Source organism: Streptomyces sp. NPDC058295 (assembly GCF_042880655.1).
GTDB classification, from domain to species: domain Bacteria; phylum Actinomycetota; class Actinomycetes; order Streptomycetales; family Streptomycetaceae; genus Streptomyces; species Streptomyces coriariae.
The window spans coordinates 1-49,472 of sequence record NZ_JBHVYO010000056.1 but is presented as its reverse complement, the minus strand read 5'-3'; the positions used below and the strand labels follow the sequence as shown (position 1 = coordinate 49,472).

Below are 49,472 nucleotides of genomic sequence, written 5' to 3'. Positions count from 1 at the left end.
AAACGCCCGGTTACATTCCGAACCCGGAAGCTAAGCCTTACAGCGCCGATGGTACTGCAGGGGGGACCCTGTGGGAGAGTAGGACACCGCCGAACTCCTTTTAGAGCTCTGGCTCTTGGGCATACAGCCCGAGGGCCAGAGCTTTTTTGCGTTGAGGTAAGGTCAGGGGGCATCGTTGGCTCATTTCCTACTGGAGGCCCCCGGGTGGAGGTCCAGGAGACCCGTGTCCAGACAGACCGGGTCCTCACCATCCCGAACATCCTCAGCATGGCGCGTCTGGTCGGCGTACCCCTGTTCCTGTGGCTGATCCTCCGGCCCGAGTTCGGAGGCCCGCAGAGCGACGGCTGGGCTCTCCTCGTGCTGGCTTTCAGCGGGATCACCGACTATCTGGACGGCAAGCTCGCTCGGCGCTGGAACCAGATCAGCAGCCTCGGCCGGCTCCTCGACCCTGCTGCGGACCGGCTCTACATTCTCTCGACTCTGGTCGGTCTCACCTGGCGGGAGATTCTGCCTGTCTGGTTGACCGCTGTACTTCTGGCCCGTGAGCTGCTTCTGCTGGTGATGGTCGGCATCCTCAGGCGGCACGGCTATCCGCCGCCGCAGGTGAACTTCCTGGGGAAGGCGGCCACCTTCAACCTGATGTACTCCTTCCCGCTGCTGCTGCTCAGTGACGGAAGTGGCTGGCTGGCGTCACTCGCTGCCATTTTCGGATGGGCGTTCGCCGGATGGGGTACAACGCTCTATTGGTGGGCAGGAGTCCTCTACGTGGTACAGGTCCGCCGCCTGGTTCGTGCGGACGCCGTGGCCGACTGACCTCGCCGATTGGCAGCTGCGCAGTGGCTCGATGGCCCGCGGACGAAAAGTGCGGGACAATCTGGACGGGTGAAGTCGGCTAGACAGTCGTCTCTATAGGAGGACGCTTCCGACATGAAGGCCGTCGTGATGGCCGGAGGCGAAGGCACGCGCCTTCGCCCTATGACCTCGAGCATGCCCAAGCCGCTCCTGCCGGTGGCCAACCGGCCGATCATGGAGCACGTTCTGAGGCTGCTCAAAAGGCATGGGCTCAACGAGACCGTCGTAACTGTTCAGTTCTTGGCGTCGCTGGTCAAGAACTACTTCGGTGACGGCGAAGAGCTCGGAATGGAGCTCAGCTATGCCAACGAGGAGAAGCCACTCGGTACCGCCGGAAGCGTCAAGAACGCAGAGGAGGCGCTGAAGGACGACGCCTTCGTCGTCATCTCCGGTGATGCCCTCACTGACTTCGACCTCACCGAGTTGATCGCCTTCCACAAGGAAAAGGGTGCACTGGTCACGGTCTGTCTGACGCGTGTGCCCAATCCGCTGGAATTCGGCATCACCATCGTCGACGAAGAGGGCAAGGTCGAGCGTTTCCTCGAGAAGCCGACCTGGGGCCAGGTTTTCTCGGACACCGTTAACACGGGCATCTACGTCATGGAGCCGGAGGTCTTCGACTACGTCGAGGCCGATGTGCCCGTGGACTGGTCCGGAGATGTCTTCCCGCAGCTGATGAAGGAGGGCAAGCCGGTCTACGGCTTCATCGCCGAGGGCTACTGGGAAGATGTGGGCACGCACGAGAGCTACGTGAAGGCCCAGGCCGACGTGCTCGAAGGCAAGGTCGACGTCGAGATCGACGGATTCGAGATCTCGCCCGGCGTGTGGGTGGCCGAGGGTGCCGAGGTGCATCCCGATGCCGTCCTTCGCGGGCCGCTCTACATCGGGGACTACGCGAAGGTCGAGGCCGGCGCCGAGATCCGCGAACACTCCGTCATCGGATCCAACGTCGTCGTGAAGAGCGGGGCCTTCCTGCACAAGGCCGTGGTGCACGACAACGTGTACGTCGGTGAGCACAGCAATCTCCGTGGCTGTGTCGTCGGGAAGAACACCGACATCATGCGGGCGGCCCGGATCGAGGACGGCGCCGTCATTGGTGACGAATGCCTGATCGGTGAAGAATCGATCGTGCAGGGCAATGTACGGGTCTATCCCTTCAAGACCATCGAAGCCGGCGCGTTCGTCAACACATCGGTGATCTGGGAGTCCCGTGGGCAGGCGCACCTGTTCGGTGCCCGTGGGGTGTCCGGAATCCTGAACGTGGAGATCACGCCCGAACTGGCCGTGCGCCTCGCCGGTGCCTACGCCACAACCCTTAAGAAGGGGTCCACGGTCACCACGGCCCGGGACCACTCGCGTGGTGCCCGAGCGCTGAAGCGGGCGGTCATCTCCGCGCTGCAGGCCAGCGCCATCGACGTACGGGACCTGGAGAACGTCCCGCTGCCCGTGGCGCGGCAGCAGACGGCGCGGGGGAGTGCCGGCGGGATCATGATCCGGACCTCGCCCGGGGTGCCGGACTCCGTCGACATCATGTTCTTCGACGGACAGGGCGCGGATCTGTCGCAGGGCAGTCAGCGCAAGCTGGACCGGGTGTTCGCGCGGCAGGAGTACCGGCGGGCGTTCCCGGGAGAGATCGGGGACCTGCATTTCCCGGCCAGCGTCTTCGACTCGTACACCGGGTCGTTGCTGCGGAACGTGGACACGACAGGGATCGCCGAGTCCGGGCTCAAGGTCGTGGTGGACGCTTCGAACGGCAGCGCCGGGTTGGTGTTGCCGAGTCTCCTGGGGAAGCTCGGTGTGGACTCGCTGACCGTCAATCCCGGTCTGAACGAGGCCAGGCCTACGGAGACGGGTGACCAGCGGCGTTCCGGGCTCGTCCGGCTCGGAGAGATCGTGGCTTCGTCGCGGGCCGCGTTCGGCGTGCGCTTCGACCCTGTGGGTGAGCGGCTCTCGCTCGTCGACGAGAAGGGCCGGATCATCGAGGACGACCGGGCGCTGCTCGTGCTGCTCGACCTGGTGGCCGCCGAGCGGCGCAGTGGGCGGGTGGCCCTGCCGGTGACCACGACGAGGATCGCCGAGCAGGTGGCGGCGTATCACGGGACGCAGGTCGAGTGGACGACGACCTCGCCTGACGACCTCACCCGGGTGGGACGCGACGAGACGGCCATCTTCGGCGGGGACGGCAAGGGCGGCTTCATCGTCCCGGAGTTCAGCAGCGTCTTCGACGGTACGGCGGCCTTCGTGCGGTTGATCGGGCTGGTGGCGCGGACGCAGCTCACCCTCAGCCAGATCGACGCGCGGATTCCGCGGGCGCACGTCCTGAAGCGGGATCTGGCGACCCCGTGGGCGGTCAAGGGCCTCGTGATGCGGCGCGTCGTGGAGGTGGCCGGAGACCGCTTCGTGGACACCACCGACGGTGTCCGGGTGGTGGAGACGGACGGGCGCTGGGTGATGGTGCTGCCGGACCCGGCCGAGGCCGTCACCCACCTGTGGGCGGAGGGGCCGGACGACGCGTCGGCGCAGGCTCTGCTCGACGAGTGGGCAGCGGTCGTGGACAGCGCCGGACGCTGATCCACGCGCACGCGTGCGTGCCGGACAAGTGTCCCCAAGGGGGCCTGTCCGGCACGCCGGTGGGGCCATTCGGAGGTACTGGGCGCGACGTGCGACGATGTGCGGCATGCCGCAGCAGCCCCCCGTTCGGAGCACACTCGCGCGTGTGTCGCGCCCGGACGCGTCCATGTCGCTGCTCACCAACGTCATGGACCACAGCCTCGACGACGGCTATGCCGAGGCCGCCGCCCGTAAGCAGGCCGAGGGCGCCGCTGGTCTGCCCAGGACGGTTCGGGCGAAGCTGGGTCTGGCCGTGGGCCTGGTGCTCGCGGCTCTCGTGGTCACCGTCGGTGCGGCGCAGGCTCGGGTCGCGGCGCCGGTCGTCGCGAAGGAGCGCGAGGAACTCATCGACCGTATCGATCGTGAGACCGATGCGGCCGACGCGCTCGAAAGCACCGTCGACAAGCTGCGCGACGATGTGAGCAGCCGGCAGCAGGAGGCGCTCAAGCAGAGCGGCGGCAGTGGCCAGGCGGATCTGGTGGGCATCCTGTCGGGCGCCGTCGAGGTGCACGGGCCAGGCGTCAAGCTGGTCGTGGACGACGCCAAGGAAGCCACCACGGGCGGTGACGGCAACCCGCGTGAGACCTCCGGCTTCTCCGACACCGGACGGGTCAGGGACCGGGACATGCAGCGCGTGGTCAACGGACTGTGGGCGTCGGGTGCCGAGGCCGTCTCCATCAACGGACAACGGCTGACGGCGCTCTCGGCGATCAGGGCCGCGGGTGAGGCGATACTGGTCGACAACAAACCGCTGGTCCCGCCGTACACGGTGCTCGCGGTGGGGGACGGGAAGAACCTCAGCACCAGGTTCCAGAACAGTGCCGACGGGCTGTATCTGAACGCCTTGCAGGAGAACTACGGCATCCGGACGGCCATCTCCGTGGCGGACGACGTCCGGCTGCCCGCCGCACCGAGTGTGATCGTACGTACAGCGCAGCCGAGAACTGAGAAGGGCACATCGTGATCGCCGTACTGGGCCTCGTCGTGGGAGTCGTGGCCGGCCTGTTGGTCCAGCCCGAGGTTCCGGCAGCCGTCGTGCCTTATCTGCCGATCGCCGTGGTGGCGGCGCTGGACGCCGTGTTCGGTGGGCTTCGGGCCATGCTCGACGGCATCTTCGACGACAAGGTGTTCGTGGTGTCCTTCCTGTCGAACGTGGTGGTGGCCGCGTTGATCGTGTTCCTGGGTGACGAGTTGGGCGTCGGATCGCAGCTGTCCACCGGGGTCGTGGTCGTCCTCGGTATCCGGATCTTCTCCAACGCCGCGGCGATCCGTCGGCACGTCTTCCGGGCGTGAGGTCGATGAGCAACCAGGACGAGACGCCCGAGTACAGGCTCCGCAAGGAGTTGCCCGACGAGGTCCCGGTGACGCCGTCCGCGGACGGCGTCACCGAGAAGCCGGCCGAGCCCGCGCTGACCGGTCGGCAGCGGCTGGTGCAGGGCATCTGGCCGCCGCGGGTGTCCAGGGCCCAACTCATCGTCGCCCTGCTGCTGTTCGGTCTGGGCTTCGGCCTGGCCGTGCAGGTCGCCTCCAACAGCGACAGCGGAAACGCGCTGCGCGGTGCGCGTCAGGAAGATCTCGTACGCATCCTCGATGAACTCGATGACCGCAGTCAGCGTCTTGAGGACGAGAAGCAAGGTCTCGAGAAGCAGCAGCAGGAGCTGGAGAACAGCTCCGACCAGGCCGAGGAGGCCCGGAAGCAGACGGTCGAGAAGGAGAAGCAACTCGGCATTCTGGCGGGCACGGTCGCTGCGCAGGGGCCGGGCATCACGATGACCATCGAGGACACGAAGGGGACGGTCGAGGCGGACATGTTGCTCGACGCGATCCAGGAGCTGCGCGCGGCCGGGGCCGAGGCCATCCAGGTGAACGGGGTGCGGGTCGTCGCCGGCACCTTTCTGACGGATTCGGGCAAGAGCGTGAGCGTCGACGGGAACAAGATCAACACGCCCTTTCGTTTCAAGGTCATCGGCAACCCGCAGGACCTCGAGCCGGCGCTGAACATCCCTGGAGGCGTGGTGCAGACTCTTGAGAAGGAGCAGGCCACCGTGACCGTCGAACGGTCGGACAAGATCGTTGTGGACGCCTTGCGAGCGGCGAAGCAGCCTGACTACGCTCGGTCGTCGGGCCAGTGAACCGGGGGTGCATGGGGGTCGTCCGGCAGGGGCATGAGGTTGCGGGGGGTCGACGCACCGATCGGGTGGTGCGTGGTGGAAACTGTCTGGTGGGCACGGACGTTGTGAAGGTGTCCGGGTCGACCGGTGTATTCAGTCAGGGTTCGTCCTGCCCCACGGGCGGGTCTGTTTCGGTCAAGGGGAATCGCCCGTGAAGTTGTTTGCGAAGTTGTTCGGCAAGAGCGCGCGAGAGGGTAGCGACAACGCGACCGCTCGCCATCGCGCACAGCCTGACGCCGAGGGTCAGCGGCCGCTGTTCAGGGACCAGGTGGCTGGTCAGGGCGGCGATGTTTCCGGCGGCCAGGGCGCGGCGTCTGTTGACCCTGCGCAGCCCGGCGGCATAGGTTTCGGCCAACCGTCAACCTCAAGTACGGGTGGAGGGTTTTCCCCTATGTCGGCCCTGGTGTGTACGAGGTGCGGTAACCGCAACGCGGAGAACAGCCGCTTCTGCTCCAACTGCGGCGCGCCGCTGCGCCCCGGTCTGACGCCCGAGCGGGCGTCGGAGACGACCTCCACCATCTCCATCTCCGGTCTCGAGGCCTACGACGCCGAGGTCACCGGTCAGACGCAGCTGCCCGCGCTCTCGCCCGAGGCGCAGGCCGCGGTCGACGCGCTGCCGCTGGGTTCCGCCCTGCTGGTCGTGCGGCGCGGCCCGAACTCGGGCAGCCGCTTCCTTCTGGACGGCGACCTGACGACGGCCGGTCGTCACCCGCAGAGCGACATCTTCCTGGACGACGTGACGGTCTCGCGTCGGCACGTGGAGTTCCGGCGCAATGCGGACGGCACGTTCAAGGTGGCGGACGTCGGCAGTCTGAACGGCACGTACGTCAACCGGGAGCGCATCGACGAGGTTCCCCTGTCGAACGGTGACGAGGTGCAGATCGGCAAGTACCGGCTGGTCTTCTACGCGAGCCAGCGGGGCTACTGACCGGCCCCCGGGCACCGTCCGGGGGGACTCCCCAGGGAAGGTCCATGCTTCAAACACCGAGGGGCGGTGCCGGACACGGCACCGCCGCCGAGGACGGTGGTCCGATGAGCATCGGCACCGTGCTGAACGCGCTGCGCGACGAGTTTCCCGAAGTCACCATCTCCAAGATCCGTTTCCTGGAGTCGGAAGGGCTGATCGAGCCGCAACGGACCCCTTCGGGGTACCGGAAGTTCAGTGTGCAGGACGTCGAGCGCCTCGGCCACGTCCTGAGGATGCAGCGGGACCACTACCTGCCGCTCAAGGTCATTCGGGAGCACCTGGACGCCGTGGAGCGCGGTGAGGCCGCGCCGCTGCCCACCGTGGGCCGCCAGCGGGACGGCGAGGCCGGTGTGGAGGCGTCGGAGGGGCCCACCGTCGCCAGGATCGGCCGGTCCGAGCTGCTGGCGGCCGCGGGAATCGGTGAGCCGGAGCTCGCCGAGTGGGAGTCGTACGGTCTCGTCGCGCCGTTGGAGGACGGGGTCTACGACGCCGAGGCGGCCACGGTGGCAGCGCTCGTCGCCGAGCTGGGCAGATTCGGGATCGAGCCCCGGCACCTGCGGGTGATGAAGGCCGCGGCCGACCGTGAGGCCGGGCTCGTGGACCAGGTGGTGGCCCCGCTCAAGCGCCACCGCAATCCGCAGACCAGAGCCCACGCAAAGGCCCGTACGAAGGAAATCGCGGGGCTCACGGTGCGGCTGCACGCGGCGTTGGTGCAGACGGCACTCGGGGTGCGACTGCCCTGAACGGCGGTTTCGCCCTGGGCGGATCGGTCACCCGTTCCCGGCCCGACTACCCAAACGTCCCGGGCACGGCCTAGGGTTGCTGTGTGAACGAGCTCGATGTCGTAGGTGTCCGGGTCGAGATGCCCTCCAACCAACCGATCGTGCTGCTGCGTGAAGTGGGAGGCGACCGTTACCTTCCCATCTGGATCGGACCGGGCGAGGCGACGGCGATCGCCTTCGCCCAGCAGGGCATGGCTCCCGCGCGACCGCTGACCCACGACCTGTTCAAGGACGTGCTGGAGGCCGTCGGCCAGGAGCTCACCGAGGTGCGCATCACGGACCTGCGGGAGGGCGTCTTCTACGCGGAGCTGGTCTTCGCCAGCGGGGTCGAGGTGAGCGCGCGTCCGTCGGACGCCATAGCGCTGGCGTTGCGCACGGGAACACCGATCTACGGCAGTGACACGGTCCTCGATGACGCGGGGATCGCCATCCCGGACGAGCAGGAGGACGAGGTGGAGAAGTTCCGCGAGTTCCTCGACCAGATCTCGCCCGAGGACTTCGGCACCAGCAACCAGTAGTCGGCACATGCGCGGAACGGGGGCGTCCTGCACGAGGGCGCCCGTCCTGCTTCTCGGCAAATGCCAACGGCGAGTGAGAGCGTCCTACGGCTACTTCTCAGCGCATTCGGCTAGCCTTTCCCCGCGACGGGGTGCGGGAAACCACTCTCAGGGTGATTATCACTCGGCGTGCCGAGTGTGGCGATCGTTGACGCACCCCTGGTGACTGCCTACCGTCGACAAGGCAGGTCAAGGACGGAGGTCGGCGTGAGAAGCAGCGGCGACGGTACGGCTGGGGGTGCCCCCGGACTCGGTGTCGGGGGGAGCGGTCCGTACCCTTCCCCGGGCTCTCCAGCACGCTCGAGCAGGGGATACCCCCAGCAGAGCAGCGCGGCCGACCACGCTCCGCAGCGACCGGCGGCCGTGCCGAGCAGCGGAGGGGCGACGTCCATGGCGTCCGAGCAGATCGGCTATCGCGGTCCGACGGCCTGCGCGGCCGCCGGCATCACCTATCGGCAGTTGGACTACTGGGCCCGCACCGGGCTGGTGGAGCCGAGCGTGCGGCCCGCCCACGGGTCCGGCACGCAGCGGCTGTACAGCTTCCGGGACGTCGTCGTCCTGAAGATCGTCAAGCGTTTCCTCGACACCGGGGTGTCGCTCCAGAACATCCGCACCGCCGTGCAGCATCTGCGGGAGCGCGGATTCAGCGACCTGGAGCGCATGACGCTGATGAGCGACGGCGCCACCGTCTACGAGTGCACCTCGCCGGACGAGGTCCACGCGCTGCTCCAAGGCGGCCAGGGCATCTTCGGGATCGCTGTGGGCGTGGTGTGGCGGGACGTCGAGAGCGCGCTGTCGCAGTTGCACGGGGAGCGTGTCGACACGGGGGAGACGCTCGTCGGGCACAATCCGGCGGACGAACTGGCCCGTCGGCGCAACCGGGCGGTCTGACACCCTCCTGGGGCGCGAGGGGCGGCTGTACGACGTCATTGTCAGTGGCGTGGTGCAGCATCGGACATGTGAGAAACGCGCCCACGATCCTGCATCTCGACATGGATGCCTTCTTCGCCCAGGCGGAGCAGGCGTCCAAGCCGAGCCTGCGTGGGAAAGCCGTGGTCGTGGGCGGTCTCGGGCCCCGTGGAGTGGTCGCGACCGCCTCCTACGAGGCGCGGGTCTTCGGAGTGCACTCGGCGATGCCCATGGCCCAGGCGCGCCGGCGGGCTCCGAACGCCGCGTATCTGGTTCCGCGCTTCGCGTTCTACCGGTCGATCAGCGAGCAGGTCATGGGGCTGCTGCGGGGGCTGTCGCCGCTGGTGGAGCCGCTGAGCCTGGACGAGGCCTTCGTGGACCTGGATGCCGGGGGAGCGGCCTGGGACGGTGAGTCGGCGCGGCTGGCGGGGATCAGGCTGCGCGCGGACATACGGGCCGTCACCGGGCTCACGGGGTCGGTGGGCCTGGCCTCCTGCAAGATGCTGGCGAAGATCGCCTCGGAGCAGGCGAAGCCCGACGGGCTGGTGCTCATCGAACCGGGGACCGAGCGGGCCCTGCTCGGCCCGCTGTCGGTGCGGACCCTGCCGGGGGTCGGCCCGGCGACGGGGGACCATCTGCGCCGGGCCGGGATCACCACGATCGACGAGATCGCCGAGGCCGGTGAGGACGAGCTGGTGCGGCTGCTGGGCAAGGCACACGGGCACGCGCTGTACGCCATGGCGCTGGCCCGCGACGACCGGCCCGTGGTGGCGGAGCGGGAGGCCAAGTCGGTGTCGGTCGAGGACACGTACGACGTGGACATCCACGACCGGGTCCGGGTGGAGTTGGAGGTGCAGCGGCTCGCGGACCGCTGTGTGCGCAGGCTGCGGGGGGCCGGTCTGTCGGGGCGGACCATCGTGCTGAAGGTGCGGCGGTACGACTTCTCCACGCTCACCCGCTCCGAGACCCTGCGCGGGCCCACCGATGATCCGGCGGTGGTCCGGGAGGCGGCGGCCCGGTTGCTGGACTCGGTGGACACGACGGGCGGGGTGCGACTGCTCGGGGTGGGCGTCAGCGGGCTGGCGGACTTCACACAGGAGGATCTGTTCGCGCAGGCCGCCGAGGACCGGGCGGACGGGCCCGAGGAGGAACTCGCGGACGAGCCCGTCGGCGAGGCGCCGGTGCCGGTCGAGCGCCAGTGGCGCCCAGGACACGATGTGCGGCATGCCGAGCTCGGACACGGATGGGTGCAGGGCAGTGGGCTGGGCCGGGTCACCGTGCGGTTCGAGACGCCCGAGTCGGAGCCGGGGCGGGTGCGCACCTTCAGGACCGACGATCCGGGGCTGGAGCCGGCGGATCCGTTGCCGCTGGTGCGACGACGACCTGAGGACGACGGCGGGACGGCGGCGGGAGCGCCGCGTCCGGAGGCGAAGCCGTCGGGGCTGGAGTCCGGGAACTCCGCATGAGGCGGATCAGTTACACAGAGTGAAGCGGTTCGAAGTGTGGGGTGTGTCGGAGCGGTGGCGGCGTCCCGAGGGGGGACGCCGGTGACGGATGGGGAGCTGCATGAAGCTGCACGGAGGCCAGTTCGCGGACCCGGCCGGGGCGTCGCCGGAGCGCGAGGCGGAGATGCGCCGGGTGGTGGACCGGGTCACCCGGTGGGCCGGGAACCGGAGCGACGTGGTGGGGCTGCTGCTCGTCGGGTCCTTCGCGCGTGGGGCCGCGCGTCCCGACTCGGATGTGGACCTCGTGGTGTTGTCGACGGCGCCTGCCCGGTACGCGGAGGACGACGGGTGGGCGCGTGAGCTGGCCCTGGGGGAGGTGTCCCGGGTCCGGGAACGGGGGCCCGTCACCGAATGGCGGTATGTGACCGCCTCCGGTCTGGAGGTCGAGGTGGGCGTCGGTTACACCCACTGGGCGCGGACCGATCCGGTCGACGCCGGCACCCGAAGAGTCGTCACGGACGGCGCCCGGCCGTTGTACGACCCTGCCGGGATCCTCGGGGCGCTGATACAGGCCTGCGGCTGAGGGGCCGAGGGGGGTCAGCTGTCGTCCGTACCCGCCAGGCGGCCGAAGTCGCGGTCGGGGAGCGGGGGAGCGGCGCCCACGTCGAGGCCGTAGTGGTGGTAGAGCTGGAGCTCCTGTTCCGGGGAGAGGTGGCGACCCACACCGAAGTCGGGAGCGTCCTTGATCAGGGCCCGTTCGAAGGGGATGCGCAGGGTGCCCTCGACCAGTCGGCTGGGCTCCAGGGGGACGAAGGCGTCGCGGGAGAACAGACCGGTGCGTATGGCCGCCCACTCCGGAACTCCGGTGGCGTCGTCGAGGTAGACCTCGTCGACTGTGCCGATCTTGGTGCCGTTGCGGTCGAACGCCTTGCGGCCGATCAGGTTGCGCGGATCGATGTCGGTCTGCACGGGCCCTCCACTTGGTCGCAACTCATCCGTAAGCACTACAAAAGAGCACATTGGGACGAGCGGCCACTCGAGCGAGTCTCGTTGACCCCGCTGGTAGTCTGACAACGGCTGCTGACACCGCGCGGGAGAGTCCTCCGGACATCACCGGAGGCGCCGAAGGAGCAAATCCTCCCCGGAATCTCTCAGGCTCACGTACCGCACGGACGAGGTCACTCTGGAAAGCAGGGCGGGTGCCGACGGCGTCGACGGCTCCCGCTCTCACCGACGGTGAAAGCCGGGTGCCCTCGGGCGACCCGGTGAAGCTCTCAGGTTGAGATGACAGAGGGGGAGGCCGTCCGGGTACCCACCGTGGTGACCCTCGAAGGTCGTGTCAGACCAGGAGGCCTCCGTAATGACCGCCCACCGCATTCCGCTCTCAGAGCTCGAGCAAGGAATTCCCTTCGAACAGCGCCACATCGGGCCCGACCTCGAAGCGCGGGCCAAGATGCTCGCACAGGTCGGCTACGGCTCGCTCGACGAGCTCACCGCCGCGGCGGTCCCGGATGTGATCAAGAACGCCGACGCGCTGGATCTGCCGGGCGCGCGCACCGAGGCAGAGGTGCTGGCCGAGCTGCGCTCGCTGGCCGACCGCAACCAGGTCCTCGACTCGATGATCGGCCTCGGCTACTACGGGACGTTCACGCCGCCCGTCATCCTGCGCAACGTCATGGAGAACCCGGCCTGGTACACGGCCTACACGCCGTACCAGCCGGAGATCTCCCAGGGCCGGCTCGAGGCGCTGCTGAACTTCCAGACCGTGGTCGCCGACCTCACCGGGCTGCCGACCTCCGGCGCGTCGCTGCTCGACGAGGGCACGGCAGCCGCCGAGGCGATGGCGCTGTCCCGGCGCATGGGGAAGAACAAGAAGGGCCTCTTCCTCATCGACGCGGACGCGCTGCCGCAGACCATCGCCGTGATCGAGACCCGCGCCGAGCCGACGGGCGTGGAGGTCGTCGTCGCCGACCTGAGCGACGGGATCCCGGCGGAGATCGCGGCGCGGGAGATCAATGGCGTGCTCGTCCAGTACCCCGGCGCCTCCGGTGCCGTACGTGACCTCAAGGCGCTCGTCGAGCAGGCGCACGGTCTCGGCGCGCTCGTCACCGTCGCCGCGGATCTGCTCGCGCTGACGCTGCTGAAGTCGCCGGGCGAGCTGGGGGCGGACATCGCCGTCGGTACGACGCAGCGGTTCGGCGTGCCGATGGGCTTCGGCGGGCCGCACGCCGGTTACATGGCCGTCCGCGAGCAGTTCGCGCGCAGCCTGCCCGGGCGGCTGGTGGGTGTGTCGGTGGACGCCGACGGGCACAAGGCCTACCGGCTCGCGCTCCAGACGCGTGAGCAGCACATCCGGCGCGAGAAGGCCACCAGCAACATCTGCACGGCACAGGTGCTGCTGGCGGTGATGGCGGGGATGTACGCCGTCTACCACGGTCCCGACGGGCTGCGGGCGATCGCCCGGCGCACGCACCGGTACGCCTCCGTCCTCGCCGCCGGGCTCGAGGCCGGCGGGGTCGAGGTCGTGCACGGGGCGTACTTCGACACGCTGACCGTGCGGGTGCCGGCGAAGGCCGCCGAGGTCGTCGCCGCCGCGCGGGAGCTCGGGGTCAACCTGCACCTCGTCGACGCCGACCAGGTGTCGATCGCCTGCGACGAGACGACCGCCCGCGCGCAGGTGTCCGCCGTCTGGGCCGCCTTCGGGGTGGACGGCGACATCGAGTCGCTCGACGCGGCCACCGCCGACTCCCTGCCCGCCGGGCTGCTGCGGTCCGACGCGGTCCTGACGCATTCCGTCTTCCACCAGCACCGTTCCGAGACCGCGATGCTGCGCTACCTGCGCCGGCTCGCGGACCGGGACTACGCGCTGGACCGGGGCATGATCCCGCTGGGCTCCTGCACCATGAAGCTCAACGCGACCACCGAGATGGAGCCGGTCACCTGGCCGGAGTTCGGGCAGCTGCACCCCTTCGCGCCGGCCGAGCAGGCGGAGGGCTACCTGACGCTCATCCGCGAGCTGGAGGAGCGGCTCGCCGAGGTCACCGGGTACGACAAGGTGTCGCTCCAGCCGAACGCCGGGTCGCAGGGCGAGCTGGCCGGTCTGCTCGCCGTCCGCGGGTACCACCGGGGCAACGGGGACGAGCAGCGGACCGTGTGCCTCATCCCGTCCTCCGCGCACGGCACGAACGCGGCCAGTGCCGTGATGGCGGGCATGAAGGTCGTGGTCGTGAAGACCGCCGAGGACGGCGAGATCGACGTCGAGGACCTGCGGGCGAAGATCGAGCGGTACCGGGACGAGCTGTCGGTGCTGATGATCACCTACCCGTCGACGCACGGGGTGTTCGAGGAGCATGTCGCCGACATCTGCGCCCAGGTGCACGAGGCGGGCGGGCAGGTGTACGTCGACGGCGCCAACCTCAACGCGCTCGTCGGTGTCGCCAAGCCGGGGCACTTCGGCGGCGACGTCTCGCACCTGAACCTGCACAAGACGTTCTGCATCCCCCACGGCGGCGGTGGCCCGGGCGTCGGACCCGTGGCCGTACGGTCGCACCTGGCGCCGTATCTGCCGAACCACCCGCTCCAGCCCGCGGCAGGGCCGGACACCGGGGTGGGGCCGATCTCCGCGGCTCCCTGGGGTTCCGCCGGGATACTGCCGATCTCGTGGGCGTATGTGCGGCTCATGGGCGGCGAGGGGCTCAAGCGGGCCACGCAGGTGGCCGTGCTGAGCGCCAACTACATCGCCAAGCGGCTGGAGCCGCACTACCCGGTGCTCTACAACGGGCCGGGCGGGCTGGTCGCGCACGAGTGCATCATCGACCTGCGGCCGCTGACCAAGGCGACCGGCGTGAGCGTCGACGATGTCGCCAAGCGGCTCATCGACTACGGGTTCCACGCGCCGACGATGTCGTTCCCGGTGGCCGGGACGCTGATGATCGAGCCGACCGAGTCCGAGGACCTGATCGAGATCGACCGTTTCTGTGAGGCGATGATCGCCATCCGTGCGGAGATCGAGAAGGTCGGGGCCGGCGAGTGGCCGGCCGAGGACAACCCGCTGCACGGTGCCCCGCACACCGCGGCCGCGCTGGGCGGGAAGTGGGAGCACGCGTACACGCGTGAGGAGGCCGTCTTCCCAGCCGGTGTGTCGGCCGCCGACAAGTACTGGCCGCCGGTGCGCCGGATCGACCAGGCCTTCGGCGACCGGAACCTGGTCTGCTCGTGCCCGCCGCTGGACGCGTACGAGGACTGAGCCGGTGCGTGAGGGCCCCTGTCCGTTCCGGGCGGGGGCCCTCACGCGTGTCAAGCCGTCGCCAGGGACACCTCGGTCGCCTTGATCAGCGCGATGACGTCGGAGCCGACGAAGAGGCCCAGGTCGGTGGCCGCTTCCTTGGTGATCACCGCGGTGAGTTCGCCCCCGTCCATGGAGACCTTCACCGAGGCCATGACCCCGCCCGTCACGAGGCCGGTGATCGTGCCGGTGAGCTGGTTGCGGATCGAGAGACCGTCGACCCGGCCGGTGGCCAGGGAGACCTCCGTGGACTTCACCAGGGCGCGGACGGCGGTGCCGGCGGCGAGGGCGAGTTGGTCCACGGCCTCCAGCGTGATGGCCGCCGTGAGGTCCTGGCCGCCGTCCAGATGGATCTTGACGGTGGCCATCACCTCGCCGGGACGGACGGCGGTGACGGTGCCGGGGAGTTGGTTGCGGATGCTCAGGCTCATGAGCGTCAACGGTAGGCCGCGGGTCGCCTTATGCGGGTTATGTGCGGGTCTGCGTCGCCCTGGCGGCGTCGGGCCGGATCGCTTCGGATCGCTTTGGATCGCTAGGGTGGCGTCGGGACGCCGGCCGGGGGCGGTCAGCCGGTGTGGACGCGGGGGCGGCGGTCGCGGTCCGGTTCGGCCTCGCGCAGGACCTCCCGGGTGACCGGAGCGACCTCGCCCTGGCCGAACAGGAAGAAGCGCAGGAAGTTGGCGAAGGGGTTGCCCTCGGTCCACTCGAAGTAGATGTGCGGGATGCAGCCGGTGGAGTCCCGGGTGTGCAGCAGCAGCGCGGCCAGGGCGTTGGAGATGGAGGAGGACTCCAGGGTCAGGACGCGGTAGCGGCCGTGCAGCACCTCGCCGCGTACGGTCAGGCCCGACTCGAACTCGGAGGGGTCGACGACGGTGACCTCGACGAAGACGAAATCCCCGCCGGGGATGTCGTTGTCCTGCCGGATCTGTTCGATCTTGTCGCGGTACTCGGCCTTGTCGCGCTGGTCGGGCTCGTTGGCGATGAACCGTATCTTGCGGCTGGCCATGTCCCGGACGAAACGTTCCGCCATCGAGTCCAGCGTCACGCTGGTCACCCGTAGCTCGAAGGCTCGGGCCAGCCGGGACAGCAGCGAGACCAGGATGATGCCCGCGATGAAGCAGGCGCCGATCTTCACGCCGTCGGGGCGCTCGATGACGTTCACGACGGTCACATAGAGCAGGACCGCCGAGATCATGGCGAAGCCGACCGTCCAGCCCCGCTGCCGGGCGCGGCGGGCGGCGATGGTCACCGCGATCGCCGCCGAGGACATCAGGACCAGGACGCCGGTGGCGTAGGCGCCGCCCTGGGCGTCGACGTCGGCGTCGAAGATCCAGGTGACCAGGAAGGCGACGAGGGTGAAGACGATGACCATGGGGCGGACGGCGCGGGCCCAGTGCGGGGCCATGCCGTAGCGGGGGAGGTAGCGGGGCATCAGGTTGAGCAGCCCGGCCATGGCGGAGGCGCCGGCGAACCACAGGATGGCGATCGTCGACCCGTCGTACACCGTGCCGAAGGCGTTGCCCAGGTACTCGTGGGCGAGGTACGCGAGAGCGCGCCCGTTGGCCTGGCCGCCGGACTCGAACTCCTGCTCCGGGATCAGCACCGTGGTGATGAAGCTGGTGGCGATCAGGAAGACGCTCATGATCAGGGCGGCCGTCGTCAGCAGCTTCTTCGTGTCCCGGATGCGGCCCCTGGGGTGCTCCGCGGTGTCGTCCGGGTCTCCCTGGACGTGCGGCATGACCGCGACGCCGGTCTCGAAGCCGGACAGGCCCAGCGCGAGCTTGGGGAAGACCAGCAGGGAGACGCCGATCATCACGAACACATTGCCGTGTTCGGCGGTCAGCGCGTCGGCCCAGTCGGTGACCACATGGCCCTCGGTGACCACATGCCACAGACCGACGGCCACGACGACGACGTTCAGGCCGAGATAGACGACGACCAGCGCGACCGCGACGCCGATGGCCTCCAGGAAGCCCTTGAGGAACACGGCGCCGAGCAGGGCGACGAGGACGAGCGTGATCACCAGCTGCCGGTCGTGCAGGGCGCTGGTGAGGTGCGGGTTCTCGACCAGATGGGTCGAGGCGTCCGCCGCGGACAGCGTGATCGTGATCAGGAAGTCGGTGGCGGCGAATCCGAGCAGGGTCAGGACGAACAGCTTGCCCTTCCAGAAGGACAGCAGCCGTTCCAGCATCGCGATCGAGCCCTCGCCGTGCGGACTCTCCTCGGCGACGCGCCGGTAGACCGGCAGGGCGCCCGCCAGGGTGACGATCACCAGCACGATCGTCGCCACCGGCGAGAGCAGGCCGGCCGCGAGGGCGGCGATACCCGGCTGGTAGCCGAGGGTCGAGAAGTAGTCGACGCCGGTCAGGCACATGACCCGGTACCAGCGTTGCCCCTTGTGCTCGGGCGCGGTCTCGGTGTCCGGGGCCGCCTGGTGAGCGTGGCCCTTGCCCATGTCGGACAGACCCTCCAGCATCCAGGCGCGCAGGCGACCGGGAGGAGGGTGCTCGGTGGTGGCCATCGGGCGCTCCTGAGGTGCGGATCGGCGTGTGGTTTCGGCCATCACGCGGACGGCGGAATCAGCGTAAGCGGAGAGTGACGCCTGGGCCCTTGGATCATGGGCGGCACGGCGTCAAGCTTCCGTTAAGACTGGTCGCGGGGCGGACACGCAGCGTGACGCACCGCCTGGTTTGTTTCCGGCCGTAGGGGCATTACCCCCGCCCGCTTCGTAATGTTCGCCGACTGATCCGAATGTTTCGATGCTTTCCGGCGCCTCGCTGAGCCTTCTCTCGTGAAAAGACCCCCGGATTCCCTGTGTTCAAGGGGTTGCCACCCGTCCGAGGGTGTCTCTAGGGTGCGGCAGCAGCGAAGCTTTCTGGATCTGGTTCGAAACTTTCGATCTATCAAGGAGCGCATGATGGGCGACCCGGCACTCTCCCGCCGCGGCTTTCTGGCGGCCTCCGCCGCGGCCGGTCTGAGCATGACGGCACTGAGCGCCTGCGGCGGCGACTCGGACGGAGGGTCGTCGGGGACGACCACCATCGAGTGGTGGAACATCTCCACCACCCAGCCGGCCAAGGACGTCTGGGCCGCTCTCGCCAAGCAGTTCGAGGCCCAGAACCCCAAGGTGAAGATCAAGATCGTGCAGTTGGAGAACGACGCCTACAAGTCGAAGATGACGGCGCTGACCGCGTCGGGGAAGCTGCCCGACATCTTCCACACCTGGGGCGGCGGTGTCCTGAAACAGCAGGTCGACGCCGGGCTCGTCGAGGACCTCACGGAGCGGACGAAGGGGTGGGGCGACGGACTGCTGTCGGTCGCCCGTGCGCCCTACCTGCTCGACGAGAAGGCGTACGGCATCCCGTTCGACATCGGCATGATCGGTTTCTGGTACAACAAGGCGCTCTTCGAGCAGGCCGGAATCAGCGCTCCACCGACCACCTGGAGCGCCTTCCTCGACGCGGTGCGCAAGCTGAAGGCCGCCGGTATCACGCCCCTCGCGCTCGCGGGCAAGGAGAAGTGGCCGGGTATGTACTTCTGGGCCTATCTCGCGATGCGCACCGCCGGGGTCGACGCCCTGACGAAGGCCGGGGACGACAAGGACTTCACCGGGGACGGGTTCGTCCAGGCCGGACAGCACCTCCAGGACCTCGTCGACCTCAAGCCGTTCCAGAAGGGCTTCCTCGGCGCCGCCTACTCCAGCCCCACCGGCCAGGCCGCCGCCGTCGGCAACGGCAAGGCGGCGATGGAACTCATGGGTCAGTGGGCGCCGTCGGTGGAGGCCGACGCGGGCAAGGGCCTCGGGGTGAAGCTCGGCTTCTTCCCGTTCCCGGCGGTCGACGGGGGCAAGGGTGTGATCACCGAGGTGTTCGGCGGAGGCGGCGGGCACGCTCTGCGCAAGGACGCCCCGCAGGCGGCCGTCGACTTCCTGAAGTTCTTCGCCTCCGCCGCCACGGACACCGAACTGGTCAAGAAGACCGGGGTGCTGCCCGTCCTGCCGGCCGCGGAGAGCGCCATCACCGACCCCAACATCAAGGCCGTACAGGCCCAGTTGAAGGCCGCCACCGGCTTCCAGCTCTACCTCGACCAGGCCTACGCGCCGGCCCTCGGCCAGGAGGTCAACGACAGCGTCGCCGCCCTCATAGCCGGGTCCAAGTCGCCTCAGCAGGTCACCGAGTCGATCACCAAGGTCGCGAAGGAAGAGCAGTAGCAGGCGATGACCTCCACCTTCCTTCCGGACAAGCGCAGCGGCCCGGACGTCGGCCCGCCGCCCCCTTCTCCCGGCTCGGGCCGGAGCCGGACGCGGCGGCGGGCGCGGCACTGGCTCACCGCCGTCGGCTTCCAGGTGCCGGCGCTGGTGCTCTTCGGCACGCTCGTGCTGCTGCCGATGCTGTTCGCGCTGTACGCCTCGTTCTTCCGCTGGGGCGGCTTCGGCATGCCCGACGACTACATCGGCGGCGACAACTTCACCCGGCTCTTCCAGGACCCGGTGTTCCTGGGCGACCTGTGGCGCTGTCTGCTCCTGGTCGGGCTCTCGCTCGTCCTGCAGCTGCCGTTCGCGCTCGCCCTCGCCGTCGCGCTCAACCAGAAGATCCGCGGCCGGGCCGTGTACCGGATGCTGTTCTTCGCGCCGTACATCCTCTCCGAGGCGATCACCGGCGTGCTGTTCAGCATGATCTTCGCCCCGGACGACGGTCTCGCCGACCACGTCCTGGGGGCGGTCGGCCTGGACGGGGCGGGCGGCCAGTGGTTCGCCGACCCCTCCACCGTCATGGCCACCCTCTTCCTGGTCATGACGTGGAAGTACTTCGGCTTCCACATGATGCTCTACCTCGCCGGACTCCAGTCCATCCCGGCCGAGTTGACGGAGGCCGCCCTGATCGACGGAGCGGGTCCCTGGCAGCGCTTCCGCAACGTCACCCTGCCGCTGCTCGCGCCGACCCTGCGGATCAGCGTCTTCCTGTCGGTCATCGGCTCGATCCAGCTCTTCGACCTGGTGTGGGTGGTCACCGCGGGTGGCCCCGACCACCACTCCGAGACGATGGCCGTGACCATGTTCCAGTACGGCTTCAAGCGCTACCAGGTCGGCTACGCCAGCGCGATCAGCGTGGCCATGTTCGGCATCAGTCTCGTCTTCGCCCTCGCCTACCAGCGGTTCGTGCTCCGCCGGGACCTTCAGGGCGCCACCACGACCATGCGAGGAGGCGGCGCGTGAAAACCCGTGAGACCGGCCGGAGCACCCGCCGGACCGGCCGGACACTTCCCCTGCACCTCGTCCTCGGGCTCGTCGGCGCGGTGATGGCCGTACCGCTCGGCTACGCCGTGCTGTCCGGCTTCAAGTCCACCGACCAGCTCTCCCGCAACCCCATCGGCCTGCCCGATCCCTGGGTCACGTCCAACTACACGGACATCCTCGGCTCCGGCTCCTTCTGGCAGCTCGTCGGCAGCAGCACGCTCATCGCGGCCGGTACGACCGTGGTGGTCGTCGCGGTCTCCGCGCTGGCCGCCTTCTCCTTCGCCCGGTTCGCGTTCCGCGGCCGGGAGATGCTGTTCACCCTGTTCACGATGGGGCTGATGTTCCCCTTCGCGGTGGCGGCACTGCCCCTGTTCCTGCTGCTGCGCTCGATCGGACTGCTGGACAACCCGCTCGGCGTGATCCTGCCGCAGGCCGCCTTCGGGCTGCCGATGACCATCGTCGTCCTGCGCGGGTTCTTCCGGCAGATCCCCGCCGAGCTGGAGGAGGCGGCCACCCTCGACGGCTGCGGACCCCTCGGCTTCTTCTGGCGGGTCCTGCTGCCCATGGCAAGGCCCGCCCTCGGCACGGTCTCGGTGCTCGCCGTCGTCGGCAGCTGGAACAACTTCCTGCTGCCGCTGCTGGTATTCAACGAACCCACCTGGTGGACCATCCCGATCGGCGTCCAGCAGTTCCAGGGCCAGTACTCCGCGGAGTACGCGCGCGTCTTCGCCTATCTCGTCCTCGCCATGGTGCCCGCCCTGGCGTTCTACTCCGTCGCCGAGCGCCAGCTCGTCGGCGGCCTCACCGCCGGCGCCACCAAGGGATGACGCGCGCCCGCGGACCCGTACGGCTCACCCCTACCGTGAGGAGTCGCACCATGCCCAGCACCGCCGCCCGCACCCGGCTCAGACTCGCCGGCGCCCTCGCAGCCGTCCTGGTCGCCTCCGGTGTCGCCACCGGACCGGCCGCCCAGGCGCACGAGGGCCCGGCGCACGGAAAGCCGCGTACGACCCTCGCCGACCTCGCGCAGCGCCACGGCCGCTACTTCGGCAGCGCCACCGACAACCCCGAACTCACCGACACCGCCTATACGAAGATCCTGGGCGAGGAGTTCGACATGATCACCCCGGGCAACGGCATGAAGTGGTACGCCACCGAGCCGCAGCAGGGCGTCTTCGACTGGACGGCCGGCGACGAGATCGTCGACCTCGCGCGCGACCACCACCAGAAGGTCCGCGCCCACACCCTCGTCTGGCACAGCCAGCTGCCCGGCTGGCTGACCGGCAGGGAGTGGACGGCGGACGAGCTGCGGGCCGTCCTGAAGAACCACATCCAGACCGAGGTGCGCCACTACCGGGGCAAGGTCTACGCCTGGGACGTCGTCAACGAGGCGTTCAACGAGGACGGCACCTACCGCGAGACGGTCTTCTACAAGACGCTCGGCCCGGGTTACATCGCCGACGCCCTGCGGTGGGCCCACCAGGCCGACCCGAAGGCGAAGCTCTACCTCAACGACTACAACATCGAGGCCGTCGGCCCGAAGAGCGACGCCTACTACGCCCTCGCCAAGGAGCTGAAGGCCCAGCGCGTGCCGCTCGACGGCATCGGCCTCCAGGCGCACCTCGCCCTCCAGTACGGCTATCCGACGAGCCTGGAGGACAACCTCCGCCGCTTCTCCCGGCTCGGCCTGGACACCGCGCTCACCGAGGTCGACGTCCGGATGCTGCTGCCCGCGACCGACGAGAAGCTGGCCCAACAGGCCGACTGGTACCGGGACATGACCGAGGCGTGCCTCGCGGTGCGGAGGTGCGTGGGCATCACCGTCTGGGACTACACCGACAAGTACTCGTGGATTCCGGCGTTCTTCCCCGGCGAGGGCGCGGCGCTGCCCTGGGACGAGCAGCTCGCGCCGAAGCCGGCCTACCGGGCGATCCGGGAGGCGCTCAGCTAGGGCCTGTCCGGCCGGACAGACCCTGGGCGGAGCGGGGCGGCGCGGTGCTCGAACGGACCACCAGCTCGGTGCCCAGTTCCACCCGCGGCGAGTCGGGGCGCTCGCCGCGGGCCAGGCTCAGGACGGTGCGGGCGGCCAGTTTGCCCATGTCGGCGAGCGGCTGGCGGACGGTGGTCAACGGCGGTGCGGACCAGCGGACTTCCGGAAGGTCGTCGAAACCGACCACGCTCATGTCCTCCGGGGCCCGCAGTCCGCGCCGGCGCAGCGCCTCGATCGCGCCGAGCGCCATCTGGTCGCTGGCCGCGAACACGGCGGTCGGCGGTTCGGGCAGACCGAGCAGGGCGGTGCAACCGGTGAAGCCCGACTCGGGGCGGAAGTCGCCGGGGACGACGAGGGTCTCGTCCACGGCGAGACCGGCCGCCTCCAGAGCGGCCCGGTAGCCGTCGTAGCGGGCGCGGGAGCACAGCAGCCGGGGCGGGCCGGCGATCAGGCCGATCCTCCGGTGGCCCAGCGACAGCAGATGCTCGGTGGCCACCAGGCCGCCCGCCCAGTTGGCGGCGCCGATGGTCGGGGTGTCGACGGCGGGGGAGCCCATCGGATCGACGACGACCAGCGGGACGCCCAGGATGCGCAACTGCTCGTGCAGCGTGGGCTCGAGGGCCGAGGTGACGAGGATGACGCCGTCGGAGGCGCGGGCGCGCAGGTTGCGCATCCACTCGCGGGCGTCGCCCGAGCGGCCGTGGATCGCCGACACCACGGTGCCCACCCCGGCCGCGTGGGCGACCTCCTCGACCCCCCGGATGATCTCCACCGCCCAGGGGCTGTCGAGGTCGTTGAAGACCAGGTCGAGCAGTGCGGCCCGGGTGCGGGCGGCGGCGGGGCGCTTGCGGTAGCCGTGCACCCGCAGCAGGTCCTCGACCCGGGCCCTGGTACCCGGCGAGACGTCCGAGCGGCCGTTGACGACCCGGGACACGGTCGGCACCGAGACGCCGGCCCGGCGGGCGATCTCCGTGATCGTGATTCTGCCCCGGGACACGGGCATGGTGTCGTCCGCTGTCACTTCCCCACCTCCGTCGCGTGGTTCCGGACGTGGCGCCGAAACTTCCAGAATTCTTCCGGAACATGCGCTCTCGTGGGAAGGGATACCCGGGTACGCGCCACGCCGAGACGGGGCGACTACGGGGAGTGAGCTGCTGTGAACGTGCGTCGGGGCCGGTTCGCGGTGGTCTCCGCGGGCCGGCCCCTCATGTCTGCGGACGGCGGTCCCGCGCCGTCCGGCTGATGCTCAGGCGGCGGTCACGACCCGGTGAGGGGCGATGACCCGGCCGTCCGGCAGGAGCTCACCGGTGTCCTCGAAGAGCAGGACGCCGTTGCACAGCAGGCTCCAGCCCTGCTCCGGGTGGTGCGCCGTGAGGCGCGCGGATTCCCGGTCGGCTGAGGTCGCTGTCGGGCACGGTGGCTGGTGCTGGCACATGGATGGGAACTTCCGCTCTGGCGTGAGGTCTGAGATGGCTGTGGTGTCTGTTCCGCGGCGTGAAACGTCGTTCATGGCCGCCCCCCGTTGTGATAAGTCCGTCGGAACCCAGTGTTGCCCCACGGAGGTCGTTCCGCAGGGATTTCGCGGCACCGCTTCTCACAGGTTCATGACGCATCACCCGCGCGGGGCGGTTCATCCCAACCGCACTGTCACTTCGGGTGGTTCCCGGTGGCCGAATGGGGCTAGTCCGGACGGCGCCCGGGAGGTTCTCGGGTCCACGGACGCGCCGTACCCCGCCACCGGGGCCGCGGTGACGGGGTACGGGGTGCGGGGTCGGCCGGTCGAGGGGCCGAACGGTCAGGCCGGCGAACCGAGCAGGGGCGGGGTCGCGGGGGTGACACGGAGAGTGAGCAGCGGAAGCAGATCGGCTACCCGGTGCGCGCGGTGTGCGGCGATCCCGGGCGGTGCCGGGGCCAACGGCACCAGGAGGTCGGTCGGGGCGGGATGCCCCGTGGTGCCGTCCGACGAACTGTCCCCGTGCAGCCAGAGGGTGAGCATGTAGAGCCCGGGCACCGACAGCAGCCGCGCCTGGAACGGCTGGGCGGTCGACTCGGCCTGGCGCAGGGCGCGTTCGGTGGAGGCGATGTAGGGGCCTTCGAAGAAGTGCGAGAACGCCCAGCCGTCCGGGGTGAGCCGGGTCTCGGCCGCGGCCACGGCGCGGTCGCCGCAGCGGATCAGGAAGCGCCAGCCGGCCAGCCGGGTCGCGGCCACGCCTTCGGGGGCGATCCGGTCCAGGACGTGCAGGGGCAGCGGGAGTTCGGGAGTGACATCGCCCTGAGCGGTGCGCAGGGCGGGCGTACGAGCCTCGCGGACCGCGGTGGGGGAACCGAGTGCCATGAGGACGGAGCGAAGGGCGGGCGCGGGGGCCGGGGGGACATGCAAAGGCATGGTGGGTCGCCTCTCATTCGACAGGCACGGTGGCGCGAGGGCGTGGGCGGACGGCGCTGTCAGCTGGCTCTCGAACAGGTCGGAGAGGCGGGGGCCGGAGTCTGGGGGTGCGGGGGTGCGCGAGCGGCCTGCCGTCACCTCGACGACAGGCTCCTTCGACTGTGGGCGCCAACCTTCTCTGCCTTGTCCGCGAAGTTTATACGACATGTGTTCAGACTGTGTTTCGTCTAGTCGATCCCGGGACACTCGGCAAGGGTTCATTCGGTCGGCGATAGGGGTGAATCATCCCGATTCAGAGCGGGGCGCGCGGCGATGACCTCGGCTTATGTGCGTGACGCGGTCGGCGTATTTCCGTCGGCGTTTTTCACGAGTTCCATATTTCGTGAAAGGGCCTTCGGCCGCATGCCCCGTGAATGTGCCAGCGGTCACCGCCGCTGGCTTTCGGTCAGCGTAGCGGGTGCCGGGCCGCGTGGGGGACGTTATCGATCGGCCCGGCTGGGCATCATCCCACCTGACCGGGATCATCCGGCGGCCGGGATCGCCGGTCCGCCCACGCGAGGAGGGACGCTTCGATGGGGGAAAAGGTCGTGGCAGGCGCGTTCGACCTGTCCGATCGTCAGCACTACCGGGACAAGCTCCGGCGGTGTCTGACGGGGCTCGAGCGGCTCCTGGCCCAGAAGCGCTTCGACCGCCCCAAGAACCTCATGGGGCTCGAGATCGAACTGAATCTCGCGGGTGCCGACGGCCAGCCGAGAATGCTGAATGGGCAAGTACTGGAGAGGATCGCGAGCCGAGATTTCCAAACAGAACTCGCCATGTTCAATCTGGAAGTGAACATAGCCCCACATCGATTGGGGGGCCGGGTATTCGACCGGCTCGCGGAAGAACTCCGTACGTCACTGGCATATGCCCACCGAAAGGCGGGCGAGGTCGACGCCGGTATCGTGATGATCGGTATTCTGCCCACGCTCGACCGGGACGACCTGGTCTCGTCGAACCTTTCCGAGGTAGACCGCTACACCCTCCTCAACGACCAGATCGTGGCCGCCAGGGGAGAGGAGTTCGCCCTGGAGATCGACGGGGTCGAGCGGCTGTCGTGCACCTCGAAGTCGATCGTGCCCGAGGCGGCCTGCACCTCCGTGCAACTGCACCTCCAGGTCACGCCGGGCCGCTTCGCCGCGGTGTGGAACGCCGCGCAGGCGGTCACCGCCGCGCAGATCGCCGTCGGCGCCAACTCGCCCTTCCTGTTCGGTCACGAGCTGTGGCGGGAGTCGCGGCCCCCGCTGTTCCAGCAGGCCACCGACACCCGGCCACCGGAACTGCAGGCGCAGGGCGTACGGCCGCGGACGTGGTTCGGGGAGCGGTGGGTCGGTTCGGCGTACGAGCTGTTCGAGGAGAACCTGCGGTTCTTCCCGCCGCTGCTGCCGATCTGCGACGACGAGGACCCGTTGGAGGTCCTGGACGCGGGCGGGGTGCCCTCGCTCGCCGAACTCGTCCTGCACAACGGTACGGTCTACCGCTGGAACCGGCCCGTCTACGGCATCGCCGACGGCGTTCCGCACCTGCGGGTGGAGAACCGTGTCCTGCCCGCCGGGCCGACCGTGACCGACGTGGTCGCCAACGCGGCCTTCTACTACGGCGTGGTCCGGGCCCTGGCCGAGGAGTCCCGGCCGGTGTGGTCCCGGCTGCCGTTCGAGGTGGCCGAGGCCAACTTCGACGCGGCCTGCCGGTACGGGATCGAGGCGCGGCTCCAGTGGCCGCGGCGCGGGCGGCTGGGCGGTCTGGCCGAGGTGGACGCGGTGAGTCTCGTACGGGACGAGCTGCTGCCGCTGGCGGAGGCGGGGCTGGACGGGTGGGGCGTGGAGCCGGCCGACCGTGACTTCTATCTGGGGGTCATCGAGGAGCGGTGCCGACGGCGGACCAACGGGGCGAGCTGGCAGGTGGCGACGTTCCACCGGGCGGTGGAGGCGGGGTTGTCGCGGGACGCGGCGCTGGCGGCGACCACGCGGCGGTACGCGGAGCTGATGCATCTGGGGGAGCCGGTGCATACGTGGCCCGTGGGGTTGCCGGAGCCTGCGTCCTTGGGGTGAGGCGGGGTGGGGCCCCGGGCCCGAGGAGGCCCGGGGGCTCGGGGGCCCAAGGGCGCGGGGAGGCTCGGGGCTCTCGGTGGTTCGTCGGCTGCGGGGCGGTGGGGGCTGGTCGCGCAGTTCCCCGCGCCCGTGGGTGGGGTCAGCAGGGGTCCCGGTCCCGGTCCCGGTCCCGGTCCGGGTCCGGGTCCGGGGCGGTTTACGCGCCGACCCGTGGGGCCGGGGTGACCGGGGTCGCCTTGCGGTCGGCGGTGATCCGCTGGACCCACAGGTCCGAGTCGGCCATCCACACCTGCGCGTCCGGGTCCCTGCCGCCGCCGGCGTCTCGGCGACCTTGGACGACTCGCGTGCCGTGACGCCGACCGCGAGGCACTGTCCGTCGGAGGTGAGCCCGCTGTCCTCGGCCTGCTCGGCCGCGACCGAGAGCGCCGGGGTCACGTCCGGGGAGGCGGCCACGGTCAGCCGCACGGGGTGTTCGCGGCAGGGCGAGCCGAAGGAGAGTAACCCGCTGCGCACGGCGGCCGCGGCACACCCGGCGACCGTGAGCACGAGGGCGGTCGCGAGGGCCACGGTGCGGCGGCGGAGCCGCGGACGGGGGTCGCTGCCGCCCGCCCCGTACTGATCGGGCAAGCTGTGACGTCCCATGACGGTGGCGCCCCTCCCTGCCGGCCCCCGTGGCGGATTTCCGCCGCTCGGCCTGCGAAGGGGAGGTACACCCCGTACGGCGCCCGTCCCCCGACGGCCTGTCACGCACGATCTTCGTCACTTCTTTCGAGACCCTGGCGAGGCAGGGGTGGGGATGCGGCGGGAACGCAACCGGAGGCACGTGTGCAGGTGGAGGCAGGGTAGGTGGCTGATTCTTTTCCGCGGGAGCAGCTCTCGCGGCGGATTTTCCGCAATGAGACACTGCTCGTTCTGGGGGTTTCGCTCGGTGCGAGCGGTGTGTCGGCCCTGATCAGTTTTGTCGGATCGGTCACCGAGCCGGGCGGTCTGAAGGACCAGGCGGCGACCCTCAACGCCTCGGCCGCGCCCGGTCGTCCATGGCTCGATCTCGCCTGGCAGCTGTTCTGGATCGCCAAGGCGCTCGTCCCGGTGGCCCTGGTCGCGCACTTCCTGCTGCGCGAGGGACAGGGGCTGAGGACCCTGGGCTTCGACCGCACCCGGCCTTGGCCGGACCTCGGTCGCGGGGCGGCGATCGCGGCGGTGATCGGCAGCACGGGCATCGCCTTCTACCTGGCGGCGCGCGGCCTCGGCTTCAACCTCACGGTGGTGCCGGAGGCGCTGCCGGACGTGTGGTGGAAGTACCCGGTGCTGATCTTGTCCGCGCTGCAGAACGCGATCCTCGAAGAGGTCGTCGTCGTCGGCTATCTGCTGCGCCGGCTGGGGCAGTTGGGCTGGACTCCGGGCACCGCGCTCGTGGCCAGCGCCGTGCTGCGCGGCTCCTACCACCTCTACCAGGGCATCGGCGGCTTCCTCGGCAACATGGCGATGGGCGTGGTGTTCGTCTACCTCTACCGGCGCTGGGGCCGGGTGGGCCCCCTGGTGGTGGCCCACTCCCTGCTCGACATCGGAGCCTTCGTGGGATACGCGCTGCTGGCGGGGAAGGTGGGGTGGCTGCCGACGGCGTGAGCCGGCCCGGACGTCCCCGCCGGACAGCACTCAGGCGAGCAGTTCGCCCTCGATGACCGTGACCGCTCGGCCGCTCAGCAGGGTGCGCTCGCCGCACAGTTCGGTGCGGACCCGGCCGGCCCGGGGCGAGGCCTGGAGGCCGATCAGGGCGGTGCGGCCGAGCCGCTCGGCCCAGTAGGGCGCCAGGGCGGTGTGGGCGCTGCCGGTCACCGGGTCCTCGTCGATGCCGATGTTCGGGAAGAAGCAGCGGGAGACGAAGTCGTATCCGAGGTCCGCGTTCTCGGCGCGGGCGGTCGCGATGATGCCGCGGCGTGAGTGAGCGGCCAGGGCCTTGTGGTCGGGCCGCAGGGCGTGCACGGTCTTCTCGTCGGCCAGCTCGATCAGCAGGTCGCCGACGTGCGGTCCGGTGTCGACACAGGCGAGCGGCTCGGCGCCCAGGGCGTCGGCGACGCCGGCCGGGATCTCGACCCCGGTCAGCGGGGCGGTCGGGAAGTCCAGGGTGATCGAGCCGTCCTCGGCCGGCGTCGCGACGAGGACACCGCTGCGGGTGGCGAAGCGCACCGGGCCCTCGTGGGCGCCCGTGGTGTGCAGGACATGGGCCGTGGCGAGCGTGGCGTGGCCGCACATGTCGACCTCGGCGACGGGCGTGAACCAGCGCAGGGCCCAGTCCGCCTCGCCGCCCTCGGGGAGCGGGTGGGCGAACGCCGTCTCGGCGTGGTTGACCTCCAGAGCCACGTTCTGGAGCCGGTTGTCGTCCGGGAAGGCGTCCAGGAGCAGGACCCCGGCCGGGTTGCCGGTGAAGGGGCGGTCGGTGAAGGCGTCGACGATTCGAATGCGCATGCCGGTGACGGTAGGCGGTGGGCGCAGCCGTCGGCCAAGGCCAATCCGCGAGTCCTGGCCCGGGTTTCCCCGGGCTTCGTCGCGAACACGCCGTGGCCGGGTGGGCGCCGGGCTTCGCCGCGCGCACGCCGTGGGCCGGTTCGTGGCCGGGTTCCGCTGCCCCGGCGCCGGCACGTCGAGCCGTCTCGTGCGGGAGCCTCGCAGGGCACCCGGGGCGAAACCCTGGGATCCTGGGGGTGAGGAACGCGACCCATGATCTGACGACCACGGGCGGTGAGCGCCATGGCTGGGCTCGAGGAGAGCGGAACCGATCCGGAGGCGTCGTACGCCGATCCGCAGGGCGATCCGTTTCTACGCACTCGGTTCGCCATACCGGCCCGGCCGGTGACGTTCCTGCGGCGCGAGCGGCTGGTCAGGCATCTCGACGAGGCGCTGCGCACCCCGCTGACGATGGTCAACGGCGCCGCGGGCGCGGGCAAGACGCTGCTGGTCGCCGACTGGGCCGAGGCCCGTGACCGGCCCGTCGCCTGGCTCACCGCGGACGCGGCGGAGCAGGGCCCCGGCATGCTCTGGGCCTACCTGCTCCATGCCCTGCGCGCCTCCGGGACGCAGCTGCCCGCCGAGATCGGCTGCCCCGCGGACGCGAGCCGCGTGCCCCCCAACCTGCTGGCGCGGCTCGCCGCCGAGCTGAGCACCCGGGACCGGCCCGTGATCGTGGTGCTCGACGAGTTCGACCGGGTGATCGATCCGGAGATCGCGGACCAGCTGGAGTTCGTTCTGCACCACGCCGGGGACGGCCTGCGCCTGATCCTCGTCACCCGGACCGAGCCGCTGCTGCCGCTGCACCGCTACCGGGCGGCCGGCGACCTGACCGAGATCCGGGGCGCGGAGCTGGCGTTCACCGCCGAGGAGGCGGCCGAGCTCCTCGGCCTGCACGGACTGCGGCTTCCGGCACACGCGACCCACGGTCTGGTGGAGCGCACCCGGGGCTGGGCCGCCGGACTGCGGCTGTGCGCCCTCGCCGCGCGGGAGAACCCGGATCCGGAGCTCTATCTGAAGGAGTTCGAGGCCGACCGCACCACGGTCGCCGACTTCCTGCTCGCGGAGGTGCTCAGACGGCAGCCGCCCGAGACGCAGGACCTCCTGCTGCGGGTCAGCGTCCTCGACCGGTTCCGCCCCGAGCTGGTGAACGCGCTGACGGAACGCACCGATGCCGGGCCCATCCTCGCCGGGCTCTACCGAGAGAACGCCTTCGTCGAGCACCTCGGCCAGGACTGGTACCGCCTCCACCCGCTCTTCGGTGAGATCCTCCAGGCCCATCTGCGGGTGCGCTCGCCCGGCCTGGAGCCCGAACTGCACCGGCGGGCCGCGCACTGGCTGCGGGGCTCCGGAGCCCTCACGGAGACCCTGTGCCAGGGCGCCGCCGCGGGTGACTGGGAGTTCACCGCCGGCGCCCTGATCGACGATCTCGCCATCGGCTGGCTCTTCACCGGCCTGCGCTCCGACGAACTCGCCGAACTGTTCTCCCGGATGGGACCGGAGGCCGCGGGCCCCGCGACGGACCTGGTCCGTGCCGCCGGGGACCTGTCCCGGCGCGATCTCGACCGGGGCCTGCGGCACCTGCGCCGCGCGGAGCAGGGCCTGACGGCCGAACTGGGCCTGACGGCCGGGCCCGGCGATGCGGCGGAACAGGCCCTGACGGCCGAGTGGAGTCCGGCGGGCGAGGAGCCCGGCCTGGTGGCGGCCCGCTTGAGCTGCGCCCTGCTCGAGGCGTTGGCCGCCCGGCTGACCGGCGCGCCGGGCCGGGCGGAGCGGGCCGCGACGGCTGCCGAGACGCTGTGCGACCAGGCCCCCGCCCACCTGCTGGAGAGGCATCCCGAGCTCACCGCGCTGCTGCTGGCCCATCTGGGCTCGGCCCGCCTGTGGGCGGGGCGGTTCGACGACGCGTCCGCCGCGCTGTCACGGGTGGCCGGCGCCTCGGCGGGGGCTGCGACGGCACTGGCCCGCGAGGACTCGCTCGGCCGGCTGGCTCTGATCGACTATCTGAACGGCTGGCTGGGCAAGGCGGAGCGGAAGGCCCGGGCGGCGGTGACCGAGACGGAGCGGTTCGGGCTGCCCCAGCCGTCCGGTTCCGGCATGGGGCGGCTGGTGCTGGCCGCCGTCGCCGTGGACCGTGACGACCTGGGCCGGGCGCGGGCGCTGCTCGCCGAGGCGGCCGAGTCGGACCCGGCGCTGCGGGACCCGGTCATGGAGGCGGGCCGGGCCATCGCGACCGCCCGTCTGCATCTGGCCCGCGGCGACACCCGAGCCGCCCTCGCAGCGGCGGAACGAGCGGTGCCGGCCGCCGTGATCTCCCCCTGGGCGGCGGGCCAGACGGCGCTCGTCGTCTCCGCCGCGCATCTGGCGGGAGGCCGGCCGGAGACCGCTTTCGAGGTGTTGCAGCCGTTGTCCGAGGAGCAGCCGGCGTGCGCGGTGGGGGCCGCGCGGGCCCAGCTCGCGGCGGGCCGACCCGGGGCGGCGATCGAACTGCTCGACGGCGTACGGTCCGAAGGCGGCGCGGGCCCCGCGGTGACCGTCCGGGCCCTGCTGGTGAGAGCGCAGGCGGCGGACGGGTCGGGGGACGCGGTCACCTCGCGCCGACTGGTGGCCCAGGCCCTGCGCGAGGCACGGCGGGACGGGCTGCGACGGCCCTTCGTCGATGCCGGTCCGTGGATCCGCCCGTTCCTGGACGCCATGGCACCGCGGATACCGGCGACGGACCGGGCCGCTTCCGGCGCGGCGGCGTCCGAGAGTCCGCCGCTCCCGCTCGTGGAGGAGCTGAGCGGACGCGAACGCGATGTGCTCGGCAGGCTCGCCCTGACGATGTCGACGGAGGAGATAGCCGCCGATCTGTACGTCTCGGTGAACACCGTCAAGACCCACCTGAAGAGCGTCTACCGCAAGCTGGCGGTCAACCGCCGCAACGACGCGGTGCGCCGCGCCCGCGAGCTCAATCTGTTGTGACCGAGGCCCTCAGCGGCCTCCGGCTCGCCCGTGGCGGGTGAGGCGCCGACCGGGCTTCTCCGCTGCCATGAGGGTGTGGACATCCGCCTGAGGCCCCCGCGACCCTCTCGTCCGACCCATGCGACTCATGCGATCCGGGCGACTCATGCGATCCGAGCGATCCACCCGACTCGGCTGACTCGTTGCGCTCGTCGCGCTCGTCGAGGGAGGTCGTGATGCCGAGGGCGGAACACGTCCCGGAGGCTCGGACGGGCGCCGAGCGCGAGGACGCCGTCGACTTCACCGGCGGCGTCTACGGATCCATGCTCGCCGCCTCGGTGGTCGTCGGCGCGGGCACCCTGGGCTCGTTCCCCCGGCTGGAACTCGTGCTGCTGCTGTTGTTCACCGGAGTGGCGTTCTGGATCGCGCATGTGCACGCCCAGTTGTTCGGGGCGCGGCTGGTGCAGCGGAGACTGGATCGCCGGGCCGTGCTGCACGTGTGCCGCGAGGAGTGGCCCATCGTCAAGGCAGCGGTCCCGCCGGCCGTCGCCGTGGCCGTCAGTCCGCTGCTCGGACTCGACCTGCAGGGGGCGCTCTGGTTCGCGCTCGCGGTCGCCGTGGCGGGCCAGGTGGGCTGGTCGGCGGCGGCGGCACGGCGGGCCGGAGCCTCCTGGCGGATGGTGGGGTTCACGGCCGCGGTGAACCTGGTGCTCGGGCTGCTGATCATCTCTTTCAAGCTCTACCTGACGCACTAGCGGAGCCAGGTCGTAGGAGGTATCACCTGCACGGGGTGAGGACGTCCGACCCACCGGGGGCGGACGATCGCAGGGTGAGTGCGCAGTCAGCCAGTCCCAGGCCATCCCGGGAGAGCAGCTCATGCGCTACGAGATCCGCGTCGACGGACACCTGTCGGAGGTACTGACCAGGGTCTTCCCGGAACTGGACCATGTGGTCATGTCTGGTCAGACCGTCCTGTTCGGGTACGTCGTCGACGAAGCGCACCTGTACGGGCTGCTGGCCCGCTGCCAGTCCCTGGGGCTGCGGGTCCTCGAGATGCGTCAACTGCCGGAGTGACGCGCCGGGGCGCCGGAGGCGCCCGGCCGGGCAGGAGGAGGAGTCATGAGCGTTTCGCCTGGACCCGCACCGCACACCGGACCGGAGGACCCGTTCGGCGGCCATGAGCGGCCACCCGGCGGGGCGGCCTCCGCGCCGGTGGGCGTCGATCCCGCCGAGGCACTGGCCGTGCTCGGGCGCTCCTGGACGTGGATCCTCGGCTCGGCGGTCGCCACGCTCGTGCCGGGCATCCTGATCCTCGTCTGGCCGGACGAGACCCTGCACGTCCTGGCGGTCCTCATCGGCCTGTACCTGCTGGTCACCGGCGGCTTCCGGTTCGTCGCGGCCTTCGCGAGGGAGGACCACGGTGAACGCCTCACCGGGCTCCTGCTGGCGGTGCTGTACGTCGTCGCCGGGGTGCTGTGTCTGCGGAACCCGCTGCAGACCATCGCGACGCTCTCACTGATCGTCGGGGTCCTCTGGCTGGTGTCCGGCCTCCTCACCCTCTACACCGCGCTCGCCACCAAGGACCTGCCGCACCGGGGAGTCGTGCTCGGCGCGGCCGTGTTCGCGATCGTCGCGGGGATCGTGGTGCTCGCCCTGCCCACCGAGTCGGCCAGGGCGCTGACCCGGCTGCTCGGCCTGTGGCTCGTCCTGCTCGGGCTGGTCGAGGCGGCGGTCGCCTTCGCCTGGCGGGCCGCGGTGCGCCGGGCGCGGGCGGCGGAGCCGGGAACTCCCGCGGGGACGGTCTGAGACGGCCGGCGCTCTCACCCGTCCCGGGTGAGGACGCCGGGACCTCTCGCACGCACGCTGAGATCGCCACACAACGGCATACGGGCCCCGGCCCGGAACGGAGGAAGAGATGAGTGGGGACACGTACCTCGCCTACGACTATCCGCTGCTGAGCGCCTTCTGGACCATGCTGGTGTTCTTCCTGTGGATCATGTGGTTCGTCCTGCTGTTCCGGATCGTCGTGGACATCTTCCGGGACGACGAACTCAGCGGCTGGGCCAAGGCCGGCTGGCTGGTGTTCTGCATCGTGCTGCCCTTCCTGGGCGTCTTCGTCTACGTGATCGCGCGGGGCAAGAACATGGGGCGCCGGGAGATCAAGCAGGCGCGGGACCAGCAGCAGGCCTTCGACAGCTATGTCCGCGAGACCGCCAAGGGCACGGCGCCCACCAGCAGCGTCGACGAACTCGCCAAGCTCTCGGAGATCCGTGCCCGCGGCGACATCACGGACGAGGAGTTCAACAGGGCCAAGCAGATGGTGCTGAGCGGCTCCCGCCACTGAGTACGGCGGAGCCGGACGAGAACCGAGCCCACGCAACCGAATCGAGGCTTCGGGATGACTGCGACACACCCCACCCACACACCGTCGGCCAAGGGGCACGCGGCCAGACAGAACTGGGCCGAAGGCCTGATGGCCTTCGCCGCCGTCACCCTCATGCTCGCCGGAGTGCTCGACATCTTCCGGGGCATCATGGGGATCGCCGAGGACGACGTCTTCCTCTCCACCCGCAACTACGTCTTCGCGTTCGACCTCACCGGCTGGGGCTGGATCCATCTCGCCCTGGGCGCGGTCGCGGTGATCGTCAGCATGGGACTGTTCCAGTCGGCGATGTGGGCGCGGGTCGCCGGCGTGGCCATCGCCGGGCTGATCGTCATCGCCAACTTCCTCTCCCTGCCGTACTACCCGGTCTGGTCCGTCGTGATGATCGCGTTCTCCGGGTTCATCATCTGGGCGCTGTGCGTGGTGAATCCGGACAGGCCCGCGGCCTGACCGGGGAACCCCCCGTCCGCATCATCAGGAAGGCGGTAGACGATGTGCCGTTGGCTCGCCTACTCGGGAACCCCCGTCCTGCTCGAAACGATTCTCTACCGGCCGGAGCACTCGCTGATCGACCAGAGCCTGCACTCCAAGATGGGTGTGGAGACGACCAACGGTGACGGCTTCGGCGTCGGCTGGTACGGGCCCGACGGGGGCGACGGGACCCCCGCGGTGGTCCGGGAGATCGGCCCGGCGTGGAGCAACCGCAACCTGCGGGAGATCGCCGGTCACGTCCGCTCACCGCTGTTCTTCGCGCACATCCGGGCCTCGACCGGCTCGGCGGTGCAGCAGACCAACTCGCACCCTTTCCGGCACGGGCGCTGGATGTGGATGCACAACGGCGCGATCGCGGACTTCCACCGGATGCGCCGGGACCTCGCCCTCTCCGTCGACCCGCAGCTCTTCCTCGACATCGAGGGGTCGACGGACTCCGAAATGATGTTCTTCCTGGCCCTCACCCTCGGCCTGGAGGAGGATCCGCCGGGCGCCGTCGCCCGGATGGTCGGCCTGGTGGAACGCACCGGCCGCGCACACGGGGTGGAGTACCCGGTCCAGATGACGGTCGCCGTGACCGACGGGGAACGGCTGTGGGCCTTCCGCTACTCCAGCCAGGGAGACTCACGCTCGCTGTTCTACAGCACCCGGGTGGAGACGCTCCGAGCGCTCCACCCCGACCTGGCCTTCCTGCGCGAGGTGTCCGACGAGACCCGTCTCATCGTCTCCGAGCCCCTGGGTGACATGCCCGGCGCCTGGAACAAGGTCCCCGAGAGCACGTACGGCCTGGTGCAGCCCGGAGGCGACGAGATCGTCCCCTTCGCCCCACAGGCGGCTTAGTACGTAGGGCTTCCGCTCCCCGTGCGGCGCCGCCGGGCTCCACTCTGCGGATGTCCGTGGACGTCCACGGACATGCCTGGTCGGCCATGGACGGTCATGGACGTCAGTGCACGGAGAAGCCGCCGTCGACGAAGAGCGCCTGCCCGGTCACATAGCCGGAGGAACGGCCGGCCAGGAACACGGCGGCTCCGGCGAAGTCCTCGGCCAGGCCGTTGCGCCCGACCATCGTGCGCGCGGCAAGCGCCGCCACCTTCTCCGGGTCGGACTGCAGCCGCATGTTGAGCGGGGTCAGGACGAAGCCGGGCACGAGTGTGTTGCAGGTGACGCCGTACGGCGACCACGCCTCCGCCTGGGAGCGGGCCAGCGACTCCAGGGCTCCCTTGGAGACGCCGTACGCGCCGCTCTGGACGAACGCGCGGTGTGCCTGCTGGGACGTGATGTGGATGATCCGTCCGAAGCCGCGCTCGGCCATCCCGGGCCCGAACCGCAGGCCCAGCAGGTAGGGCGCCTCCAGGTTCACCGCCATCGTGGCGTCCCACACCTCCTCGCCCAGCTCGCCCATCGGCGGCCGCAGGTTGATCCCGGCGCAGTTGACGAGGATGTCGGGCTCGCCGTACACCGCCGCCGCCTGTTCCGCGGCGGCGCGCACCCCGTCGCGGGTGCCGAGGTCGGCGCTCACCCAGGCCGCCCGGCAGCCGTCCGCCGTCAGCTCGTCGACGGTGGCGGCCAGCTCCGCCTCCTTGCGCGCCACGATCACCACGCTCGCCCCCGCCCGGGCGAGGGCGCCGGCGATGGCCCGGCCGATGCCGGAACTGCCGCCGGTCACCAGGGCGACCCGGCCCTCCAACGAGAACAGTTCGGAGAGATAGGTGTCCGGGGTGCCGTGCGAGGGGCTGCGGGAAGTCATGTCCGCACCCTAAACGGCCTCCGCACCCCGCTCGGCGGCCGGTCTCGCACCCCGGACGACGGACGTCTCCGCACCCGGACTGCGGACGTCTTCGCACCTCGGACGGCCCGCGTACCCGGGGACGCCCAGGATCCTTGCCAAGCGAACTGTTTCGATATATCGTTGACGCATCGCGACAGATCAACGATGGAATGAAGGAGTGGTTTGCGATGCGTACCCACGGATTCGAGCGTGGACATGGACAGGACGGCCCCCGGCGCGGCCGCGGCAGCTTCGACGGACGGCGGGCGGCCTTCGGACCCTTCGGTCCGGGTGGCCCCGGCGGTCCGGGATTCGGCCCCGGCGGTCCCGGCTTCGGGCCGGGCTTCGGTGGCCCCTGGGGCGGACGAGGGCGTGGCGGACCCAGGGGGAGGGCGCGGCGCGGTGACGTACGGGCCTCGATCCTGGCCCTGCTCAAGGACCGGCCCATGCACGGCTACGAGATGATCCAGGAGATCGCCGAACGCACCGGCGGGGCGTGGAAGCCCAGCCCGGGCTCGGTGTACCCCACCCTCCAGCTGCTGGAGGACGAGGGCCTGATCAGCAGTGAGAGCGAAGGCGGCAAGAAGCTGTTCTCGCTCACCGGTGAAGGCCGCACGGCCGCCGAGGAGGGCCCCGAGGCTCCCTGGGAGGAGGCCTCGCGCGGGGTCGACTGGGAGGCTCTCAGTGAGATCCGCCAGGCCGGCTTCGGCCTGATGGAGGCCTTCGGGCAGGTCTGGAAGACCGGCAGCAAGGAGCAGCGCGACAAGGCGCTCACGGTCATCAACGACGCCCGCAAGAAGCTGTACCTGATCCTCGCCGACGAGGACTGATCGCCGTACGGCGATGCCGAGGCGCCCCGCGGAGTCATCCGCGGGGCGCCTCCGTGCGCCGTGCGCCTCGCCTGTTGTGCGCCTCGCCGGTCAGGCGACCAGTCCGCCCAGCTTGCGCAGCGACTCGTTCAGCGCGGCCGTGCCCGAGTCCTTGAGCCTGCCCGCCATCAGCGACACGGCCGCGCCCGTGAACTCGCCGTCGATGCGGACCGTCGTGGCGTCCCCGTCGGGGGTCAGGGTGTAGCGGGTGGTGACGGACACCGCCATCGGGCCCTTCCCGCGGATGGTCAGCACCCGGGCGGGCTCCAGTTCCGCCACGGTCCACTCGACCTCGGCCGGGAACCCCATGAGCTTCATGTTCTCCTGGAAGGTCGTGCCCACTTCGAGGGTCTCGGGGCCGCCCTTGGGAAAGTTGGTGTGGGTCGCGTTCCACTCCCCGTACGCCGGCCAGTCGGTGAGCTGGGCCCACACCTTCTCGGCCGGTGCCTGGATGCGTGCCTCCGCGCTGACTTCGGCCATGCGACCACCTCTTCGTGTCGGGCAACTGGGGCTGCGGTGTCGCGGAACGTAGCTCCAGGGCCTCGAACATTCAATACTGACGAACCGTCAGGAAATGTGGAGGGGGCGTACGACAGGTCGGCGCGCGCCCCGGCGCCGACAGCGCCTGATCTCCTCCGTAGGGAGGAGATCAGGCGGCCGGGGTCCGCTCTGCGTGGGACGCGAAGATGCTCCCCGCCGGGGATGACCGCACCCGGCCGGACTGATGGGGTGGGGTTGTGCAATCCCGTACTTCCCGGCAGTCGCCTCACAACCCGGTGGCGCACGGCATGGACGACGACCCCAGGCTCGCCGCCGAGCCCGCGGCGGCGCTCGCCGCCGCCCGTCGCAGGGCGGTGCGGGACGGGGACCGGCAGATCGACACGGCCCACCTGCTGCACTCGCTCCTGGAGCAGGACCCGCAGGTGCGCGCCGCCTTCGACGGCGGACCCCAGCTCGCCCGGCTGCTCGGCTACCTCGTCCAGCGCAGCATCGGCTACGGCCTGCGCTGGCAGAGCGGAGTCGAGGACTCCGGGACCTTGCCCCTCGTGACGGTCGTCGAGGGTTTCTCCCCACTGGCCGCGGCCGCGCTGGAGCACGCGTGCGTGCGGGCCGCCCGGCGCGACGGAGCGCGGGCCCAGGGTGACGGAGCGCGGGTCCGGGGCGTCGACCTGCTCGCGGCGATCGTCGCGGACCCGCAGGCGCGGGCCGTCGAGGTGCTGACCCGCGCCGCCGTCGACGTCCACGCCCTGCGCGCACGGATCGAGGACGGTCCGCGGGAGCGCGAGGCCCGCGTGGGAGGCCGCGAAGGCGCCTGCTGAGCCCGCCCCGGGCCGCCCTCGCCCGCCGGCCGCGGCCGTCCAGCCGATGAGACAGGTGTCAACGGGGATGACGCTCATGTCATCGCCTGTCATCATGTCCCGGTGCATACGTCTGTGAGCAGTGAGGGCAACCGCGGAAAGGGCATCGGGCTCGGTCTGGCGATCGGATCGGCCATCGCCTTCGGCGGATCCGGGGTCGCGGCCAAGCCGCTGATCGAGGCGGGCCTCGATCCGCTGCACGTGGTGTGGCTGCGGGTGACCGGCGCGGCCCTGGTGATGCTGCCGCTCGCCGTACGGCACCGCGCCCTGCTGCGCACCCGCCCGGCGCTGCTCGCCGGGTTCGGTCTGCTCGGCGTGGCGGGAGTGCAGGCGTTCTACTTCGCCGCGATCTCCCGCATCCCGGTCGGTGTCGCGCTCCTCGTCGAGTACCTCGCGCCCGCGCTGGTGCTCGGCTGGGTGCGGTTCGTGCAGCGGCGGCCGGTGACGCGCGCCGCCGCGCTCGGTGTGGTCCTCGCGGTGGGCGGGCTGGCCTGTGTCGTCGAGGTCTGGACGGGGCTGAGTTTCGACGTCGTCGGACTGCTGCTCGCCCTCGCGGCCGCCTGCTGCCAGGTCGGCTACTTCGTCCTGTCCGACCAGGGCAGCGACTCCGGGGACGACGCCCCCGATCCGCTCGGCGTCATCGCGTACGGCCTCCTCGTGGGCGCCGTCGTCCTGACCGCCGTCTCCCGCCCCTGGGGCATGGACTGGTCCGCGCTCGCGCACACCGCCGGCATGAACGGCACCGAGGTCCCCGCCTGGCTGCTGCTCGGCTGGATCGTGCTCATCGCCACGGTGGTCGCGTACGTCACCGGCGTGGTGTCCGTGCGCCGGCTCTCTCCCCAGGTCGCGGGTGTGGTGGCCTGTCTGGAGGCGGTCATCGCGACGGTCCTGGCGTGGGTGCTGCTCGGCGAGCACCTCTCGGCACCGCAGATCGTGGGCGGGGCGGTGGTTCTCCTGGGTGCCTTCATCGCGCAGTCGTCCGCGCCGGCCAAGGGCGCCTCGGAGCCGGTGGCCGGCGGTAGTCCCGAAAGAGAGCTGTCGGCCCGCGGAACGGCTGCCTAGGCTCCGGGTCCACCCCGGGCGCCGGCCCTTCTCGCGCCCTCCCGTACGTCACCTCGGGCGGTCATGCCCGGCGTCGTCTCGACAGGTGCTCGCCGGCCGCGGCGTCGCGCGGGCCGCCGCGGGCGGCCAGGCCGGCGGCGATGCGGTCCTGGGTCTCACCCGGCCGGTGGGCCGCGTACTTGAACTTCGCCCGTACGCCGGTCACCTCGAGCCGGACACCACGGATGCCGGAGAGCAGACGGCCGTACGGCGCCTCGCCGACCGTGGGCCGGGCGGAGCCGCCCTCCGGCTGGAAGTGACCCAGCTGGCGTGCGAGCAGCTCGGCCTTGGCGGTCGGATCGTCCACGAGATGAGCGGTGCAGCGGAGTTGGACCGCCGCGTAGAAGCTCGTCGGGGTGCCGTACTCGGCGGGGGCACCCGGCGGTGCCTGCCACGGGCCGGGGACGAACACGTAGTCGTCGACCACGCTCAGGATCACGGTCGGGTCCGCCTCCAGGGCGGGCCACAGCGGGTTGGGACGGGCCAGATGGGTGAGGGCCTCGCCCGCGTCGGGGTCGTAGGCGAAGTGCAACGGCTGGACGAACGGCGGCTCGCCCGCCGGGCCGTTGACGGCGAGCTGGCCGAAGTCGTGGGCGGACAGCCAGGTGCGCCACTCGCCGTCGTCGTGGGGCGCGTCCCAGGGGTGGATGAGCATCACGGCACCGCGAGGTAGTCGGGGAGCACGATGCCGGGGGCGAGGTCGGCCTCCGGGAGAGGGGCGTCGTAGCCCTTGCGCAGCGGGAGCACGCCGGCCCAGTGGGGGAGGGCGAGGTCCTCCGGTTCCTCGTTCACCCCGCCGGTGCGGGTCTTGGCCGAGACCTCGTTCAGGTCGAGGCGGATCACCGCGGTCGCCGCCAGCTCCTTCTTGTTGGCGGGGCGTGAGTCGGCGGCCCGGCCCGGGACGACATGGTCGACGAGGGCGTCGAGCGCGGTGAGCTTCTCCTGCGGGTCCGTCACGTCGTACGCGAGGCCGTGCACCACGACCGAGCGGTAGTTGATCGAGTGGTGGAAGGCCGAGCGGGCCAGCACCAGACCGTCGACGTGCGTCACCGTCAGGCACACCGGCAGCCCCGGGTCCGCCTCTCCCGTCATCCGCAGCGGGCGCGAACCCGTGGAGCCGTGCACGTAGAGCGTCTCGCCGACCCTGCCGTACAGGGTCGGCAGCACGACCGGCGCGCCGTCGCGGACGAAACCGAGGTGGCAGACGTAGCCCTCGTCGAGTATCGCGTGCACGAGGTCCCTGTCGTACGAGGCCTTCTGCGCGGACCGCGTGGGGATCGTGCGGTCGGTCGGGGTGTAGGCGGCGGGCCGTGTCGTCGTCTCCGGGGTCCCCTGCATGGCGTTCTCCATTGCACTAGTGCATAATAGGCTTTGTGCTAGGAGAATATCCGATCAAAGGCCGACGTGCAGCGGACATTTCCGCGAGCATCGAGACGGCGGTGGGTGCGGGTGAGCTGAGTCCCGGGCAGCTGCTCCCTCCCATGCGGGAGTTGGCGACCGCGCTGGGGGTGAACCCGAACACCGTCGCGGCCGCGTATCGCACCCTGCGGGAGCGCGGAGTGATCGAGACCGACGGCCGGCGGGGCAGCCGGGTGCGGTCGAAGCCCGCCACGACCGGGCGCGAGTTCCTCCGGGTCGAGGTGCCGGAGGGCGTACGGGACGCGGCCGCCGGCAACCCGGACACCGCGCTGCTGCCACCGCTGGCGCCGGCCTTCGCGTGGGCCGCGGCGCAGGGCGACCGGGAGCCGGTCCTGTACGGACACGCTCCGCTGGAGCCCGAACTGGCACGGCTGGCGCGGGCCGAACTGGACGCGGACGGCGTGCCGGCCGGATCCGTGGCCGTCGCCTCCGGTTCGCTGGACGCGATCGAACGCGTCCTCGCCGCGCATGTGAGGCCGGGCGACACCGTGGCGGTCGAGGATCCCGGCTGGGGCTCCCTGCTCGACCTCGTCCCGGCGCTCGGGCTGCGCCCGGTTCCGGTCGGCGTCGACGACGACGGCCCGCTGCCCGAGCAGGTGCGTCATGCCCTGGAGGCCGGGGCGCGCGCCCTGATCGTCACCGACCGGGCGCAGAACCCGACCGGCGCGGCGGTGAGTGCCGCACGCGCGCGTGCCCTGCGGGCCGTGCTGCGGGACCACCCGGGGGCCGTGCTCGTCGAGGACGACCACGGTCATGGCATCGTCGACCTTCCGCTGCACCCCCTCGCGGGCGTCACCCGGCACTGGGCGTTCGTGCGCTCGGTGGCCAAGGCGTACGGGCCCGACCTGCGGTTCGCCGTGCTCACCGGGGACGAGGTCACCCTTGACCGGGTGCGCGGGCGGCAGCGGCTCGGGCCCGGGTGGGTCAGCCGGATCACCCAGCGGGCGGTGCTGCGGCTGTGGGCCGACGGCGCGGTGGACGCGCGGGCGGTCGCCGAGGCGTACGGGAGCCGGCGCGACGCGCTGATCACGGCGCTGGCCGGGCGGGGGGTCGAGGCGCGCGGCCGCAGCGGGATGAACGTGTGGATTCCGGTGCCGGACGAGACGGGGGCCGTCGCCCGGATGCTCCAGGCGGGGTGGGCCGTCGCGCCCGGGGCGCGGTTCCGGATCGAGGCTCCGCCGGGGATCCGGATCACCGTGTCGACGCTCGCCCACGAGGAGGTCGGCCCACTGGCGGACGCGGTCGCCTCCGCGGTACGGGTGGGCGGCACCCGCGGGTACGTCTAGGGCGTGGAGCGTGGAGCCGCCCCGAGGCGCGGTCCTGGAGGGTGCGCAGTCGTCCCGGGTCGTCGTGCTTCCGCTCCGGAGCTGCGGGGCGCTGGCGGGCGGTGCCGGTCGTCGTGGGTTCGCGTGCCTCCGCGGCAGCGATGCGGGGGTGGTTGCCGTCCCGTGCCGGGGCCGTCCCGTGCCGGGCGGCCTCGGCGGGTGCAGGGCGTCGTGGAGTCTCGTGCCTTCGCGGTGGGGCCGCCGGGCAGCCGGCGCTCCGTGCCCCGGGATCAGGTCCTGCCCCGCGCCTGGGTCAGTGCCGCTCCCGCCAGGACGATCGCCGCGCCCACCGGGGTCGACCAGCTCAGTGGCTCGCCGAGGATCGCGACGCCCGCCGCCGTCGCGATGACGGGGATGAAGTAGGTGACCATCTGGGCCGTCGTGGGGCCGACCTCCGCGACCAGGCCGTACTGGATCAGCAGGGCGAGGCCCGTGCCGAGCGCTCCCAGGGCGGCCGTCGCGAGCAGCGGGACCAGCGGGAATCGGCTCGGGAAGGAGGTGAACAGCGGGGTGACCACGGCCAGTTGGAGCGTGGCCAGCAGGAGCTGTCCGCCCGTCATCGACAGGGCCGAGGAGCCGGTGTTCGCCAGGGTGCGGCGCAGGTAGATCCAGCCGATCGGGTAGCTGAACGAGGCCAGCAGGGCCAGGGTCGTGCCCCGGGCGTCCAGGCCGTGGAAGCCCTGCCAGGCGCCGAGCACCGTCAGGACGCCCAGGAAGCCGAGGCCCAGGCCCGCCACGCGCAGCCGGGTCGGCCGGTCCTCCGACAGCGCCACCAGGGACAGGGCCATGCCCCACAGGGGCGAGGTCGCGTTGCAGATCCCGGCCAGGGTGGAGGGGATGGTCAGCTCGGCGTAGGCGAACAGGGAGAAGGGCAGGGCGTTGAGGAGGAACGCCGCCACCGTCAGATGCGCCCAGGTGCGGGCTCCGCGCGGCAGCCGCTCGCGCTTCACCACCATCGCGACCGCCAGCACCGCCGTACCGAACAGCAACCTGCCCAGGGTGACCTGGAAGGGTGCGTAGCCGTCGGTGCCCACCTTGATCAGCAGGAAGCTGAATCCCCAGATCAGCGACAGCACGCCGAAGCGCAGCCGCCAGTCCAGGGTGCGGCGCGGGCGGGCGGGGGCCGGCGGGGAGGAGGACCGGGCGGGGGCGGTGACAGCAGTCATGAGCGTAACGATGCTGTACGTCGTCTCGTCACACAATCGAGAATATTCGAGCGATATCTCGTAGCATCGCTTATATGTTGAACCTGGAGCGCCTGCGCACCCTCGACGCCCTGGCCCGGCACGGGTCGGTCAGTGGCGCCGCCCTGGGCCTGCACATCACCACCTCGGCCGTCTCGCAGCAGATGGCCAAGCTGGAACGGGAGGTCGGGCAGCGGCTCCTCGCCAAGCAGGGCCGAGGCGTGCGGCTCACGGACGCCGGGCGGCTGCTCGCCGACCACGCGTCCCGGATCCTGTCGCAGGTCGAGCTCGCCCAGTCCGATCTGGAGGCCCAGCGCGGGCAGGTGGTGGGAGAGCTGCGGCTCTCCGCGTTCCCGACCGCGGCACGCGGGCTGTTCCCCGTCGCGCTCGCCGAGCTGCGCAAGGCGCACCCGGGGCTGCGCCTGCGCTCGTGCGAACTGGAACCGGAGCGCGGGGTCGCGGGCGTGGTCCGCGGCGATCTCGACCTCGCCGTCGTCCTGGACTGGTACAACAAGCCGATGCCGGTGCCGGACGGCCTGGTCAAGGCGCCCATCCTGGACGATCCGGCCGATGTCGCGATGCCGGCCGGGCATCCCCTCGCGGACCGGGACGAGGTCGATCTGGCGGAGTTCGCCGAGGACGAGTGGATCACCTGGGGCGAGGGGGAGTTCTGTCACGAGTGGCTGATGTTCACGCTGCGCTCCCGGGGCGTCGAGCCGATCGTCGGCCACCGGGCGGCCGAGACGCACACCCAACTCGGTCTGGTGGCCGCCGGACTGGGCGTGTGCATCGCGCCGCTGCTCGGCCGTCACCCGGTGCCCGAGGGTGTGGTGACGGTCCCGCTGCGGCAGCGGGTGCGCCGGCATGTGTACGTGCTCTGGCGGGCGGACGCCGACCGCCGCCCGTCGATCCGGGCGGCGGTCGCGGCGCTCAAGGCGGCGGGGCAGGCCGTGGGCTGAGCCGTGGGCTGAGCCGTGGGTCGAGCCATTGGCCGCGTCGTGGGCTGAACGGCCCTACGCACCGCCCAGCTTGCGGAAGTCCCAGGACACGATCTTCGCCGGCTTCAGCTTCACCCACGCGTGCCGGCCGTCGTGCGGCATCGCGTCCAGGTCGAAGTTCTTGCGTGCGAACAGCGTCTCCACGGCGTCGAGTTCGGCGCACAGTTCCCCGGTGCGCGGGCTCTCGCCCACGAACTCCACCGCGCCGGACAGCTCCACGCCCCGCAGCGCGTCGTACTCCTCGCCCGTGTCGATCACGATCGCGACCCGCGGATCGCGGTTCAGGTCCGCCCAGCGCTTGCTGCGCACGACCGAGTACAGCCACAACGCGGTGCCGTCCCAGAGGAACCACAGGGCGCTGACGTGCGGGGCGCCGTCGGTGGACACGGTCGCGACCCGACAGGTGCGCTGGAGGGTGAGGAACGCGTCCAGTTCACCCGGCGACATCATGATCTTCCGGCCCCGGCGCTGAGTGACGGTCATCCGGCCCCCTCATTCTTTTCTTGTGGGTACGTGCCGCTCTCCTGAAATACCGTCAGGAAAGCATGGGTCTTCTTCCTTGTGCGCGCAATGGCGGTTACTGTCGCCCGCTCCACACCGACGCCAGGGGGAGTCATGCCGTCGTACGAACAGCTCAGCGCCCTCCTCGACCCGGCGAGCACCGTACTGATCACGGTGGAGTGCCAGCAGGGCGTCGTCGGGCCCGGTGCCGCGCTGCCCCAGCTCGCCCGTGCGGCACGGGAGTCGGGGGCCCTCGACAACGTCGCCCGGCTGGTCGCGGCCGCCCACGCGAGCGGCGTCCAGGTCGTGCACGCCGTCGCCGAACGCCGACCCGACGGCCGGGGCGCCAACCGCAACGCCCGGCTGTTCCGTGCCGCCGAACGGCTGCCCGTCCAGCAGCTGACCGGCACCGACGCGACCCGCCCGGCTCCCCCGATCGAGGTCGCCGAGCAGGACCTCGTGGTACGGAGGCTGCACGGACTGTCGCCGGTCCAGGGCACCGACGTCGACGCCCTGCTGCGCAACCTGGGCTGCCGCACCCTGGTCGTGACCGGCGTCTCGGCCAACGTGGCGATCCCGAACACCGTCTTCGACGCCGTCAACCGCGGCTACACGGCCGTCGTGCCGTCGGACGCCATCGCCGGGGTGCCTGCCGACTACACCCCCGCGATGATCCGCCACACCCTCGCATTGGTCGCTACGGTCGCGACCACGGACGAGGTGCTGGCGTGCCTGCGGCGGCCGGCCGTCAGGCCAGCGTGATCGAGTCCCCGCTGACGGTGATCGCCACCTCGGGCAGCGGCTTCTGCGCGGGACCGCTCTTCACACTGCCGTCCGTGATCGAGAAGTTGCTGTTGTGACAGGGACAGTTGATCACGCCGTCGCTGATGCTCTTCACCGCGCAGCCCTGGTGGGTGCAGACGGCGGAGAACGCCTTGTACGTGCCCGCCGTCGGCTGGGTGACGACCACCTTCTCGGAGCCGAAGACCTTGCCACCGCCCTCGGGTATGTCGGCGGTCGTGGCGAGCGCGGCACCGGCCGCGGCGTTGTCCCCGCCCCCCGTGCCACCGCTGCTCGCGGCTTCGGTGGACCCGGTGGAACCCGACGTGCCGGCCGAGGCGGACGAGCTCGACGAGTCGTCGTCGGAGCCTCCGCACGCGGTCAGCGCGACGGAGAGCCCCGCGGCTCCGGCGGCTGCCACGACGGTACGGCGGGCAGGCCCCGACGCGGACTTGATCGATGCGCTGGTCATGCTGGAGGTTCCCTTCCAGGGGGGTGCGTTGATCTGCCGAGAGGTACGAGCCGAGGGCGCCGGTCGTTCAGCGCCCCCGCCAAGTCCGGACAGTGCCGCGATATTGACCCGTGCGAGATGAGCGTGGCGTAAGCCAGAGCTGTCGCGGAGCTGTCGGCCCCGCATCGCCCCAGGCCCAGTAGCCTGGGGCGATGCTCAAGGAAGTCACCGCGACCCGCTTCGTCACCCCCCTGCGTGAGGGCGGCTCCTTGCCGGGACTCGTCGAGGCCGACGACCTCGGTCTGTACGTCATGAAGTTCACCGGCGCCGGACAGGGCCGCAAGACGCTCGTCGCCGAGGTCGTCTGCGGCGAACTCGCCCGCAGGCTCGGCTTCCGGGTGCCCCGCCTGGTGACCGCGCAGCTCGACATCGTGCTCGGCCTGGGCGAACCCGACCAGCAGGTACAGGAGTTGCTGAAGTCCAGCGGCGGCACCAACCTCGGCATGGACTTCCTCTCCGGCGCCCTCGGCTTCGACCCGCTCGCCTTCCCGGTGACCTCCGAGGAGGCCGGCCGGATCGTCTGGTTCGACGCGCTCGTGAACAACGTCGACCGCTCCTGGCGCAACCCCAACCTGCTGGTGCACCGCGGCGACCTGTGGGTCATCGACCACGGCGCCACCATGATCTGGCAGCACAACTGGCCCACCGCCGAGACCTCCGCGGCCCGCCCCTACGACGCCTCCGACCACGCGCTCGCCCCGTTCGGGCCGGACGTCGCGGCCGCGGCGGCGGAGCTGGCGCCGCTGGTCACCGCCGAACTCCTCGCCGAGGTCACCGCCGAGATCCCCGACGTCTGGCTGGCGGACGAGCCCGGCTTCGACACCCCGGACGCGCTCCGGCGGGCCTACGCGGCCCCGCTGCTCGCCCGTGCCGCCGTCATCCACGACCGCATCGAGGGAATCAAGTGAACGAGCGTCACATCATCCGGCCGGGCCAGGGCGGCGGCCGGGACGTCTTCGAGTACGCCCTGCTGCGCGTGGTACCGCGTGTCGAGCGCGGCGAGTGCATCAACGCGGGCGTGCTGGTGTACTGCCGCGGCCAGGACTACGTCGGTGCCCGCACCCACCTCGACGAGGCGAAGCTGCTGGCGCTGGACCCGGACGCCGACGTGACCGGGGTGCGTGCCGCCCTGCGGGCGGTCGAGGGGGTGTGCGCGGGCGGCGCGTCGGCCGGACAGGCGGCGCACGACGACGCCGGACGGCGCTTCCGCTGGCTGATCGCGCCCCGCTCGGCGATCGTCCAGCCCGGCCCCGTCCACACGGGACTCACCACCGATCCCGCGGCCGAGACGGAGCGGCTGCTGGAACTGCTGGTGAGGTAATGGATCACACCCGCGCCGTGTGGCGTTGACACCGGGTGCCAGGGCTTCTAGCGTCACGTCTGTCGAAGGTACTAAGCGGTCGCTCACCACTCGGGCGCATCCAGATTTTCTCAAGGGCGAGGAGAACCAGCAATGTCCACCACTGAGCAGCGGGTCGCCGTGGTCACGGGCGCGGCGCGCGGCATCGGCGCCGCCACCGCCGTACGGCTGGCCGCGGAAGGCCGTGCGGTCGCGGTAGTCGACCTCGACGAGGCCGCCTGCAAGGACACCGTCGAGAAGATCACCGCGGCGGGCGGCAAGGCCGTCGCGATCGGCGCCGACGTCTCCGACGAGGCCCAGGTCGAGGCGGCGATCGCACGCATCGTCGAGGAGCTCGGCGCGCCGACGATCCTCGTCAACAACGCGGGCGTGCTCCGCGACAACCTGCTGTTCAAGATGAGCGTCGCCGACTGGGACACCGTCCTGGGCGTGCACCTGCGCGGCTCCTTCCTGATGACCAAGGCCGTTCAGAAGCACATGGTCGACGCCGGCTTCGGCCGGGTGGTCAACCTGTCGTCCTCCTCGGCGCTCGGCAACCGCGGCCAGGCCAACTACTCCGCCGCCAAGGCCGGTCTCCAGGGCTTCACCAAGACCCTCGCCATCGAGCTCGGCAAGTTCGGCATCACCGCCAACGCCGTCGCCCCCGGCTTCATCGCCACCGACATGACCGCCGCGACCGCCGCCCGGGTCGGCATGGGCTTCGAGGAGTTCAAGGCCGCGGCCGCCACCCAGATCCCGGTCGCGCGCGTCGGCGAGCCCGACGACATCGCCAACGCGATCGCGTTCTTCACGAACGAGGCCGCCGGCTTCGTCTCCGGTCAGGTGCTGTACGTCGCCGGCGGACCGCTCGACTAAAGGCAGCCAGGGAGCACTAGGAGCACTGGGGATCACGAACATGACTGAACTGCCCGCACTCTCCGGCAAGGTCGCCCTCGTCACGGGCGCCAGCCGCGGCATCGGCTACGGCGTCGCCGAGGCGCTCGTCGCCCGCGGCGACCGGGTCTGCATCACCGGCCGCAACGAGGACGCGCTCAAGGAGGCCGTCGAGCAGCTCGGCGCCGACCGGGTCATCGGCGTCGCCGGCAAGGCGCACGACCTGGCGCACCAGGCCACCGCCGTCGAGCGCACCATGGAGGCCTTCGGCCGGGTCGACTTCCTGGTCAACAACGCCGGCACGAACCCGGTGTTCGGGCCGATCGCCGACCTCGACCTGGACGTGGCCCGCAAGGTCTTCGAGACCAACGTGGTCTCCGCGCTCGGCTTCGCGCAGCGGACCTGGCACGCCTGGCAGAAGGACAACGGTGGCGCGATCGTCAACATCGCCTCCGTCGCGGGACTCTCCGCCTCGCCCTTCATCGGCGCGTACGGCGTCAGCAAGGCCGCGATGATCAACCTGACCCAGCAGCTGGCGCACGAGTTCGCGCCGCGTGTGCGGGTCAACGCGATCGCCCCGGCCGTGGTGAAGACGAAGTTCGCCGAGGCCCTGTACGAGGGCCGCGAGGCGGAGGCGGCCGCCGCCTACCCGCTCGCCCGGCTCGGCGTGCCCTCCGACATCGGCGGCACCGCCGCGTTCCTGACCTCGGGACAGTCGGACTGGATCACCGGCCAGACGCTCGTCGTCGACGGCGGGATCTTCCTCAACGCCGGCGTGGGCTGAACGGGGCCTGGCCGGAAAACGACACCGCCCCGGGCGCC

49 protein-coding genes, 1 rRNA gene and 1 riboswitch are annotated in these 49,472 nt (G+C 70.8%); of the genes, 36 read left to right on the top strand and 14 right to left on the bottom strand.

Going from position 1 to position 49,472, the window contains the following annotated elements:
* The 12 genes from rrf to ACFVYS_RS37670 form a co-directional block, all read left to right on the top strand.
* Positions 1-95, top strand: a 5S ribosomal RNA gene (gene rrf / locus ACFVYS_RS37725); the annotation flags it as partial.
* 109 nt (positions 96-204) lie between these two features.
* On the top strand, positions 205-813 hold the full coding sequence (locus ACFVYS_RS37720) for a CDP-alcohol phosphatidyltransferase family protein (protein ID WP_389509552.1): 609 nt from the start codon (positions 205-207) through the stop codon (positions 811-813).
* A gap of 114 nt (positions 814-927) precedes the next feature.
* Positions 928-3,423, top strand: coding sequence for a mannose-1-phosphate guanyltransferase (locus tag ACFVYS_RS37715; RefSeq protein ID WP_362271756.1), 2,496 nt, complete (start codon positions 928-930; stop codon positions 3,421-3,423).
* A gap of 166 nt (positions 3,424-3,589) precedes the next feature.
* Positions 3,590-4,426: a DUF881 domain-containing protein gene (locus ACFVYS_RS37710; protein ID WP_389509560.1), complete on the top strand. Its 837-nt coding sequence runs from the start codon at positions 3,590-3,592 to the stop codon at positions 4,424-4,426.
* A complete protein-coding gene (locus ACFVYS_RS37705) occupies positions 4,423-4,755 on the top strand; it encodes a small basic family protein (protein WP_020133151.1) in 333 nt (110 codons plus the stop codon). The genes ACFVYS_RS37710 and ACFVYS_RS37705 overlap by 4 nt, the downstream gene beginning before the upstream one ends.
* 5 nt (positions 4,756-4,760) lie before the next feature.
* Complete coding sequence (locus tag ACFVYS_RS37700; RefSeq protein ID WP_389509549.1) at positions 4,761-5,594, top strand: DUF881 domain-containing protein; 834 nt, start codon at positions 4,761-4,763, stop codon at positions 5,592-5,594.
* A gap of 82 nt (positions 5,595-5,676) precedes the next feature.
* The gene (locus ACFVYS_RS37695) at positions 5,677-6,561 is read left to right on the top strand and encodes an FHA domain-containing protein (RefSeq protein ID WP_389509559.1); all 885 of its coding nucleotides are present in this window, start codon (positions 5,677-5,679) and stop codon (positions 6,559-6,561) included.
* 44 nt (positions 6,562-6,605) lie between these two features.
* Positions 6,606-7,343, top strand: coding sequence for a MerR family transcriptional regulator (locus ACFVYS_RS37690; protein WP_389509547.1), 738 nt, complete (start codon positions 6,606-6,608; stop codon positions 7,341-7,343).
* A gap of 83 nt (positions 7,344-7,426) precedes the next feature.
* Positions 7,427-7,900 carry a bifunctional nuclease family protein gene (locus tag ACFVYS_RS37685; RefSeq protein ID WP_004934251.1) on the top strand — a complete coding sequence of 158 codons (474 nt, stop codon included), beginning with the start codon at positions 7,427-7,429 and terminating at the stop codon, positions 7,898-7,900.
* Between the two features lie 246 nt (positions 7,901-8,146).
* Complete coding sequence (locus ACFVYS_RS37680; RefSeq protein WP_078616156.1) at positions 8,147-8,830, top strand: MerR family transcriptional regulator; 684 nt, start codon at positions 8,147-8,149, stop codon at positions 8,828-8,830.
* Between the two features lie 68 nt (positions 8,831-8,898).
* Positions 8,899-10,314 (top strand): DNA polymerase IV, encoded by a 1,416-nt coding sequence (locus ACFVYS_RS37675; RefSeq protein WP_389509545.1) that lies wholly within the window; start codon positions 8,899-8,901, stop codon positions 10,312-10,314.
* A 100-nt stretch (positions 10,315-10,414) separates the two neighbouring features.
* On the top strand, positions 10,415-10,876 hold the full coding sequence (locus tag ACFVYS_RS37670; RefSeq protein WP_389509543.1) for a nucleotidyltransferase domain-containing protein: 462 nt from the start codon (positions 10,415-10,417) through the stop codon (positions 10,874-10,876).
* A 14-nt stretch (positions 10,877-10,890) separates the two neighbouring features.
* Here ACFVYS_RS37670 and ACFVYS_RS37665 read toward each other — a convergent pair whose 3' ends face one another.
* Positions 10,891-11,262 (bottom strand): PRC-barrel domain-containing protein, encoded by a 372-nt coding sequence (locus ACFVYS_RS37665; RefSeq protein WP_389509541.1) that lies wholly within the window; start codon positions 11,260-11,262, stop codon positions 10,891-10,893.
* A gap of 112 nt (positions 11,263-11,374) precedes the next feature.
* A riboswitch (glycine riboswitch) is annotated at positions 11,375-11,470 on the top strand.
* Positions 11,471-11,653: 183 nt separating this feature from the next.
* Between ACFVYS_RS37665 and gcvP the strand changes: the two genes are divergently transcribed.
* Positions 11,654-14,539 carry an aminomethyl-transferring glycine dehydrogenase gene (gene gcvP, locus ACFVYS_RS37660; RefSeq protein WP_389509539.1) on the top strand — a complete coding sequence of 962 codons (2,886 nt, stop codon included), beginning with the start codon at positions 11,654-11,656 and terminating at the stop codon, positions 14,537-14,539.
* 50 nt (positions 14,540-14,589) lie between these two features.
* Here gcvP and ACFVYS_RS37655 read toward each other — a convergent pair whose 3' ends face one another.
* On the bottom strand, positions 14,590-15,009 hold the full coding sequence (locus ACFVYS_RS37655) for a molybdopterin-binding protein (RefSeq protein ID WP_389509537.1): 420 nt from the start codon (positions 15,007-15,009) through the stop codon (positions 14,590-14,592).
* A 134-nt stretch (positions 15,010-15,143) separates the two neighbouring features.
* A complete protein-coding gene (locus ACFVYS_RS37650) occupies positions 15,144-17,099 on the bottom strand; it encodes an amino acid transporter (RefSeq protein ID WP_389509535.1) in 1,956 nt (651 codons plus the stop codon).
* Positions 17,100-17,495: 396 nt separating this feature from the next.
* Here ACFVYS_RS37650 and ACFVYS_RS37645 point away from each other — a divergent pair, with 396 nt between their 5' ends.
* The 4 genes from ACFVYS_RS37645 (at position 17,496) to ACFVYS_RS37630 (ending at position 21,765) form a co-directional block, all read left to right on the top strand.
* Complete coding sequence (locus ACFVYS_RS37645; RefSeq protein WP_389509557.1) at positions 17,496-18,788, top strand: extracellular solute-binding protein; 1,293 nt, start codon at positions 17,496-17,498, stop codon at positions 18,786-18,788.
* Positions 18,789-18,794: 6 nt separating this feature from the next.
* Positions 18,795-19,793: a carbohydrate ABC transporter permease gene (locus ACFVYS_RS37640; protein ID WP_389509534.1), complete on the top strand. Its 999-nt coding sequence runs from the start codon at positions 18,795-18,797 to the stop codon at positions 19,791-19,793.
* A gap of 83 nt (positions 19,794-19,876) precedes the next feature.
* Positions 19,877-20,641, top strand: a complete 765-nt coding sequence (locus tag ACFVYS_RS37635) for a carbohydrate ABC transporter permease (protein WP_389509555.1) — start codon at positions 19,877-19,879, stop codon at positions 20,639-20,641.
* A 50-nt stretch (positions 20,642-20,691) separates the two neighbouring features.
* Complete coding sequence (locus tag ACFVYS_RS37630) at positions 20,692-21,765, top strand: endo-1,4-beta-xylanase (RefSeq protein ID WP_389509532.1); 1,074 nt, start codon at positions 20,692-20,694, stop codon at positions 21,763-21,765.
* On the opposite strand, the gene ACFVYS_RS37625 is transcribed toward ACFVYS_RS37630, so the two are convergent.
* The 3 genes from ACFVYS_RS37625 to ACFVYS_RS37615 form a co-directional block, all read right to left on the bottom strand.
* On the bottom strand, positions 21,758-22,807 hold the full coding sequence (locus ACFVYS_RS37625) for a LacI family DNA-binding transcriptional regulator (protein WP_389509553.1): 1,050 nt from the start codon (positions 22,805-22,807) through the stop codon (positions 21,758-21,760). The genes ACFVYS_RS37630 and ACFVYS_RS37625 overlap by 8 nt on opposite strands.
* Before the next feature lie 243 nt (positions 22,808-23,050).
* Entirely contained in the window at positions 23,051-23,239 is a 189-nt protein-coding gene (locus tag ACFVYS_RS37620) for a DUF5999 family protein (protein WP_020132802.1), read from the bottom strand.
* Positions 23,240-23,599: 360 nt separating this feature from the next.
* Positions 23,600-24,190 carry a hypothetical protein gene (locus ACFVYS_RS37615; protein WP_389509530.1) on the bottom strand — a complete coding sequence of 197 codons (591 nt, stop codon included), beginning with the start codon at positions 24,188-24,190 and terminating at the stop codon, positions 23,600-23,602.
* 572 nt (positions 24,191-24,762) lie between these two features.
* On the opposite strand from ACFVYS_RS37615, the gene ACFVYS_RS37610 reads away from it, so the two are divergent.
* The gene (locus tag ACFVYS_RS37610; protein ID WP_389509528.1) at positions 24,763-26,280 is read left to right on the top strand and encodes a glutamate--cysteine ligase; all 1,518 of its coding nucleotides are present in this window, start codon (positions 24,763-24,765) and stop codon (positions 26,278-26,280) included.
* An 846-nt stretch (positions 26,281-27,126) separates the two neighbouring features.
* Entirely contained in the window at positions 27,127-27,906 is a 780-nt protein-coding gene (locus ACFVYS_RS37605) for a CPBP family intramembrane glutamic endopeptidase (protein ID WP_389509526.1), read from the top strand.
* 30 nt (positions 27,907-27,936) lie between these two features.
* Here ACFVYS_RS37605 and ACFVYS_RS37600 read toward each other — a convergent pair whose 3' ends face one another.
* Positions 27,937-28,746, bottom strand: a complete 810-nt coding sequence (locus ACFVYS_RS37600; RefSeq protein ID WP_389509524.1) for a PhzF family phenazine biosynthesis protein — start codon at positions 28,744-28,746, stop codon at positions 27,937-27,939.
* Positions 28,747-29,028: 282 nt separating this feature from the next.
* Here ACFVYS_RS37600 and ACFVYS_RS37595 point away from each other — a divergent pair, with 282 nt between their 5' ends.
* The 7 genes from ACFVYS_RS37595 to ACFVYS_RS37565 all read left to right on the top strand — a co-directional run bounded on the left by ACFVYS_RS37595 (position 29,029) and on the right by ACFVYS_RS37565 (position 35,443).
* Positions 29,029-31,749: a LuxR C-terminal-related transcriptional regulator gene (locus ACFVYS_RS37595; protein WP_389509522.1), complete on the top strand. Its 2,721-nt coding sequence runs from the start codon at positions 29,029-29,031 to the stop codon at positions 31,747-31,749.
* Positions 31,750-31,964: 215 nt separating this feature from the next.
* Positions 31,965-32,483 (top strand): hypothetical protein, encoded by a 519-nt coding sequence (locus tag ACFVYS_RS37590; RefSeq protein WP_389509521.1) that lies wholly within the window; start codon positions 31,965-31,967, stop codon positions 32,481-32,483.
* A gap of 121 nt (positions 32,484-32,604) precedes the next feature.
* Positions 32,605-32,802 carry a hypothetical protein gene (locus ACFVYS_RS37585; RefSeq protein ID WP_020132810.1) on the top strand — a complete coding sequence of 66 codons (198 nt, stop codon included), beginning with the start codon at positions 32,605-32,607 and terminating at the stop codon, positions 32,800-32,802.
* A gap of 45 nt (positions 32,803-32,847) precedes the next feature.
* Positions 32,848-33,534, top strand: a complete 687-nt coding sequence (locus tag ACFVYS_RS37580; RefSeq protein WP_389509519.1) for an HdeD family acid-resistance protein — start codon at positions 32,848-32,850, stop codon at positions 33,532-33,534.
* Positions 33,535-33,643: 109 nt separating this feature from the next.
* On the top strand, positions 33,644-34,072 hold the full coding sequence (locus ACFVYS_RS37575; protein WP_389509517.1) for an SHOCT domain-containing protein: 429 nt from the start codon (positions 33,644-33,646) through the stop codon (positions 34,070-34,072).
* A gap of 54 nt (positions 34,073-34,126) precedes the next feature.
* Positions 34,127-34,561, top strand: a complete 435-nt coding sequence (locus ACFVYS_RS37570; RefSeq protein WP_389509515.1) for a hypothetical protein — start codon at positions 34,127-34,129, stop codon at positions 34,559-34,561.
* A gap of 42 nt (positions 34,562-34,603) precedes the next feature.
* The gene (locus ACFVYS_RS37565; protein WP_389509513.1) at positions 34,604-35,443 is read left to right on the top strand and encodes a class II glutamine amidotransferase; all 840 of its coding nucleotides are present in this window, start codon (positions 34,604-34,606) and stop codon (positions 35,441-35,443) included.
* A gap of 103 nt (positions 35,444-35,546) precedes the next feature.
* On the opposite strand, the gene ACFVYS_RS37560 is transcribed toward ACFVYS_RS37565, so the two are convergent.
* Positions 35,547-36,350 (bottom strand): SDR family NAD(P)-dependent oxidoreductase, encoded by an 804-nt coding sequence (locus tag ACFVYS_RS37560; RefSeq protein WP_389509511.1) that lies wholly within the window; start codon positions 36,348-36,350, stop codon positions 35,547-35,549.
* Between the two features lie 209 nt (positions 36,351-36,559).
* Between ACFVYS_RS37560 and ACFVYS_RS37555 the strand changes: the two genes are divergently transcribed.
* The gene (locus tag ACFVYS_RS37555) at positions 36,560-37,201 is read left to right on the top strand and encodes a PadR family transcriptional regulator (protein WP_389509509.1); all 642 of its coding nucleotides are present in this window, start codon (positions 36,560-36,562) and stop codon (positions 37,199-37,201) included.
* 90 nt (positions 37,202-37,291) lie between these two features.
* On the opposite strand, the gene ACFVYS_RS37550 is transcribed toward ACFVYS_RS37555, so the two are convergent.
* Positions 37,292-37,720, bottom strand: a complete 429-nt coding sequence (locus tag ACFVYS_RS37550) for an SRPBCC family protein (RefSeq protein ID WP_389509507.1) — start codon at positions 37,718-37,720, stop codon at positions 37,292-37,294.
* Between the two features lie 308 nt (positions 37,721-38,028).
* Here ACFVYS_RS37550 and ACFVYS_RS37545 point away from each other — a divergent pair, with 308 nt between their 5' ends.
* Positions 38,029-38,559 (top strand): Clp protease N-terminal domain-containing protein, encoded by a 531-nt coding sequence (locus ACFVYS_RS37545; RefSeq protein WP_389509505.1) that lies wholly within the window; start codon positions 38,029-38,031, stop codon positions 38,557-38,559.
* A 102-nt stretch (positions 38,560-38,661) separates the two neighbouring features.
* Positions 38,662-39,660, top strand: a complete 999-nt coding sequence (locus ACFVYS_RS37540; protein WP_389509503.1) for a DMT family transporter — start codon at positions 38,662-38,664, stop codon at positions 39,658-39,660.
* Between the two features lie 61 nt (positions 39,661-39,721).
* Here ACFVYS_RS37540 and ACFVYS_RS37535 read toward each other — a convergent pair whose 3' ends face one another.
* Together ACFVYS_RS37535 and ACFVYS_RS37530 are read right to left on the bottom strand one after the other, a co-directional pair.
* Positions 39,722-40,354, bottom strand: a complete 633-nt coding sequence (locus ACFVYS_RS37535) for an FMN-binding negative transcriptional regulator (protein WP_389509501.1) — start codon at positions 40,352-40,354, stop codon at positions 39,722-39,724.
* Positions 40,354-41,037, bottom strand: a complete 684-nt coding sequence (locus tag ACFVYS_RS37530) for a pyridoxamine 5'-phosphate oxidase family protein (RefSeq protein WP_389509499.1) — start codon at positions 41,035-41,037, stop codon at positions 40,354-40,356. The genes ACFVYS_RS37535 and ACFVYS_RS37530 overlap by 1 nt, the downstream gene beginning before the upstream one ends.
* A 35-nt stretch (positions 41,038-41,072) precedes the next feature.
* Here ACFVYS_RS37530 and ACFVYS_RS37525 point away from each other — a divergent pair, with 35 nt between their 5' ends.
* Positions 41,073-42,404: an aminotransferase class I/II-fold pyridoxal phosphate-dependent enzyme gene (locus ACFVYS_RS37525; protein ID WP_389509497.1), complete on the top strand. Its 1,332-nt coding sequence runs from the start codon at positions 41,073-41,075 to the stop codon at positions 42,402-42,404.
* 269 nt (positions 42,405-42,673) lie between these two features.
* Here ACFVYS_RS37525 and ACFVYS_RS37520 read toward each other — a convergent pair whose 3' ends face one another.
* Entirely contained in the window at positions 42,674-43,609 is a 936-nt protein-coding gene (locus tag ACFVYS_RS37520) for a DMT family transporter (RefSeq protein ID WP_389509495.1), read from the bottom strand.
* Positions 43,610-43,683: 74 nt separating this feature from the next.
* On the opposite strand from ACFVYS_RS37520, the gene ACFVYS_RS37515 reads away from it, so the two are divergent.
* Entirely contained in the window at positions 43,684-44,586 is a 903-nt protein-coding gene (locus ACFVYS_RS37515; protein ID WP_389509493.1) for a LysR family transcriptional regulator, read from the top strand.
* Between the two features lie 54 nt (positions 44,587-44,640).
* Here ACFVYS_RS37515 and ACFVYS_RS37510 read toward each other — a convergent pair whose 3' ends face one another.
* Positions 44,641-45,108 carry a pyridoxamine 5'-phosphate oxidase family protein gene (locus ACFVYS_RS37510; RefSeq protein WP_389509492.1) on the bottom strand — a complete coding sequence of 156 codons (468 nt, stop codon included), beginning with the start codon at positions 45,106-45,108 and terminating at the stop codon, positions 44,641-44,643.
* A 132-nt stretch (positions 45,109-45,240) separates the two neighbouring features.
* Here ACFVYS_RS37510 and ACFVYS_RS37505 point away from each other — a divergent pair, with 132 nt between their 5' ends.
* Entirely contained in the window at positions 45,241-45,888 is a 648-nt protein-coding gene (locus ACFVYS_RS37505) for a cysteine hydrolase (RefSeq protein ID WP_389509490.1), read from the top strand.
* Here the strand turns inward: ACFVYS_RS37505 and ACFVYS_RS37500 are convergent.
* Positions 45,875-46,378: a Rieske (2Fe-2S) protein gene (locus ACFVYS_RS37500; RefSeq protein WP_389509489.1), complete on the bottom strand. Its 504-nt coding sequence runs from the start codon at positions 46,376-46,378 to the stop codon at positions 45,875-45,877. The two genes, ACFVYS_RS37505 and ACFVYS_RS37500, sit on opposite strands and share 14 nt — an antisense overlap.
* A 191-nt stretch (positions 46,379-46,569) precedes the next feature.
* On the opposite strand from ACFVYS_RS37500, the gene ACFVYS_RS37495 reads away from it, so the two are divergent.
* The 4 genes from ACFVYS_RS37495 (at position 46,570) to ACFVYS_RS37480 (ending at position 49,434) form a co-directional block, all read left to right on the top strand.
* The gene (locus ACFVYS_RS37495; protein ID WP_389509487.1) at positions 46,570-47,325 is read left to right on the top strand and encodes a HipA family kinase; all 756 of its coding nucleotides are present in this window, start codon (positions 46,570-46,572) and stop codon (positions 47,323-47,325) included.
* Positions 47,322-47,738 (top strand): DUF3037 domain-containing protein, encoded by a 417-nt coding sequence (locus tag ACFVYS_RS37490; protein WP_389509486.1) that lies wholly within the window; start codon positions 47,322-47,324, stop codon positions 47,736-47,738. The genes ACFVYS_RS37495 and ACFVYS_RS37490 overlap by 4 nt, the downstream gene beginning before the upstream one ends.
* Before the next feature lie 132 nt (positions 47,739-47,870).
* Entirely contained in the window at positions 47,871-48,632 is a 762-nt protein-coding gene (fabG, locus tag ACFVYS_RS37485; RefSeq protein ID WP_054240370.1) for a 3-oxoacyl-ACP reductase FabG, read from the top strand.
* 40 nt (positions 48,633-48,672) lie between these two features.
* Positions 48,673-49,434: an SDR family oxidoreductase gene (locus tag ACFVYS_RS37480; RefSeq protein WP_389509484.1), complete on the top strand. Its 762-nt coding sequence runs from the start codon at positions 48,673-48,675 to the stop codon at positions 49,432-49,434.
* Positions 49,435-49,472: the final 38 nt, after the last annotated feature.

What these genes read in the sequence shown, in the direction of transcription:
- ACFVYS_RS37715 (WP_362271756.1), top strand. Translation starts at nt 928, where the DNA reads ATGAAGGCCGTCGTGATGGCCGGAGGCGAAGGCACGCGCCTTCGCCCT.
- ACFVYS_RS37710 (WP_389509560.1), top strand. Translation starts at nt 3,590, where the DNA reads ATGTCGCTGCTCACCAACGTCATGGACCACAGCCTCGACGACGGCTAT.
- ACFVYS_RS37700 (WP_389509549.1), top strand. Translation starts at nt 4,761, where the DNA reads ATGAGCAACCAGGACGAGACGCCCGAGTACAGGCTCCGCAAGGAGTTG.
- ACFVYS_RS37690 (WP_389509547.1), top strand. Translation starts at nt 6,606, where the DNA reads ATGCTTCAAACACCGAGGGGCGGTGCCGGACACGGCACCGCCGCCGAG.
- ACFVYS_RS37670 (WP_389509543.1), top strand. Translation starts at nt 10,415, where the DNA reads ATGAAGCTGCACGGAGGCCAGTTCGCGGACCCGGCCGGGGCGTCGCCG.
- gcvP (WP_389509539.1), top strand. Translation starts at nt 11,654, where the DNA reads ATGACCGCCCACCGCATTCCGCTCTCAGAGCTCGAGCAAGGAATTCCC.
- ACFVYS_RS37655 (WP_389509537.1), bottom strand. Translation starts at nt 15,009, where the DNA reads ATGAGCCTGAGCATCCGCAACCAACTCCCCGGCACCGTCACCGCCGTC.
- ACFVYS_RS37650 (WP_389509535.1), bottom strand. Translation starts at nt 17,099, where the DNA reads ATGGCCACCACCGAGCACCCTCCTCCCGGTCGCCTGCGCGCCTGGATG.
- ACFVYS_RS37645 (WP_389509557.1), top strand. Translation starts at nt 17,496, where the DNA reads ATGGGCGACCCGGCACTCTCCCGCCGCGGCTTTCTGGCGGCCTCCGCC.
- ACFVYS_RS37640 (WP_389509534.1), top strand. Translation starts at nt 18,795, where the DNA reads ATGACCTCCACCTTCCTTCCGGACAAGCGCAGCGGCCCGGACGTCGGC.
- ACFVYS_RS37635 (WP_389509555.1), top strand. Translation starts at nt 19,877, where the DNA reads ATGGCCGTACCGCTCGGCTACGCCGTGCTGTCCGGCTTCAAGTCCACC.
- ACFVYS_RS37630 (WP_389509532.1), top strand. Translation starts at nt 20,692, where the DNA reads ATGCCCAGCACCGCCGCCCGCACCCGGCTCAGACTCGCCGGCGCCCTC.
- ACFVYS_RS37625 (WP_389509553.1), bottom strand. Translation starts at nt 22,807, where the DNA reads ATGCCCGTGTCCCGGGGCAGAATCACGATCACGGAGATCGCCCGCCGG.
- ACFVYS_RS37620 (WP_020132802.1), bottom strand. Translation starts at nt 23,239, where the DNA reads ATGTGCCAGCACCAGCCACCGTGCCCGACAGCGACCTCAGCCGACCGG.
- ACFVYS_RS37615 (WP_389509530.1), bottom strand. Translation starts at nt 24,190, where the DNA reads ATGCCTTTGCATGTCCCCCCGGCCCCCGCGCCCGCCCTTCGCTCCGTC.
- ACFVYS_RS37610 (WP_389509528.1), top strand. Translation starts at nt 24,763, where the DNA reads ATGGGGGAAAAGGTCGTGGCAGGCGCGTTCGACCTGTCCGATCGTCAG.
- ACFVYS_RS37600 (WP_389509524.1), bottom strand. Translation starts at nt 28,746, where the DNA reads ATGCGCATTCGAATCGTCGACGCCTTCACCGACCGCCCCTTCACCGGC.
- ACFVYS_RS37595 (WP_389509522.1), top strand. Translation starts at nt 29,029, where the DNA reads ATGGCTGGGCTCGAGGAGAGCGGAACCGATCCGGAGGCGTCGTACGCC.
- ACFVYS_RS37590 (WP_389509521.1), top strand. Translation starts at nt 31,965, where the DNA reads ATGCCGAGGGCGGAACACGTCCCGGAGGCTCGGACGGGCGCCGAGCGC.
- ACFVYS_RS37585 (WP_020132810.1), top strand. Translation starts at nt 32,605, where the DNA reads ATGCGCTACGAGATCCGCGTCGACGGACACCTGTCGGAGGTACTGACC.
- ACFVYS_RS37580 (WP_389509519.1), top strand. Translation starts at nt 32,848, where the DNA reads ATGAGCGTTTCGCCTGGACCCGCACCGCACACCGGACCGGAGGACCCG.
- ACFVYS_RS37575 (WP_389509517.1), top strand. Translation starts at nt 33,644, where the DNA reads ATGAGTGGGGACACGTACCTCGCCTACGACTATCCGCTGCTGAGCGCC.
- ACFVYS_RS37570 (WP_389509515.1), top strand. Translation starts at nt 34,127, where the DNA reads ATGACTGCGACACACCCCACCCACACACCGTCGGCCAAGGGGCACGCG.
- ACFVYS_RS37565 (WP_389509513.1), top strand. Translation starts at nt 34,604, where the DNA reads ATGTGCCGTTGGCTCGCCTACTCGGGAACCCCCGTCCTGCTCGAAACG.
- ACFVYS_RS37560 (WP_389509511.1), bottom strand. Translation starts at nt 36,350, where the DNA reads ATGACTTCCCGCAGCCCCTCGCACGGCACCCCGGACACCTATCTCTCC.
- ACFVYS_RS37555 (WP_389509509.1), top strand. Translation starts at nt 36,560, where the DNA reads ATGCGTACCCACGGATTCGAGCGTGGACATGGACAGGACGGCCCCCGG.
- ACFVYS_RS37550 (WP_389509507.1), bottom strand. Translation starts at nt 37,720, where the DNA reads ATGGCCGAAGTCAGCGCGGAGGCACGCATCCAGGCACCGGCCGAGAAG.
- ACFVYS_RS37545 (WP_389509505.1), top strand. Translation starts at nt 38,029, where the DNA reads ATGGACGACGACCCCAGGCTCGCCGCCGAGCCCGCGGCGGCGCTCGCC.
- ACFVYS_RS37535 (WP_389509501.1), bottom strand. Translation starts at nt 40,354, where the DNA reads ATGCTCATCCACCCCTGGGACGCGCCCCACGACGACGGCGAGTGGCGC.
- ACFVYS_RS37530 (WP_389509499.1), bottom strand. Translation starts at nt 41,037, where the DNA reads ATGCAGGGGACCCCGGAGACGACGACACGGCCCGCCGCCTACACCCCG.
- ACFVYS_RS37520 (WP_389509495.1), bottom strand. Translation starts at nt 43,609, where the DNA reads ATGACTGCTGTCACCGCCCCCGCCCGGTCCTCCTCCCCGCCGGCCCCC.
- ACFVYS_RS37515 (WP_389509493.1), top strand. Translation starts at nt 43,684, where the DNA reads ATGTTGAACCTGGAGCGCCTGCGCACCCTCGACGCCCTGGCCCGGCAC.
- ACFVYS_RS37510 (WP_389509492.1), bottom strand. Translation starts at nt 45,108, where the DNA reads ATGACCGTCACTCAGCGCCGGGGCCGGAAGATCATGATGTCGCCGGGT.
- ACFVYS_RS37505 (WP_389509490.1), top strand. Translation starts at nt 45,241, where the DNA reads ATGCCGTCGTACGAACAGCTCAGCGCCCTCCTCGACCCGGCGAGCACC.
- ACFVYS_RS37500 (WP_389509489.1), bottom strand. Translation starts at nt 46,378, where the DNA reads ATGACCAGCGCATCGATCAAGTCCGCGTCGGGGCCTGCCCGCCGTACC.
- ACFVYS_RS37495 (WP_389509487.1), top strand. Translation starts at nt 46,570, where the DNA reads ATGCTCAAGGAAGTCACCGCGACCCGCTTCGTCACCCCCCTGCGTGAG.
- fabG (WP_054240370.1), top strand. Translation starts at nt 47,871, where the DNA reads ATGTCCACCACTGAGCAGCGGGTCGCCGTGGTCACGGGCGCGGCGCGC.
- ACFVYS_RS37480 (WP_389509484.1), top strand. Translation starts at nt 48,673, where the DNA reads ATGACTGAACTGCCCGCACTCTCCGGCAAGGTCGCCCTCGTCACGGGC.